This window comes from Clostridia bacterium, assembly GCA_035628995.1.
Classification (GTDB): Bacteria; Bacillota; Clostridia; order Lutisporales; family Lutisporaceae; genus BRH-c25.
In genome coordinates this window covers 1-57,671 of sequence record DASPIR010000008.1, presented here as the reverse complement: position 1 = coordinate 57,671, position 57,671 = coordinate 1, and the positions used below count along the sequence as shown (strand labels likewise).

At 34.9% G+C, this 57,671-nt stretch carries 47 protein-coding genes, 1 tRNA gene and 2 rRNA genes (1 of these 50 running past the window's edge); 15 read left to right on the top strand and 35 right to left on the bottom strand.

Annotated features, from left to right (window positions below):
* The 5 genes in view from VEB00_01890 to VEB00_01870 are tightly spaced (at most 34 nt apart) and all read left to right on the top strand, a layout consistent with a single transcriptional unit that may run on beyond the window.
* A protein-coding gene (locus VEB00_01890) for a DUF421 domain-containing protein (protein ID HYF81767.1) crosses the window boundary here: on the top strand, positions 1-59 show its end. The gene continues 802 nt to the left of window position 1, outside the view; only the last 59 of its 861 coding nucleotides appear in the window; the start codon falls outside the window, past its left edge; its stop codon occupies positions 57-59.
* Positions 60-71: 12 nt separating this feature from the next.
* Positions 72-551, top strand: a complete 480-nt coding sequence (gene spoVAC / locus VEB00_01885) for a stage V sporulation protein AC (GenBank protein ID HYF81766.1) — start codon at positions 72-74, stop codon at positions 549-551.
* The gene (gene spoVAD / locus VEB00_01880; GenBank protein ID HYF81765.1) at positions 552-1,553 is read left to right on the top strand and encodes a stage V sporulation protein AD; all 1,002 of its coding nucleotides are present in this window, start codon (positions 552-554) and stop codon (positions 1,551-1,553) included. It abuts the gene before it with no gap.
* Positions 1,554-1,568: 15 nt separating this feature from the next.
* The gene (spoVAE, locus tag VEB00_01875; GenBank protein HYF81764.1) at positions 1,569-1,922 is read left to right on the top strand and encodes a stage V sporulation protein AE; all 354 of its coding nucleotides are present in this window, start codon (positions 1,569-1,571) and stop codon (positions 1,920-1,922) included.
* A gap of 34 nt (positions 1,923-1,956) precedes the next feature.
* Positions 1,957-2,163, top strand: coding sequence for a DUF1657 domain-containing protein (locus VEB00_01870; protein ID HYF81763.1), 207 nt, complete (start codon positions 1,957-1,959; stop codon positions 2,161-2,163).
* 135 nt (positions 2,164-2,298) lie between these two features.
* On the opposite strand, the gene VEB00_01865 is transcribed toward VEB00_01870, so the two are convergent.
* The 7 genes from VEB00_01865 to VEB00_01835 all read right to left on the bottom strand — a co-directional run bounded on the left by VEB00_01865 (position 2,299) and on the right by VEB00_01835 (position 7,698).
* Complete coding sequence (locus VEB00_01865; GenBank protein ID HYF81762.1) at positions 2,299-2,628, bottom strand: hypothetical protein; 330 nt, start codon at positions 2,626-2,628, stop codon at positions 2,299-2,301.
* 267 nt (positions 2,629-2,895) lie between these two features.
* Positions 2,896-3,210, bottom strand: coding sequence for a hypothetical protein (locus VEB00_01860; protein HYF81761.1), 315 nt, complete (start codon positions 3,208-3,210; stop codon positions 2,896-2,898).
* A 34-nt stretch (positions 3,211-3,244) separates the two neighbouring features.
* Entirely contained in the window at positions 3,245-4,636 is a 1,392-nt protein-coding gene (locus tag VEB00_01855) for a HAMP domain-containing sensor histidine kinase (GenBank protein ID HYF81760.1), read from the bottom strand.
* Entirely contained in the window at positions 4,626-5,321 is a 696-nt protein-coding gene (locus tag VEB00_01850) for a response regulator transcription factor (GenBank protein ID HYF81759.1), read from the bottom strand. Before VEB00_01850 ends, VEB00_01855 begins: the two co-directional genes overlap by 11 nt.
* An 81-nt stretch (positions 5,322-5,402) precedes the next feature.
* Entirely contained in the window at positions 5,403-6,596 is a 1,194-nt protein-coding gene (locus VEB00_01845; GenBank protein HYF81758.1) for a S8 family serine peptidase, read from the bottom strand.
* A gap of 95 nt (positions 6,597-6,691) precedes the next feature.
* Positions 6,692-7,153 (bottom strand): ATP-binding protein, encoded by a 462-nt coding sequence (locus tag VEB00_01840; protein HYF81757.1) that lies wholly within the window; start codon positions 7,151-7,153, stop codon positions 6,692-6,694.
* Between the two features lie 5 nt (positions 7,154-7,158).
* Complete coding sequence (locus tag VEB00_01835; protein HYF81756.1) at positions 7,159-7,698, bottom strand: GNAT family N-acetyltransferase; 540 nt, start codon at positions 7,696-7,698, stop codon at positions 7,159-7,161.
* A 143-nt stretch (positions 7,699-7,841) separates the two neighbouring features.
* Here VEB00_01835 and VEB00_01830 point away from each other — a divergent pair, with 143 nt between their 5' ends.
* A complete protein-coding gene (locus VEB00_01830; GenBank protein HYF81755.1) occupies positions 7,842-8,189 on the top strand; it encodes a helix-turn-helix domain-containing protein in 348 nt (115 codons plus the stop codon).
* Between the two features lie 132 nt (positions 8,190-8,321).
* Here the strand turns inward: VEB00_01830 and VEB00_01825 are convergent, their stop codons facing one another.
* The 12 genes from VEB00_01825 to VEB00_01770 form a co-directional block, all read right to left on the bottom strand.
* A complete protein-coding gene (locus tag VEB00_01825; GenBank protein ID HYF81754.1) occupies positions 8,322-9,005 on the bottom strand; it encodes a DUF998 domain-containing protein in 684 nt (227 codons plus the stop codon).
* Between the two features lie 30 nt (positions 9,006-9,035).
* The gene (locus VEB00_01820; protein HYF81753.1) at positions 9,036-10,535 is read right to left on the bottom strand and encodes an NAD(P)/FAD-dependent oxidoreductase; all 1,500 of its coding nucleotides are present in this window, start codon (positions 10,533-10,535) and stop codon (positions 9,036-9,038) included.
* A 33-nt stretch (positions 10,536-10,568) separates the two neighbouring features.
* Positions 10,569-10,994, bottom strand: a complete 426-nt coding sequence (locus VEB00_01815) for an FMN-binding protein (protein ID HYF81752.1) — start codon at positions 10,992-10,994, stop codon at positions 10,569-10,571.
* Between the two features lie 105 nt (positions 10,995-11,099).
* Positions 11,100-11,723, bottom strand: coding sequence for a TetR/AcrR family transcriptional regulator (locus tag VEB00_01810; GenBank protein ID HYF81751.1), 624 nt, complete (start codon positions 11,721-11,723; stop codon positions 11,100-11,102).
* A 60-nt stretch (positions 11,724-11,783) separates the two neighbouring features.
* Positions 11,784-12,191, bottom strand: a complete 408-nt coding sequence (locus VEB00_01805) for an FMN-binding protein (protein HYF81750.1) — start codon at positions 12,189-12,191, stop codon at positions 11,784-11,786.
* A gap of 63 nt (positions 12,192-12,254) precedes the next feature.
* Positions 12,255-13,223, bottom strand: a complete 969-nt coding sequence (locus VEB00_01800; GenBank protein ID HYF81749.1) for an FAD:protein FMN transferase — start codon at positions 13,221-13,223, stop codon at positions 12,255-12,257.
* Between the two features lie 200 nt (positions 13,224-13,423).
* Positions 13,424-14,008: a TetR/AcrR family transcriptional regulator gene (locus VEB00_01795; GenBank protein HYF81748.1), complete on the bottom strand. Its 585-nt coding sequence runs from the start codon at positions 14,006-14,008 to the stop codon at positions 13,424-13,426.
* A gap of 205 nt (positions 14,009-14,213) precedes the next feature.
* A complete protein-coding gene (locus tag VEB00_01790; protein HYF81747.1) occupies positions 14,214-14,942 on the bottom strand; it encodes a Crp/Fnr family transcriptional regulator in 729 nt (242 codons plus the stop codon).
* A 126-nt stretch (positions 14,943-15,068) separates the two neighbouring features.
* Positions 15,069-15,569: a signal peptidase I gene (lepB, locus tag VEB00_01785; GenBank protein ID HYF81746.1), complete on the bottom strand. Its 501-nt coding sequence runs from the start codon at positions 15,567-15,569 to the stop codon at positions 15,069-15,071.
* 104 nt (positions 15,570-15,673) lie between these two features.
* Positions 15,674-16,516 carry a DUF6448 family protein gene (locus VEB00_01780; GenBank protein HYF81745.1) on the bottom strand — a complete coding sequence of 281 codons (843 nt, stop codon included), beginning with the start codon at positions 16,514-16,516 and terminating at the stop codon, positions 15,674-15,676.
* Positions 16,517-16,548: 32 nt separating this feature from the next.
* Entirely contained in the window at positions 16,549-16,770 is a 222-nt protein-coding gene (locus VEB00_01775) for a cation transporter (protein ID HYF81744.1), read from the bottom strand.
* Between the two features lie 637 nt (positions 16,771-17,407).
* Positions 17,408-19,825, bottom strand: coding sequence for a M4 family metallopeptidase (locus VEB00_01770; protein HYF81743.1), 2,418 nt, complete (start codon positions 19,823-19,825; stop codon positions 17,408-17,410).
* A 983-nt stretch (positions 19,826-20,808) separates the two neighbouring features.
* Here VEB00_01770 and VEB00_01765 point away from each other — a divergent pair.
* The 4 genes from VEB00_01765 (at position 20,809) to VEB00_01750 (ending at position 24,691) form a co-directional block, all read left to right on the top strand.
* Positions 20,809-22,029, top strand: coding sequence for a serine hydrolase domain-containing protein (locus VEB00_01765; protein ID HYF81742.1), 1,221 nt, complete (start codon positions 20,809-20,811; stop codon positions 22,027-22,029).
* A gap of 1 nt (position 22,030) precedes the next feature.
* Positions 22,031-22,849 (top strand): ABC-2 family transporter protein, encoded by an 819-nt coding sequence (locus VEB00_01760; protein ID HYF81741.1) that lies wholly within the window; start codon positions 22,031-22,033, stop codon positions 22,847-22,849.
* Entirely contained in the window at positions 22,846-23,625 is a 780-nt protein-coding gene (locus tag VEB00_01755; protein HYF81740.1) for an ABC-2 family transporter protein, read from the top strand. Before VEB00_01760 ends, VEB00_01755 begins: the two co-directional genes overlap by 4 nt.
* A gap of 67 nt (positions 23,626-23,692) precedes the next feature.
* Positions 23,693-24,691 (top strand): ATP-binding cassette domain-containing protein, encoded by a 999-nt coding sequence (locus VEB00_01750; protein HYF81739.1) that lies wholly within the window; start codon positions 23,693-23,695, stop codon positions 24,689-24,691.
* A gap of 467 nt (positions 24,692-25,158) precedes the next feature.
* Here VEB00_01750 and VEB00_01745 read toward each other — a convergent pair whose 3' ends face one another.
* The 11 genes from VEB00_01745 to VEB00_01695 all read right to left on the bottom strand — a co-directional run bounded on the left by VEB00_01745 (position 25,159) and on the right by VEB00_01695 (position 44,668).
* A complete protein-coding gene (locus VEB00_01745) occupies positions 25,159-27,864 on the bottom strand; it encodes a hypothetical protein (GenBank protein ID HYF81738.1) in 2,706 nt (901 codons plus the stop codon).
* A 340-nt stretch (positions 27,865-28,204) separates the two neighbouring features.
* Positions 28,205-29,752 (bottom strand): hypothetical protein, encoded by a 1,548-nt coding sequence (locus VEB00_01740; protein HYF81737.1) that lies wholly within the window; start codon positions 29,750-29,752, stop codon positions 28,205-28,207.
* Positions 29,753-29,787: 35 nt separating this feature from the next.
* Positions 29,788-30,870, bottom strand: coding sequence for a nucleoid-associated protein (locus VEB00_01735; GenBank protein ID HYF81736.1), 1,083 nt, complete (start codon positions 30,868-30,870; stop codon positions 29,788-29,790).
* 584 nt (positions 30,871-31,454) lie between these two features.
* Entirely contained in the window at positions 31,455-33,359 is a 1,905-nt protein-coding gene (locus VEB00_01730) for a P-loop NTPase fold protein (protein ID HYF81735.1), read from the bottom strand.
* Between the two features lie 193 nt (positions 33,360-33,552).
* Positions 33,553-34,755, bottom strand: coding sequence for an HNH endonuclease (locus VEB00_01725; protein ID HYF81734.1), 1,203 nt, complete (start codon positions 34,753-34,755; stop codon positions 33,553-33,555).
* A 219-nt stretch (positions 34,756-34,974) separates the two neighbouring features.
* Positions 34,975-36,060 carry a phospholipase D-like domain-containing protein gene (locus VEB00_01720; protein HYF81733.1) on the bottom strand — a complete coding sequence of 362 codons (1,086 nt, stop codon included), beginning with the start codon at positions 36,058-36,060 and terminating at the stop codon, positions 34,975-34,977.
* 118 nt (positions 36,061-36,178) lie between these two features.
* On the bottom strand, positions 36,179-38,653 hold the full coding sequence (locus tag VEB00_01715) for an ATP-binding protein (GenBank protein HYF81732.1): 2,475 nt from the start codon (positions 38,651-38,653) through the stop codon (positions 36,179-36,181).
* Between the two features lie 717 nt (positions 38,654-39,370).
* Positions 39,371-41,806, bottom strand: coding sequence for an AAA family ATPase (locus VEB00_01710; protein HYF81731.1), 2,436 nt, complete (start codon positions 41,804-41,806; stop codon positions 39,371-39,373).
* Positions 41,803-42,543, bottom strand: a complete 741-nt coding sequence (locus tag VEB00_01705; protein ID HYF81730.1) for an ABC-three component system middle component 1 — start codon at positions 42,541-42,543, stop codon at positions 41,803-41,805. Before VEB00_01705 ends, VEB00_01710 begins: the two co-directional genes overlap by 4 nt.
* The gene (locus tag VEB00_01700) at positions 42,540-44,096 is read right to left on the bottom strand and encodes an ABC-three component system protein (GenBank protein ID HYF81729.1); all 1,557 of its coding nucleotides are present in this window, start codon (positions 44,094-44,096) and stop codon (positions 42,540-42,542) included. Before VEB00_01700 ends, VEB00_01705 begins: the two co-directional genes overlap by 4 nt.
* 296 nt (positions 44,097-44,392) lie before the next feature.
* Positions 44,393-44,668: a helix-turn-helix transcriptional regulator gene (locus VEB00_01695; GenBank protein HYF81728.1), complete on the bottom strand. Its 276-nt coding sequence runs from the start codon at positions 44,666-44,668 to the stop codon at positions 44,393-44,395.
* A 264-nt stretch (positions 44,669-44,932) separates the two neighbouring features.
* On the opposite strand from VEB00_01695, the gene VEB00_01690 reads away from it, so the two are divergent.
* From VEB00_01690 to VEB00_01670, 5 genes are read left to right on the top strand one after another with little or no spacing between them, the layout of a single operon-like run.
* Complete coding sequence (locus VEB00_01690; protein ID HYF81727.1) at positions 44,933-46,066, top strand: tyrosine-type recombinase/integrase; 1,134 nt, start codon at positions 44,933-44,935, stop codon at positions 46,064-46,066.
* Between the two features lies 1 nt (position 46,067).
* Positions 46,068-46,649: a tyrosine-type recombinase/integrase gene (locus tag VEB00_01685; protein HYF81726.1), complete on the top strand. Its 582-nt coding sequence runs from the start codon at positions 46,068-46,070 to the stop codon at positions 46,647-46,649.
* Positions 46,650-46,671: 22 nt separating this feature from the next.
* Entirely contained in the window at positions 46,672-47,031 is a 360-nt protein-coding gene (locus VEB00_01680) for a helix-turn-helix transcriptional regulator (protein HYF81725.1), read from the top strand.
* On the top strand, positions 47,032-48,918 hold the full coding sequence (locus tag VEB00_01675; protein ID HYF81724.1) for a hypothetical protein: 1,887 nt from the start codon (positions 47,032-47,034) through the stop codon (positions 48,916-48,918). It begins immediately after the preceding gene.
* The gene (locus tag VEB00_01670; protein HYF81723.1) at positions 48,918-51,821 is read left to right on the top strand and encodes a GIY-YIG nuclease family protein; all 2,904 of its coding nucleotides are present in this window, start codon (positions 48,918-48,920) and stop codon (positions 51,819-51,821) included. The genes VEB00_01675 and VEB00_01670 overlap by 1 nt, the downstream gene beginning before the upstream one ends.
* A gap of 145 nt (positions 51,822-51,966) precedes the next feature.
* Here VEB00_01670 and VEB00_01665 read toward each other — a convergent pair whose 3' ends face one another.
* From VEB00_01665 to VEB00_01645, 5 genes are all read right to left on the bottom strand, one after another.
* Positions 51,967-55,404 carry a ribonucleotide reductase N-terminal alpha domain-containing protein gene (locus tag VEB00_01665; protein ID HYF81722.1) on the bottom strand — a complete coding sequence of 1,146 codons (3,438 nt, stop codon included), beginning with the start codon at positions 55,402-55,404 and terminating at the stop codon, positions 51,967-51,969.
* A 176-nt stretch (positions 55,405-55,580) separates the two neighbouring features.
* Positions 55,581-56,756, bottom strand: coding sequence for a putative glycoside hydrolase (locus VEB00_01660; protein ID HYF81721.1), 1,176 nt, complete (start codon positions 56,754-56,756; stop codon positions 55,581-55,583).
* A gap of 316 nt (positions 56,757-57,072) precedes the next feature.
* Positions 57,073-57,148, bottom strand: a tRNA-Asn gene (locus VEB00_01655).
* 6 nt (positions 57,149-57,154) lie between these two features.
* Positions 57,155-57,271: ribosomal RNA gene (rrf, locus tag VEB00_01650) — 5S ribosomal RNA — on the bottom strand.
* A 153-nt stretch (positions 57,272-57,424) separates the two neighbouring features.
* Positions 57,425-57,671 (bottom strand): 23S ribosomal RNA (locus VEB00_01645); the annotation flags it as partial.

Sequence of the window (57,671 nt, the reverse complement as noted above, 5' to 3'; positions counted from 1 at the left end):
GAAACGCGAAAAAACTGGAAGAACTGCTAAGAATACTTAAACCATATCTGCTTAAATAGAAGGTGTTATTTGTGTCAAGTAAAAAAAGAAAGAACCTTACACCTGTACAACAGCAATATCAAGACTTTGCCAAAGCAAGAGAGCCCCAAAGACCAATATTCAAAAATTGCATAAAGGCATTTTTTGCCGGCGGCATTATCTGCACGATAGGACAGGGAATACAGTGGATTTTTATGACCTTTTTCAAGTTTGACGAAATAACATCAGGAAGCCCGACAGTTGCGGTACTTATTTTTATTTCTGTTTCACTTACTTGCCTTGGGGTCTATGACCATTTGGCACAGTGGGGAGGGGCAGGAACTGCCGTGCCGGTGACCGGATTCGCCAATACTATTGCCTCAGCTGCTCTCGAGCATAAGAGCGAGGGCTTTGTCTTGGGCGTAGGGGGAAATATGTTCAAGTTAGCAGGACCGGTTATTGTATATGGTGTCTTCTCAGCCTTTGTTGTTGCATTAGTGAAAGTCATAATTAAAATGTTGGGTGGGATGTAAATGCTGCAGGGCCATCAAACCTGGGTTTTTGAGTCAAAACCGATCATAGCAGGCTCCGCCGCTATAGGTGGGCCCTTTGAGGCACAAGGAGCTTTATCAAAGGACTTTGATCTGCTGCATGATGATCTTTGGCTGGGACAGGACAGTTATGAAAAAGCAGAAAAAAAGATGTTGGAGCAAGCCTGTGAAACAGCAATAAAAAAAGCAGGCTTAAAAAAGGAAGATATCCAATTTTTCTTAAGCGGAGACTTGATCAATCAGATTATACCCAGCAGCTTTACAGCACGAACGCTGGCAGTTCCCTTTCTTGGGATATACGGTGCTTGTTCCAGCTCCATGGAAGGCTTGGCTATCGCTTCTCTGATTGTAGATACAGGATTTGCACAAAACGCACTTGTTGGTACCTCCAGTCATAATGCCGCTTCAGAAAAACAGTATAGATACCCGACAGAATATGGAGCACAAAAGCCGCCTACCGCACAGTGGACAGTTACAGGAGCCGGTGCTGCAGTTTTATCTGCCAAAGGAGACGGCCCCCATGTTGTTTCTGCGACCATTGGGCGCGTGGTGGATATGGGACTTTCCGACCCGTTCAATATGGGAGCAGCAATGGCACCGGCAGCTGTTGACACTATAGAGGCACACTTCAAAGATTTGAATGTTGATGCTTCCCATTATGATTTAATCGCAACCGGAGATCTAGGCAGAGTCGGGCATAGGATAGCCGGTGACCTTTTAAAGAAGCATGGAATGAACATACCTGAAGAGAAGCTGACGGACTGCGGAATAATGATGTATAAGGATGACCAGCCGGTTTTTGCCGGGGGAAGCGGCTGTGCTTGCGCAGCAACAACGACTTACGGGCATCTGATTAACCGCCTTAAAAGGGGAGAGCTTAGCAGAATTCTAGTTATTGCAACCGGAGCACTGCTTTCCCCCATGTCATACCAACAGAAGGAGACCATTCCGTGTGTAGCTCACGCAGTTTCCATAGAAATGTGAGAGGGAGATGTCGTGTTGGATAAGTTCATTTGGGCATTTATTATCGGTGGATTAATATGTGTTATCGGGCAGCTCCTAATGGATGGACTGAAACTGACACCAGCCCATACCATGTGCACTTTGGTAGTGGCAGGTTCCATTCTGGGAGGTTTCGGTTTATACGATAAGCTGGTAAAGTTTGCGGGTGCGGGGGCATCTGTCCCCATCAGCAGCTTCGGCAACCAGTTGGTAAAAGGTGCTTTGCAGGAGGCTGAGCGTACAGGGCTCGTAGGTGTATTGACGGGCATCTTTGAGATTACCAGTGCAGGTATCTCTTCAGCCATTATATTTGGTTTTTTAGCTGCCTTGGTTTTTAAACCAAAAGGCTAAAATATAAAGCTATATTTGAAAGGAGGTTGGAAGAATGACAGTTGGTACACAGCTACAGCAAGCTATCGCTACAGTTCAAAGCGCAGCAGCCAGCATGAAAGTCTTTTCCCTGGAAACACAGGATCAACAAGCAAAGCAGACTTTCCAGCAGTTGGCGCAGACATTAGACAGTGCAGTCGACACATTAAAAGGAAGACAGCAATATGTCGAAGATCAAGAACCACAATACAAGCAGCAATAGTTCAAAATTGAGCTGAAAGCTATTCGATTCAGCTCTCTTATTTTTTTTGGAGTAGTGCCTGCTTTGATACATTTTTATAAGTGGGGAATTTCTTTAGTAACTTTATCCTATTCCATTGTACAACGGACATACAGTCTAGATGAATCTGCGTCGTCTGCGTCTGAAAAGCCGCCTAAGGAGTAAAAGTAGAAGGATAGTCCCAAGTGCTCCCCTGAAGCCTTGATTTCCATAGCCCATATAATTACCCGCCATATCGTATACTCTATAGTCGCCTGTGTAATATCCCATAGGTCGACCATCCATTCCATAAACATATCTGCCGTCTACATATGCCATAGGGTTGGAGTACTGGTCATAAATCATAGAACCATCAGTATAACCCGCAACGCGGTTCCAACCGTCATAAATTACATCGCCATCAACATAACCCTGAAGCCTACCGTGGGAATCAAATACATGTTCCAAAATCTCACCTCCTTTTTATTATTATGCTTCTATAAATCAAAGAATTTATATTCCCCTACCATTATTATGTTGGATAAGCATTTTTGGTTAATATTGAACTGAAGATTTGTACATTTTGATAGATATATATAGTAAAAAAAGAGATAGGCATTTACAATGACTATCTCTTAAAAACTTATTATTATATTTACTATATAGAGCAACCTGCCAAATCAGGCAAATCAGTCTACAGGTATTGCTGCGAGTCAAGACGCCAATTATTGAAGGCTACTGAAAAGCAAGTACCGCAAAAGAAAACAGCATTGTAGTTATTCCAATTATAAGAACTATAATGTTGAATTTACTACGGTTAGCGTTATCAGTGTTTCTTTGGTTTGAGTCCCTGGAGAAGTTCTGAGTATAATCCGTTTCGGAAAACATTCCCCCCATAAAACCCAGTCCTCCAATGGCGAGATATGTTCCTCCGATGATTGCCAGTACATTTGAATATGACTCTATAGACATTTTCTTTGCTAGTAAGCAATATATCAGTCCAGCCAACAAATTTAATGGAAGTATAATCAAATGAGGCTTCATAAACACAACCGACCACCCCTATAATTAAAATAGTATACAGCTATATTTTATCACTGATAGCCTTAAGACGTATAGTAAATGTTATCTCGTTGTTCTCACTACTAGCAGAAATTTCACCCCCATGCATATCGACTATGCTTTTAGCTATTGCCAGTCCAAGCCCCGAGCCTTCGGTGGAGGGTCTTGATTTTTCCACCTTATAAAACCTTTCAAACAAAAGAGGCAGTTCTTTAGCAGGGATTTCATCACAGCTATTTGTTATTTCAACTATGGCATAGTCCTTGTCAGCAAGCAATCGTACGTTAATCTCACTGAAATCATATGAATACCTTATCGCATTGATAAGTATGTTTTCAAAAACTCTTGCCAATTTGTCGGGTTCGGCTTTAACCAGCACTTTATTGGCCGGAATATCCGTTTTGAATTTTAACTGCCGTTCCTCACAAAGCGGTAAGAGCTCCTCCAACAGCTGATTTAGCAGTTCATTCATGCAGATTGTCTGTTCTATGACTTTGACTTCATTGTTTAAAAGCATATACTCAAATAAATCATCTACCAATTGTTTAAGCTTGAAACTCTTGTTATGCAAAATATCTATATAGTGTTCTACCTGATTATCATCCTGATATCTTTTTTCTCTTAGTAGATTTACATAGCCCATAATTGATGTCAAGGGCGCTCTTAAGTCGTGAGAGACGTTTGTTACTAATTCATTCTTAGATTTTTCTACCCTTATCTCATTTCTTATCTTTTCTTGCAGTTCACCTGTCATAAGATTAATATTTTCACCTAAAAACCGCAGTTCATCATTCCCTAACTCACGGACCCTGAAATCCAAGTTTCCACTGGATATTTCCTGCAATCCTTCCGAAAGCTCCCTTACATACTTTATCCTGTTCCGGGTGAGAAGAAAGAATAGTATTATAAATACTCCCAACCCTTGCATTGCGCCTAAGAGCACATTACCGTTGGTACTATACAGCAGTTCGCGTTTGGGAACACCTCTGATTATAATATTTACCATACCACGACTAAAATGATCATATGGATAAAATCTATATAAATATCCCTCACCCTGATATGATGTCTTAGTAATAATCCTTTTTACTTCTTTTATGTCAATCTCATTTTCTTCAACATTCTCTGATTTAACCAGTATTATACCATTCTTGTCAGTAGCTATAATTTGAAGTCCGTAATACTTTGCCAGCTCATTTATATATGCTTGGTTGCCCGGATCATAATCATTTAAATCTGAGCAATGCCTTGTTATTTCTATAAAGATGCTGTCCGCTGCACTTATTATATTGTCGATATCCGATGAAATAGAGAATGTTATTTTTCCACTATATATAAATGTAGCCATAAATGCTGTAATGCATATAATAAGCGTAATTATAAGTTTAAGGAATATACTGCTTTTAATTCTCAATTTTATAGCCCACCCCCCATACTGTTTTCAAATATCGAGGTTCTCTTGGGTTTCTCTCTATCTTTTCTCTGATTTTTCTTATGTGTACCATTACAGTGTTATCGGATTCAAAGTATTCTTCCTTCCATACTTCTTCATATATTCTGTCGATAGCAAAGACTATCCCCTTATTTCTCGCCAGGAGCTCCAAAATTGAAAACTCTGTGGGGGTAAGTTTTATTTCCCTATCCCCCTCTCTTACTTCATGGGTTAGGACATTTATATATAACTCCTCAATTTCTATTATGCCGCCCGAATCTCTATTGCCATTATTAAGTTTAGTGTATCGTCTTAGCTGTGATTTAACTCTGGCTATCAGCTCCAACGGATTGAAGGGTTTTGTTATGTAATCATCGGCGCCTATCGTCAAGCCCAGGATTTTGTCAGTATCCTGGGCTTTTGCCGATAGAAATATTATAGGTATATCCATATCATTCCGTAGCTTGATGCAAGTCTCAATCCCATCCATTCCTGGCATCATTATATCAAGGATTATCAGGTCCGGCTCCTGCTCTTTCAATAATTCTAAAGCTTCTATACCATTAGAGGCCATAAGGGTATTGTAGTCTTCAGTCCTCAGGTATACATCAATCAGTTCCCTGATATCGGAATCATCATCGACAACTAGTATTGTGTGCCTTTTCATACAAATACCTCATATAACAATAAACACCTATTTTAAGGATATATCGGAATAAATCAAACCGTATTTTATATTTGAATTATATTATTTAGCTGTGGCAGCTTTAAAGCTTTCAAAAAGTTTTACCGGGTTGATTACCTTACCGAGGCTATGGGATTCCCCATCATGATTTATTTGTATCACATCACCGGTACTCAGTGCACTATTCCAAAAGGTTTCCGGGTCTATGTCGGGTTTTACCTGACAAGCCAACACATATAGACCCGCTATATACGGAACCGACCAGCTCCAGCCGCCGCTTCTATAGAATGCATAATCATCTTTACCCGTAGGGCTTGCTGTAGTCCTGGAGTCCATCGGAACAAGAAGAGTATCCACCGCTAATTCCCTTTTGCCATCAAAATACCCTTTTGCCCACCATGAGCCAGGCAGATAGGAATTCTTGCTCTCCGGGTCTGAAAATCCACCCCGCCCCAATCCATCAAATTTGAGTCCATATGTTTCACTCAATGAGCAAGACACCACAAAAATGTTTTCGGCTTTAGCTCTCTTTATTGCTTCATTTATTTCTTTGTATCCGGTTTTCTCCGGACTCCAACCTAACGAAATCGAAATAACCCGTATTCTTTCATTGGCAGGTAGGGTTTTATTCATCTCAATGACTCTGTCAACTGCTTTAGCCATCCATGTAAAGTCATGCTTGAAACTGCCTTGTTTCATTTCTCCCGGGGTCAGGGCAATATAATATAGATTTGCTTCGGGAGCTACTCCAACTGTTTTTCCTACAGCTATTGAAGAAACCGCAGCCCCATGCATTTCAGCAGTATTGCCTTTGTTGTTGATTGCTTCATAAGACTTTAGACGATCCTTATATTCAATATGTTCAGTAAGAAGGGTCTGGTCAATTATTGCAATGCCAACCCCCTTACCTGTAATACCTTTGCTGTGTATGCTTTTAAGTCCTAACCCCGGATTCTTCCCCAAATCCATTATTTCCTCTGGATTGAAACCTTCCGGCAGGTCTTCAGGCCACCTGGTATTAGTGTCAAAATCAGCATATAACAAATCGTCCAGGCGGTCTTTTAGATTCAAAGACCTCAAATCATAGCCCCTTAGGTCAACCTGCCATGGGTCAATTTTATCTGCATTATAGGCTGGTAATGTTTTAAGACTACCTCTTTGGAAATTCATAACACTTACTGACTTGGTAGCTTGGCTACTACATGCTGTTATGAATATTAGTGATAAAATTAGCATAATGGGCAATATTTTTTTCATCATAACTCCTCCTGTTGTGTATTTACTTTGATAATAACTGACTAACCTTAAGGAAAAGTTATGGAAAAACTTAAGTTTTTCTTAAAACTGAAGCTTCACGGGCGAGTCCTCGGGAGCAAACTCCATTCCTCTACCACAAATTCATTTGTTTCGCTAATTTTTACATGATACAATTCATCAAAACCCTCATCATAAGTCGGCAGCTGCAGTTTTGAATGAGTACGTCTCAAGGCTATCACCGGTACTTTTTCTTTATCTATTCGTGCATTATTTCTTTCTATACACTCAGCAATATCAGATTGGAAGTAATAACCTACAACCTTGACCCCTGCTTCCTTTGCAGCTTCAATATAGCCTCTTCTATCCTCTACTGTTGGATTTGTGTTATCCACTACAAATGACTGCTTAGCTTTCATACAAGCTTCAATCAGGATTCTTTCCTTATTTCGTGTTTTTAACATATCAAGGTTTACCCTTATATGAGTCATGAAAAAATGTTCTTTGAAATATGTACTTTTACCAGACGCTTGCATGCCGATGAAAATTACTATTTCCATAGCTCTCAATTCCTTAACACCGTAATAAATCCTTCGAGTATCTGGTGACTTATTTTGAAGCCTTTACCCTGATAGAATTTCAGTGCATTATCGTTCCCATTTGATACAAAAATAAACAGGTCACTTATTGACTTAAATGAATTTAACCAATCCATAGACTTTTCAAACAAAGCGCTGCCAATGCCGGAATTACGATAACCCTCTTTTATAAAAAACTGAGAAAGACAACCTACGTCATCACCTTTTACAGAATCAAAGTCAAAGAAGGCATCACATTCCAGAGTCGCAAAACCGCCAGAATAGGTCTCCTTTGCTGAAATAGTGCTGTACGCATATCCAACAACTTCATTATCGTCTTTTGCCACTACGATATAGTTAGCTTTAGCACTCTTAACAGAAGGAATCATTCTAGTTTCAAAGCACATGTCATCAAAAAACTCAGGATGAATATATGCTTTAGCCTTTTGATAAGTCATTAAATTATTGCACAAATCTTTAATGCAAATAATATTGTCTTCGGAAACAACTTCATAATGGATACTCATATTAATCTTCCTTTCTAAAAAAAATGAAAAATGTGTTTGATTGATCAAGCAGCTCTGATATCATTATATCAGTTACAATTGCTATAACAAGTATGCAGTATTTTCTGCTTAAGAAAGTAAAAACTGAGTATTGGAGTGATATTATGAATGACCAGGCTTTGTATAAAAGCGGCTTTGACAACTGTCCATTAACATTTGCTTTAAACCTTATCGGTGGAAAGTGGAGATTACCTATAATTTGGGCATTAAATAAAAATGGAACTATGAGATATAATGAATTAAAAAAGTGTATCGATGGGATTACCAACATGGTGCTGACACAATCGCTAAAGGAACTGGAATTGAATGGTATTATTAATCGTGAACAATTTATGGAAGTACCACCGCGAGTTGAATATTCGCTGACTGATAATGGAGAAGATCTTATTCCAGCTCTTAAAACACTAGCCAATTGGGGCAATAAAATGAAAAACAGTGATAATTCAAAATGAGATAAACCTTTATCTCTAGACCGTACTTGAAATTTTTTGCTGCCAGATACAAGGGTTATTAGGTTTTTGAAATTGACTCATATAATAACCTAATAACCTAATAACCTAATAACCTACGTGCCTGATACTTATTTACTCAATAGAGCCTTGACCATTTTCCGCACGCAAGTGGATAATGGCCAGCACCATTACCCATAACAGGTAACCATATATCATAATGCGCTCTATAATTCCCAGAAATGGAGTAGACTGCTGTGCCGAAATCTGGGGAACGGCTGAGCCTGCCAAAGCTCCAGACAGGATGAGTATAAGGATTGTGCCTATCGAATACAGGCGGAACCACTTTCCATGTGCAGCAGCTCCAAACCCTACGGACAATAGAATACAGAGTACTTCCAAACCCGTGAAAGGTAGATGCATGATGTTGCATATTGTCGCTTCAGCTCCACGCATTGGTGCGGGGAAGAATAACGGCGTCACAATTCCCACGATTGCGTATCCGATCAGCAGAATTCCTGTGAAGCGCAGGGCACGCTTTCTACTATCTGTTGCCCAGATACATAGACCGAATGCGATTACAAGGACATTATATATGGTAGAGAGCGAAAGGACGAATGATCTTGTCGGAGCTCCGCCAGCCAGCAGCTCGCTGAAGGCTTGAGATGTGTAGCTGTAACCCTCCCACTGCATGGCTGCGAGTATGTCAATACCGACATAAAACAGTGAAGAAAGAATACCGATGATTAACAAGACCTTTCGTACCATCTTCAGTGTTAGTGATTCTTTTATGGTTTGTATTATTGTTATTGGTTCCATTTTTCTTTTTACCTCCATCAAAATCTCTTTTTACTTTATCTTATTGGCACACTTGTAAGCTGCTGCAAGGGCACCAGGCACACCCCCGATTTGCATAGCCCAGCAGGAGCCGATATAAAGGTTTTTCACAGGTGTCTTTATATTCACACTCATGGCACTTTTATAGAACTCTTTCTTAGGGTTCCAACTCCATGCGGAGCTTGCTCCATCGATATTCCGGGTAAATCTTTCATAGGTCAGTGGAGTTGCGGCATCCTTATATTCGATATATTCCTTCAAACCGGGAATCAACCTGGATGCGCTATCTATCATTGCATCCATTGCTTTTTCCTTCAATTGTCTATATGCCTCCTTGTCTCCGCCGCCCCAATTGTTCATCCAGTGGTATGGCACCATGGTTTGAAGCATCAATGAGGATTTCCCTTCAGGAGCAAGTTTTGGGTTTATCATTGATGGCGAATAAAGTGAAGCAGATGTTTTGTTGAAAAACTCTCCATCTTGGGAATTGTAAATGTTGTAACCGGGTCTTTCGTCACAAGCAAAAACATGCGGAACCTTCATATATCCGCCAAGTTCGACCTTGGACATATTCAACCCCAGATATACTGTGAAGAAACCCTCAGAAATTGCAGCCCTACCGATATTATACTGTAGCGCCTGTGAAATAAGGTTCTTGTCATCTAATAGCTTAATGAGGGTTTTCTTATAGTCCCCTGCAGAAATAACATAATCTGCGTCATATATGGTATTCTTGCATGAGACTCCCACTGCGGTCCCGTTTTTTGTTATTATCTTATCAACATAAGAGTTAAGCTTCAAATCCCCGCCCAGTTCCCTGAAGTTTTCTGCGAGAACGTCAGCCCATGACTGCATACCGCCTTTCACAGTCCAATTGTCTTCGAATGTCCCTAATAAATTGCTTCCTACCATAATGGCCGACATATCCGGATAGCTGAATCCTTTGAACAGCCTGAACAGCTTTGAGTCTTTTTCGAAATATCTTGCTGCAAACTCTGATGACGTCATATCTCCATACTGCTTTAGCAGTCTCATCCACTTCAGACTGCTCTGGATGTTAGGAAGCATTGATTTAATCATGTCAGGTACACTACAGAATGGGGGCAGGGGTTTATCAAGGTTCCCCATCAGACCGATTATTTTGTCCAGTTCTGAAAAAACCATATCCAGTTTTTCTTTATCGGACGGATAACTAGAGTAAATCATTTTTTTATAATCATCGTAATTCTCAGGAGTTCCGTCGAAATCCTCTGAGAAGAACCGTGTTTTCAGCTTTACGAAGTCTATTTTATCTAATACTCCGATTTCCTTCATCACCTTGAATACCGATGCTGAGGCTTCCAAGGTGACAGTACCGCTCTCAAAATAATAACCCTTCCTGTAAAATCCTGCGGTATAACCGCCAGGCATGTTGTGGGCTTCAAATATGGTTACTTTATGTCCCTTCTTGGCAAGAAGGTTGCCGGCAGTGAGTCCACCGATTCCGGAACCTATAATTATTACATTTTTCATTTCAGAATTCTCCTTCAAGACATACTGTCTTTCTTACCTTTTCTGCGCCTTGATTAGTGCATTTTCCACCGATTTGAGACAAGCTTTGGAAGTAAGGGTTGCGCCGCTGATGGTGTCCACCTGCAGTGACTGTGACCCGATTACTCTATCATATAACTTATCTGTGAATTCCGGCTTTAGGTCATAATTTTGCTCTAATACTTTAATTTCAGTGACTTTGTCTGAGGACACTGTAACCTGAACTTTATTGGTTCTCCATTTTTTCATTCCACCTTCATATTCCCCAATATACATGCCGTCATTTAGATTTTTAAAGTCTATAGCAGCGATAGGGAGGTTTTTAGCTTCTTTATGTTCCTCTGCAGTATAAAGCATTCCTCCTACCATCCCCAACCCAAGCAAAACTACCGATACAGCTATTACAGTTAATATCATTTTAAATTTCCCCTTTCTTTTCATTTAATCTTCTCCTTCTATATTATTTAAGACATTCGCACTTATGCCTTCACTGGCCTATCTTTTGAAGCCTTGTATTCTTTTGCTATGAATGAACATTTTACATATTCATTCATGTAAGGGTAAAAAATAACTGCCTGCATCTATCTTTTTTGGACAATCAGCTAAACCTTTCATTATGAATTCCGTTATATAATACAAAATCCGTGGAAAATGTTGAATTCCGATTTCCGTTTTGCGAATGTCGATATAAGATACGGAGTTAAAAAGGGCCCTTATCATCTCATCATCTATATCATCCCTTATTTTCCCCTCAGCCCTCCACTCTCTGATTAACTCGCCTATACCGCTATTCATGAATTCATCAATGTTCTCTAAGCCGTCTTGTTCATAAAAATACTGCTCCAGTTTGCTAAAGAGCTCCCTGTTATACCATTCCTTAAGTATCAGATTCGAGTTCATAGCACTGATATTCTGTGCCATTAATTTTGTAACCAACGTTACAGGATCATCATTCAGGTCAATAGATTCCTTAATACTTTTTTTGAGTTTCTCGTTTTCTTTTGTATAAATCTCTAAGAAAAGCTTCTCTTTAGAGGCATAGTAGCTATAAAAGGTACCTACCCCTACACCGGCCATTATAGTAATATCTAAAACACTGGTGCCTTTGAATCCTTTTAAGCTGAATAACTTTCTCCCGCAATTAAAGATATCTGCTTTTACATCTCTCAATTTACTAACCTCCGATATGCTTTCGTCCTTGGCATAACCATCTTGTGCATTACAAGGTATCTACTTTTTTTGTGCCTTGCTCAGTGCGTTTTCCACTGACTTGAGATATGCTTTAGAGGAGAGAGTAGCACCGCTGACGGTATCCACCTGTAGTGATTGAGCTTCAATTACTCTATCATAAAGCATAACCGGATCTATTTTAACGCAGCCGGTGCCTGAAGTACTTAATAGTTTAATATCCTTTACCTTACCTGAAGTTACTATAACCTGAACTTTATTGACTCTCCATTTGTACATTCCGCCCTCATACTCCCCAATATAAGTGCCGTCATTTAGCTTACTGAAATCCAGATCATTAAGCGGAAGATTTTTGGCTTCATTATACTCTTTGGATAAATATGACCCGCCTATTGTTCCTCCAACACCCAAAACAGCAATAATTGTAAGTGCTATAATCCATCCTAACATTTTACCTTTCCCCCTTCTTTTCGTTTTTTTCTCACTCTTGCTTATAATTCTAATCACTCCATTCTAATTATCTAATATATTCACACTTATACCTTCAGCGGCCTGAAAGTGATCTTCTAGACCTCGCGTAACGTAAACCAGTAAGTTCATATCAATAAGAATTGCTTCAGTTCCGGGGAAGGATTTGAGAAGCTCAAGCCCTTTTTTCATCCCGGCTATAAACAATATGGTGGATAACGCATCAGCAGCCATAGAGTTATCTGCAACTATTGTCACGCTTACCAACCCTGATTCTGCCGGATATCCGGTAGATGGATCCAAGATATGATGATACCTTTTACCGTTACTGTCAATGAAGTATCGCTGATAATCCCCGGAGGTAACCACTGCCTTGTCAGCCACAGAAACAAGGCCGATTAAGCTGCTTTCCTGCCTGGGATGCTGGATACCCACACGCCATGGGGAACCATCAGGTTTTGTTCCTAAAGCCACCACATTTCCTCCGATATTAGTATAAGCTGATGAAACGCCGTATTTCTTAAACACCTCCAAAAACTTATCACCGGCAAGCCCTTTTCCAATACCCCCAAGGTCAATGGACTGACCTGGCTTTTGAAGTTCGGCAGTCTTTTTGTATGGATCCAATAACAAGTCGGTATAGTCCACCAAAGGAAGCACCTGCCTTATGCTTGAATCCTCCGGAGGCTTGCATGTCTCCTTGCTGTTGTTCCATAATGATACTAAAGGCCCAATGGTGACATCGAAGACGCCATGGCAGCATCTTGAAAATTCAACAGCACGTGACAGCACCTCATATGTGTCACCGCTCAACCTTTCGCATTTAATACCTGCAGACATGTTGACCCTGCTTATCTCACTGACCGGTATAAAACGGCTCAGCAGCTCTTCCAGTCGTACAGCTTCATCGCGGACTGCCCTAAGAGCTTCCTCGGCATGCTTACCAAAAGCTCTGTGAGTCATCACTGTGCTCATCCCAAAGTTTTTTGACTCGGCAACTACCGTACTGTTCACTTGCATCCCTCCTTTCAATAACTTTTCTTAAACGCGAATGAATAAATTATAAATTCATTCACATTAAGGTAAAAATAACTGCCCAAATTGATTTTTTATAACGAGTAGGGGCGTCCTGTTCCACATTGATTTGTCACGCCCCGTAAACGAGTTTCATAAAAGGCTTCCTTAGTCGTTGAAAGCATTAATAGAAGCCTTTTTTATTTTGGGCAATCAGTTAAACCTTTCATTATGAATTCTGTTATATAAAACAAAATCTGTGGAAAATGCTGAATCCCGATTTCTGTTTTATGAATATCGATATAAAGTATAGCGTTAAAAATAGCTATTATCATCTCATCATCTATATCGACCCTTATTTTCCCTTCAGCCTTCCACTTCCTGATTAACTCTGCTTCACCGCTACGCATGGTCTCATCAAAGCTCTCCATGCGGCCCTGTTCATAAAAGGACTGCTCAAGCTTACTAAAGAGCTCCTTGTTATACCATTCCTTCAGTATCAGATTTGAATTCATATCACTGGCGTTCTTTGCGACCATCTTTGTAATCATTGCTACGGGATCATCATTCAAGTTCATAGATTCGAACAAATGCTTTTTATGATCCTCATTTTCTTTGAAATAAACCTCTAAGAAAAGCTTCTCTTTCGAGGAATAGTAGTTATAAAAGGTACCTACACCAATCTCAGCCAGCTTAGCTATATCAGAAATGTTAGTGTCTTTGAAGCCTTTGGAGTAGAACAATTCTCTTGCGGCATTAAATATCTCTGCTTTCTTATCTATCAAGTAACCTGCCTCCATTATCCTGAATGAATATATTTTGTGTTCATTCACATTGTATCATTACTATATTATACTGTCAATATTAATTGCTAAAATTTTATATTCATGGTGGCAGACACCAAACTTATCATTTATTTTCGTCTTGGCAAAATGTAATCCAACCCCATTTGACTTGTATTTAAGCCTATTTAGTGGCAGGATTAGTCTGTCAGGTAAGGAGAAGTCCATCTAAATCCAAAATCTCAATCCTCTTTTGCGTCTTCTGCTTTATATAACCTGCATCTTCAAGCTCGAATAATTTACGGCTGATAGTTTCAGGAGTTGTACCAAGATATGAGGCAAGGTCTTTTTTGCTCATTGGCAGCACAAATTCCTTTGAATGGCTTTCGGCATCTATACACTCAGCTAAAAAAAGTGCAATCCTTGTCTCTACTTTTTCGGTTGCAAAACGTGTTGCCTGCTTTTCTGACTGTTCAAGCCTGCTTGAAAATTCAACCAACACCTTTATAGAAATTGAGGGGTATTTCAAAAGAAGCCCTTGCAGATCGGAACGTTTCACTGTGCAGATACTGGTTTCTTCCATTGCATCCGCATAAGCTTCATGTATTGTTTCTCTAAACAAAGCCAGCTCGCCTGTAAAATCTCCCGGATGTAGGACACGCAGCAGCTGCTCTTTTCCTGATTCAGACAGCCTGTAAATTTTTACCCTTCCCTCACTCACGATGTAAAGCGAGTCTGACTGGTCACCTGCGCGATAAATATTTTCTCCTTTTCTGTATGAAACAGAATGTGTCACTTCCATGATTTCTTCCATTTGCTCTTTTTCTAAATGATTAAAAATCGGCACCAGGGAAACACAGGCTTCATGTGCTTCTGCACCATGATTATGGTGATGGTGGTGATGGTCCTCATGCCCTTTAATTTCTATTTCTTTCATAATAAAAGCTCCTTTTCTTAACTTACGTTTCGAAGTGGATCTATTACATTAAACTTACCACATTTCAAAGTTTTCTGTCTCATTTTTTTATATCATACAGATTGGAAAAAACTATATTAATCATTACTAAAGCATGGACATTCTATCGAATGGAAATAATATCAGTTTAGCCTCGCCTAGAATCTTATCTTCCTGAATAAATGGATTCTCCCATTTTCTGCTGTCAAAGGAATGGTCTCTGAAATCTCCCAGAAAGAAATATTCTCCCTCAGGGACTTTATATCTGCCACTTGTATTGTCAGGGTATTTTACATAAGCTTCATCCAGCTTTTGGTTGTTCACAAACACCTTCCCGTTCAAATCAATTTCAACCCTGTCATTTGGCAGGCCGATGACCCGCTTTACCATTGTTTCCTGTAGTTCATCTGAATAGAACACCAAAATGTCTCCCCTTTCAATTGAAGAAGCATCGTGGATCCTTGTTGTTATAATCCTGTCACCGATGTCAATAGTCGGATACATTGAAGCACTTGGTACAACGATAACAAAGAAAACAAAATTATATAACAATATTGAAGCAATGATAATGACTGCTATATTAGAAAATGCTTTTATTGCTGCACTCATTTTTTTACCTCATTTCTATGAAATAACATTTTTTTAGTTTAGTGGAATTCCGCTTCAAGATAATAATCTATGAAGCGGAATTCTATTCTGTTTATATAGCTATATTATTTAGCCGGAATTATTAATGTTTGCCCAGGGTAAATAAAGTTTGGGCTAACAATGTTATTTAGTTTTTGAATTTCTTGATAAGTTGTATCAAATTTCAAAGCGATTTTCCATAATACGTCCCCAGACTTCACTGTATAAGCAACTTCTGTATGAGCAGCCTCTCCATTAACACTATCTGCATCGTGAACCGCTTCAGCACCATGAACATCTACTGTTCCATGGGCGTCTACAGCTCCATGTGTATCATGATCTTCTTCTCCTTCAGCGAATTTGAAGAATTTAACATAGGCTTCAATATATTCCCTTCCGGCATCAACGCTGTTTACATCAAAATTCTTTAAAGCCATTACTTTTTCAAATCTTTCTGTTAGCTCAGGCATCTTTTCTTCTTCTATCAAACCTTCAACAGGTGATAAATTCCCAACTTCAATGCTTTTATCCGCTGCCAGTACTTTTTCATCGATAGGTGTTCCTGAAGGTTTCAATCCATCAAAAGGTGCACTTTCTCCTGCTCTGTGCATTCTGACAAGCTCACTGAAGAAATACTGTTCGGATACTTCCTTTGCTTCCGGGCTTAGGCCTTTAACTTTCATGCTAAGGTTGAAGATCTTTGTTATTTGATCTTCATATTCCGGCTGCACCCATTTCAGCACATAATTAACGTTATTGTTCTCCATTGCTTTCATACCGTCAGCCACAGTAGGGCCATCCATTGTGTCACAATGAGCATTGGCTGTTAACGGCACCATCACTACCATTGCTGCTGCAGTAGCAAGAGCCAGAATTGATTTCCTCATACTCGATTTAATCCCGTTGGATTTTATAATGTTTGTTATCATTTTTTATTCCTCCTGATAATTATTATTTTTTGTTAAGATACTTTGGTTGATAAAACTGAATACCCAAGGCTTTTAATAATTTTTTCCAGTTGTTTTGCTTCGATTTTTGTTTCATCAAATTGGACCTTTACCTTGCTTGAGTTGAACAGTACCTCTGCCGAATCTACTCCGACTGTTTTATGTACAGTTGTTTCAATTTTTCTTATGCACGACGGACATGTCAATTGTTCAAGTTGAATCGATAATTTTTTCATTTGTTTTTCCTCCTTTCATTTTGTTTGTTTCCATAGTCTAATTCTAATTTAGTTCAGAAATAACAACCTTGATTAAAATCAAGTTTTTAACATTTTCTTATTTAAATAAGTGTACCCCCTAATTTTGAGCATAAAAAAACACCAGCTCTCAAGCTGGTGAGTAAAGATAATAGTGCTAGGTGCAGAGCATAAGAACATATTACTGCAATAGATTAGTGCGCTCATCCAAAAAAAGATAGACATTGTTGAATGCCTATCTTCTGTAAACTTATTAGTTGTTCAGTTTTATAAATTGTCCGAAGGTTACCGGGATACTCCCATATTACCCTCAAAAATTCCGATATTGGTTTTGAACGATAGAATCTGAGGGACTTTCCCTGTACTCTGATGAGCAAGTAAGTTGATAAGCTGACACGTTGACACTCATTTTGTTCTCTTGTTCGGTGCTTGGCATTTATACGCTTAATGTATCTATTGCTAATACTATAACAAGAAGGGGCTTCTTCAATAACTTAATAATTTTTGCACCTGGCACTTATTGTTCTGATTAACAAAAACATATAACAGGCATCCTGAATTTCACAGGATGCCTGTTATATTTGAGGATATCTACTGACTAGTTTATCTTAATTACTTCTTATTTCTTCGGTAAATCTTCCGGTGCCAGCAACTCATCCGTAGACAATATATTGTCATTTGCAGCAGACTCACCTACAACAAGAGGCGTACTTGAGTAATATCCTACTTGATCGATGTGATAGCCATATGCTGTTACACTGTAATCAGTTACCAGGTTGATAGTGATCTTATCTCCATCAACAGTAGCCCAGAATGCACTCTTGGTTCCATCATATGTAGCTATAGTATTACCATTTTTGTCCTTTATATAGACAAAATCATATCCGCTTTCTGTCTCAAATCTGGAGAAATGTACAGACACTTTCTGTGCACCGGTTTTGGTATAATTCTGTGAGCCATTGTAATTGTTGGTGTAATTATGTGGCGAGTCCATGCTCGTAGTCTCATAGTACCATTGGTAAGAACCGCCACCGCCAGTGGGGTACGTTGCATTTAAGGTATACGGTGAGGTACTGTTTACCCCATTGTATCCGATAACCTTGACATAGAATTTTCCTGCATTGGAGGCAGAATATGATATATTCTCATTGGTAGTTGAACCATTTATTGATCTGCCAAGCTGGGTTCCGCTGGAATTATACAGATATAAATCATAGTCCTTTGGCAGATTAGTTAATGTAACTGTTATAGTACCTGCAGCAGTGGTGTCAAAGTAATAATAGTCGATATCACTTGATGTCGATATGTATGAATTGTAGTTAGTAGCACTAGTCAAAGCTCCATATGCAGCACCCATAGTATCATTCGGCTCATAATTATCCTGACTTGAAGAGCTGCCTATGCCTACCGCTGTAAAGCCGTTAGCTACTGCTTGAGCTTCAGTACTGCTTGTACCATAAAGGTCTTTAGCAGATTGCTCCAACGCAGTTCTTGCATCGGTAAACTGTGAGGTTGTTGTCAGGTAAGTTGTCAGAGCCCTGTAATAAATGTTTTCTACCTTGGAGTTATTATTAATTGCAGTTGCAATATTATAGAACGCCTTGTTCGGGATACCGCTGTTGGTATGCACTCCACCGTAATCTTCGCTTGTATATAAATAATCGTCCATATGTGCCGGCTGATCATAGAGTGTCGGATCCTGCAAATCCCTCAATGCATCTCCTGGTGTATTTGGTGTGTAGCAATCCTCGCCCATCTGCCAGTCATCAGTATCTTCTTCTGCCAGATAACCGAATATATCTGAGAAAGATTCGTTTAATGCACCAGGCTGATCTTGATATTCAAGGTTTGCCTCATTCTCAGTAACAGCATGTGTAAGCTCGTGGGCTATAACGTCCAGGGCACCGCTGAAAGGTCCGAAGGTCGTCCCGTCTCCGTCTCCGTAAATCATTTCATAGCCTGTCCAGCCTGCGTTATTGTAATTAGTTCCATAGTGAACCCTGGATATAATTTCTGCACCGTTGCCATTGTAGCTGTTTCTATTAAACTTATTCTTATAGTAATCATATACGATGCCTGCAAAATAGTGTGCATCTACACCTGCTCTCTGTACTGTAGAATTAAAGTTGTTGTCTGTATCAGACATCAGTGTTCCATTACCATACGTTGAATGGTTCAAGTCATAGGTAGTTATTTGTGCGCTTTTTGTAAGATCCCTGAGATAATAGGTTCCGCCAGTGTAATCTGTGTTCAGACTTCTTGTCTCACCGTGAACACCGGTACCTGTACCTACTGATGCCGTGCCGGCAGCAGAGTTAAAGGAATCTACTACTTTTCCGCTTTCAGCATTAACAAATATTTTCCAGTTAGCCGGATATGGATCAATAAATTGGAGAGTAGTCAGATATACAGGCTGCCATTCACTATTTGCCTGGTATAAGTAAATATCTGCCGACGGTTCATGTGAGTAGTTTTCTTTTTTCAACTCAATGCCTAAGTAACTCTCAGCAGCAGCAATTGCTTCTTTTTCATTTATTTCAATCATCTTTTTCCATGCTTTAGCAGGGATATCTGGCTCAGCCTGTCCATTAATTGAATATACTCCACCCTCCGGGTTTGTATGGACAATAAGCTCGGCTCCATATACCGGAATCTCGTCAACAGTCAGCTGTGCACGATAATGTTTCGTATTCAGCTCATCCTCATAGGTTTTTTCTATTTTGAAACTGCCGTTCTGGATACCAAACATATCCTTAGTATTTTCGAGAAATGCAATTGCATCCGCTTCGTCTTGCACCGGCGTTTCGGACAAATTACCGGTTATAAAATCCGGGATGCCTTTTTCCTCATTCCAGTTGATTTTGAACTCCGTATCTTTTTTTAATGATAGCTCTTGCAGTTTTTCTAAAATTTCTACCTTCTTAAGTTTTTTGTCAATATCAGGATCCTTCATAGTTTTCGGGTCAGCACCTGCAGCTTGTACAACCATGCTCAGCAAAAACACGCAAATCACAATGATACTCAATAGCTTTTTCATTAACATTTCCTCCTTTGTTTTTATTAAGCTAAGATACCATATTACTATAATGCCTATCTCATATTACACCACTCTCTCCATTTTTTTACATTTAGTATGTGAAGATATCACCGTACTATAAACAATTGTAATACTCCATGTAAAATTTCAGGAAAGTCCTTCAAGGCTAGAATAGTTAGTGTGCAATATAATCTCTATAGAACACATTTAATATGTTACATTGAAAAAATGAAAAACGTGTTCTATTTGCAATTAATAGCTCTAATATAAAATGTAAACTGAAGGATGCGATTTATATAGTCAGAAATGAAAAATAGAAAGCAATCAATATATGTGTGGTTAATATTTTGTCCGCAATATTATATTACCATATATTTACATATAGTGCAATCTCATTATGTAAAATATTTGTAATTTTGTAATTTTTTAGAATTATGAATTTTATGCTGCAATACATTTTGCGAAGGGTCCGTATCAAAAATCCTTGGAATAGCACAATCATAACCGCCGGTTAAGCCGGTGGTTTGCTCTTGCCCTATAAGGGCATGTTACTGGCAGGGCTGAAAGCCCTACGAATAGTCTGCCAAGCGCAAAGGTTTTCAAGCTACCGCTAAAGCGGCTTTATTTTTTAAAAAAGCATAAGGGACGGTTCTTTTCGCTTTTTTTCTAGTATTTTTACAAAAATAATGGATAGGCACTGTTCAATACCTATCCTTAGCAAATTTACTATTATATGCACTTTTCTAAATAATATACTACCGGGATACTCCGATATTACCCTCGAAAATTCTGATATTGGTTTTGATAGATAAAAGCAGAAGCCCGATTCCTTCTGCTTTTGAATGAATAAGTTGACAAGTTGATTAAACTGGCACCAAACTACTTTTTTGCTTCCCCCCAACTTTATAAGGCACAAATTGACAATTTTACCTATTTCAACTATCATATATTATATTCAAACTAAATAGTTAGGTGGTGTGTTTATGACAATCACAAATGCTACCCTATCAAGTGCAGACAAATTGAAATTAAGAATTGACAGATTGGAATATCTTGATCGTATGCTTGCAAAGTGGGTATCTGATGATACCAGGCCTACTATTGTGACAAAAGTAATGCGATATGGTGAGCTGATATTTGAAGGTGTTTATGGTACATCATTTACAGATGTTAAACTTGATTATAATACTATTTTCCCAGTTATGTCCCTTACAAAGCCAATAACATCAATACTTCTACATATACTTCAGGAGGACGGGTTGGTTGATCTTGTTGACCCTGTAAGGCATTACCTGCCGGATTTCATTCACGGAGGAAGAGACAAAATTTGCTTATGGCATTTGCTGACTCATACCAGCGGTCTGCCAGAAGGTGAAGAGCTTGATGAGTTTGTAAAGAATTACATTAAGAATAAGCTCGGAATTGAGTTTGTTGAGAAAAGCGTTTCTCGTGATGAATGGTATGCTTCGATGAAAAAGGCACATGAAAAGCTTGGACTTGAAAAGTGTGATGATGACGTAATACCAGATATGGTTTATGACCACATAGCAGAGTTTGCTCCTTTGAGCGTTGAACCGCGTAAAGTCATGTCTTACTTAAATTGGGGTTATGATATTGCCAAGTGTGTCATTGATAAAATTACCGGACAGCCCATAGATGAGTTTGCAAAGCGTGTACTCTTCGATCCCCTTGGAATGACAGATACACACTGGAAATTGCCGAAGGAAAAATGGCAGAGAGTAGTTGGCAGATCTGAACGTGTTTTAGGTTATCCCTGGGCAAATTCCGAAAGAATATACCTGGCTGAGGATGGCAGCGGCACCCTGAAGTCAACCGTAAATGATTATATCAAGCTTATGGAAATGATGCGCTGCTATGGACAGTTTGGTGATGTCAGGGTTTTATCGCCGGCCAGTGTAAAAAGCATGATAAGAAACCACAATGCGGACGGCTTTTCGGAATACGACAGCTGGGGATTGGGCTGGAGTGTAAAAGGAAACAAGAAGGATGACAATGGAACATTGTGTTCCCCTAACACTATAGATCATGGAGGCTGGGCAGGTACAAAGGCATTGACCGATTACGACAATGGAATATCCTATGCGTTTTTCTCACTTGTATATAAGTATGACGAAAGCCGGCCTGAAGACCTGTTTATCTATCGTCCGAGATTCACCAATGCCTTGATGTCTGCCTTATTATAAAATGAAAAATATAATACAAAAAACTAAATTACTACTAACAGTTGCCACTGTTACATATAAGGAATGGGCTGCATACCGCACCCATTCCATGTTATCAATATTTATCGGCCCGGCTTACTTTCTTGTTATGAGTTCTGTCTGGTCAGCTTTGTACTCAAACTCCAGAAGCTTGAACAACATGACTTTAAATCAGGTTATTACTTATTACGGTATTACAACTTTAATAAATTATGCAACTATGGATTTTGCCGGCTGGAATTTTCAAATGTTAATCAGGACAGGAAAATACCTGACATTTGCGTTAAGACCTGTTCATCACAGATTTTTTGCTCTGTCACAAAAAATAGGTCATAGAACCTTAGGCATTATTTTCGAATTTATACCTGTTCTACTGATTTTTATATTTATTTTTAAAATAAATATAATGCCATACAATTTGCTTTACGCTGTAATTTCTATAATACTATGTTTTCTTATGAATTTTTATGTTAATTATAGTATAGGGCTGCTTGCCTTCTGGTTTACTGATGTAAATGGATTATCCATGTTTTATGGGCTACTATCAAGCTTTTTTTCCGGTGCTCTTCTACCTCTTACCTTTTTCCCCATTGTAATTCAGAAAATCATGTTTTTCTTGCCGTTCCAGTATATTTACTATATACCTTCAATGGTTTATACAGGTAACGTACATATGGCAGGCATGGAATTTTCTATTCCAGCAATTTTGTCAATCCAAGCATTATACGTAATTATTATGTTTTTTGCATCAGAAATTTTGTATCGTGCTGGCATAAAGCATTTTACAGGGGTGGGAACATGAAGCATAGTATTAAAATATACACACAGTGTATAAAAATATCAATTTCTTCAATTGCTGCTTATAGACTGAATTTTTTCAGCACACTTATAATAACATTTTTAAATAATTTACTTATACCGTTGGTAATGATACTCGCATACAAAAATGGAGCAAGCATACCAGGTTACAACTTTAATGAAATATTATTGATTCAGTCGGTATTTATGCTTTGCACAGGTATTTGCGCACCATTTCTAAATAACTTCGTCTGGACTACAATGGATCATGTAAAAGACGGTACATATGACATGCTTCTTTTAAAACCAGGTTCAGTCATGTTTAATTCGATTGCCAGTTCCTTCGAAATCAGCAACATCGGAACATTTATTTCCGGTCTGTTTGTATTTATTTATTCATTATGCTTTTTCAAGCCTGATTTTATAAATATTGTTCTGTTTATATTCCTACTTATGGCCGGCATATTAGTAGAATTATCATTCATACTCCTGATGGCAGCATCTACATTTAAGTTTGTAGGCAATGGAAGAATTTTCGAAATTTATAATACTATTACAACCTATGGCAGATATCCTACTTCGATATACAAAAATATACTACCGGCAATAACAACTTATATAGTCCCTGTTTCAATGCTGGGATTTTTCCCTGCTTCGGCTTTGTTGGGAAAATCAACTCCTGATATGTATGCATCAATATTTTTTTGCATTTTACTTTTTATATTCAGCATGGTTATATTTAACAGGATGATTAGAAGTTATCAGAGCGCTGGAGGATAATCATAAGAATTACATCTTTTGCATTATCCAGGTGTATACTCTGAAATGTAAGGTACGGAGGTTGATTATGAATTCAATAATTTCTGTAAAAAATATCTGCAAACAGTATACTACCTTCAAACGGGGCAGCACTTTTGCAGATATGATGAAATCGTTGCTTATAAGAGATAAGGCAATAGTAGATGCAGTGAAGGATATTTCATTTGAAATAGAGCCAGGAACGATAACTGGCTTATTAGGAAAAAACGGGGCCGGGAAATCCACATTGATTAAAATGATGACAGGTGTGCTTTTTCCAAGTTCCGGTGAAATAAATGTCCTAGGTTATATTCCATATAAGCACCGGGCAAAATATGTAACACAGATTAGTGCAGTTTTTGGTCAAAAGTCACAGCTTGTATGGGACATACCTCCAATTGATTCATTTGAAATGAACAAGGCTATTTATAACATTTCCAACGAGGACTATAAAACCAATTTGTCCAGAATGGTTGATATTTTTGAAGTCAGCGAAATTATAAAGAAGCCTACGAGGAGCTTATCCTTGGGTGAAAGAATGAAATGTGAGTTCATTATGGCTATGTTACATAATCCTAAAATTATTTTTTTAGATGAACCTACAATTGGTCTTGATATTATTTCAAAAGAACATGTACGTGAATTCATTCTGGATATGAATAAAAACGGAACAACCTTTATATTGACAACTCATGATGTTGGAGACATTGAAAAGCTGGCTGAAAGAATAATCATTATCAACGAAGGCATGAAGGTATACGATGACTCCATAGGTAGCCTCAAAAAATATTTAGGCAATAAAAAGACTGTGCAGATTCAAATGAAAATGCCTATCGGCGAAATAAATCTCAGTGGTGTATCAGTTCTTAACAGGCAGTCGGATTATGAAGCCGAACTGCTTCTTGATAATTCTATTATTGACATTAATTCATTTGTTTCCAATATAAGCAATTTAGGCGAAATAGCTGATATTTCCATCAAAACTCTTGGTGTAGAGGAAATCATTAAGGCAATTTATAATAAGCCATTGCTATCAGTTAAAGCCTGAAAGCATTAGGTCAATACCTTTATAAAAGGTTATGTGCCAGGCTGTCAACTTATCAGCTATGAAGCATCTTCCACAAAAATATAGACTACATACAAAATAAAAGATAGGTATATCAAAATACCCATCTTCAGAATCTATTAGTTTATGCACTTTTCTAAATAATATACAGGTATACTGGGATACTCCCATATTACCCTCGAAAACTCCGATATTGGTTTTGATACAAGTATTTGTAGAAAACACATATAAATATACTTTAATATGTAAGTACTGTGCTAATCCATTCAATTTCATTACTTTGTGTAGAACCCTGATATCTGTCGATAACACTTTTTATAATTCGATATGCTTTCTTTTTTATTAATATATATCAATTATACATCTTATGCTGTTATATTTATCCAAAGAGCATCATGTAAAGTAGCATACATTCTAACAAAGCCAACGGCTTTCCACCTTTACTGGTTTTATACAAAACTTGATTCAATTCCATTACATCTTAATTCATTTGTTATTTCAAGAGCTTTTATTCTAGAAAAACCTTTATGTTTTTCTGTCCCCTTTATAAGATTTGAATATACTAAATAATATTCATTTTCTATGGAATTACCAAAGACAGCAGGATCATCAATATTAATTGTAAAAGATAAATCATAATTGTTGAAAATCCATTGGACAGTTGGAATATCTGAAGTTCTTTCAAATCCCCCAATAAGCCAGTTAGAAGTTGGATTAGATTCAATTGTTATTCCTTTTCCCTTTATTAATCGAATTAATGTTTCCTGGACATTTTTAATGCTTTCAATTTCTTCTAATGTATCAATATTATCGATTTCTATAAACTTATCAATTGTATGTTTATCATATAAGTACTCAAGTAATACTCTCTCTGCTTCATTAGCGGGTAGTTTTAATTTAGACTTATCATACTCAATATTATTCTTTTGTGCAAGAATTTCTAATAATTCCAAAGTTGGAATAACATTATGTGTACCTTTTCGTATTTCTTTTTGCATAATTTCCCCTTGTAATGTTATCCAATATGGAATAGACTCCTCATCTCCATATGAGTTGCCATCATTCTTTGTTATACTACCCCTCTTTAGCCATGCATCAACAAGTACTTCAGGTTTTATTGCTGCACCAAATATCTTAATTGAATACTCAGAAATTTTTCGTTCAAGCCAATTTACTCTAGAATAGTTCTCACAATTAGTCTCTTTGGTTATTAAGTACCATTCAAAAATGTAATCATCTAATAAATCAATTAAATTTATTTCTATCGTTGGATTATTATGTATCCATAAATCTACATCTATTCCCAAAGCAATACAGTGTCCAAGTCTATCACCAGAATTTATACTTAAATAATAAATAGCCTCAAATATTCTTCTTAAACCAGTACCTAATGAAACAAAATCTTCTCCAACATGAAATGTTTTTCCTTTAAACTGATATTCTTTTTCTATCTTAAAGTTTTCTTCAAAAATTCTCTTATATATTTCTCCGAACACTTCCGGTGGGCAATACAATTCTCTATTAGCTGTATCAATCGCAACTATAGGAAGTTCTTTATCCTTTTCAGTTGTTGAATCAGATATTTTATATTTTATTAAAGTATTATAATTTTTTATATTTTCATCTCTTTTACTATAATGATATATTTTATATGAGTCTTCACTGCTATTTAACCTTTCTCGCAAGTAATCTCCTTCGTTTTTAATAAAATGAATAATTACTCCTACCTTAACTTCTTTATATAGTTCCAATAAATCTGGCAATAACTTTTCATTCATTGTCTTTTTTATTGTGGCAATGATTCTAATAATTTCGTTATACTTTTCTTCATTCTCTTGCGGTGCAATCATAAACTCTTGTCTAACTACGGATTTTGATTCCTGCAAATATTCTCCAATTTCTTTGCAGAAGTTTATAATTTCACTTCCATTTTCTTTCCACGTTATAGTATTCAGAGTATATTCAAAATAATCAAATCCAGAAATACCTTCTTGTTGTTGGATTTTGCATAAAAATGAGTTTTTCACTTGTATGTATATCCACAGAAGCTTAGACAAAACCTGATTATCTCTATGATGTTTATTATTAATGAAATATAAAACATAAAAAATTAGTAATCTTTCTCCAAATAATGATTTTGCAGTTATTTCACTTTTTTCAGATAAAGCTATTTTGTTTATTTTAAAAGCATAATCAGTTAATTCATATTTATAATCATATATTTTTTTATTAACTTCTAATATTCTATCTTCTGCAATTATCATTCCATTATCAATTATCTTAGTGATGCCTATAAAATCCTCTATCAATCTATCGCTGCTACTTTTTTTGATTTCAAAATTATCTTCTATAACTCTTTTAGCGTACTCAAATAAAATAACTCTAATTATTTTAGCAATTTCGATTAAATTAGATAGTAGAGGTGCATTTTCAGTGTTATTATATCTGATATCTTGATTAAAATTATTAAAGTATAAAATATTTTTGTTATTAATTCTATTATTCATTACGGCCACCCAATAGTAAGGTGCTGGATAACTGCCTGTAAGGTGAACATGTTGAATAGCAATACCTTTTTCGAGTATTTTTTTAACTTGTGGTTCATATGGAGTTATAAACGTTTTCATTCCTGCGATATAATTACATACATGCTTCATTTCAGGTTTTATTTTTAAAAACTTTTGTCTTACTAAATAATTTAATACAATTAAGTCTTCGTCTAGCGCATGAAAATACTTTTTCCATTCTTCAAATTTTGATATTTCGATATATAGATTATCCTTTATTAATAAAAATCTTTCCGCTAATCTCTCCCATATTTCAAGTAGATTAAAAGTGTTCGATTTTATCTTTCCATTTTCATCATAATTTTTCTTACTACTGTATCTCTCAAATATTCTACTTATATACTTGTTATTTCTATAACTTAATACACCATATAATTGACTAAGTATATAATTCCTAGAGTTTTGATTTAGCTCAATTCTCAATTCTTCTTCTATGAATTCCCAACTAAACACTTTATTGTTATCATCTTCATATAGATTAATTGATTTTAACAACACTCGATTAATGTCACCATAGTTAATTTGCCGCATTAAACTCACACTTTCTGTTTTTTTAATTAATTCAAGAAGCTCTAAAGATGAATGCACAGTAAAGTCATCCTGTATTATTATACCATATTATTACAGTAGTAAACAAAACAAAAGATAGGCTCATGAGGAATAATGCCTATCTTTCACAAACTTAATAGTATATGCAGTTATTTAAATAATATACAGGAATACTGGGATACTTCCATATTACCCTCAGAAATTCCGATATTGGCTTTAATAGACGAAAATCAGAAAAACCGTCCCTTCTGCTTTTATGACTATGTAAGTTGATAAGTTGACAAACTGTTACTTAATCTACTAGCTTTTGAATTTGACTAGCATAATAACCTAATAACCTCTGCACCTAGCACCTATTTTTTATCAAGTCGTTTTACATCTATTGTTTTGCAGGAGCAAAGTAGCTTATCCACACATCCAGGTTAAGCAATGCAATAATTAGTATAAAAACAATTACAATGTTTATCAATATTGAGACTAAAAAATACCCATCAAAAAGCTCCTCTCTCTTTGTAATGCTTTCCCCTTCTATCATGCTGATTTCATCCTTCAGCAGAATAGTTCCAGTATATTCTATGAACCGTTCAATATCCTTTTTTAATAACCCTTTGCTTATTTGGCTCAAAACTCCAAAATAAATTGTTCCCACTATAAGAAATAGTATAAATGCAAGAAAAGCAATCTGAATTACTGCTTTCTGCCCATTTGTTACATAAGATGCCATGGAAGCTATTACAACAGCTATCAGTGTTAGCAAGTTCTTACTCATAAGCTCTGTTATCTTTGTTATCTCACCTGATATTTCACTAACCTTTGTCTGAAAGAAGTCCACTACCTTTCTTCGTTCTTCGAACCAGATATCCACTTTTTCTTTAAGGTATATCTGATAATTCGACTGTGTTGAACTGTTAACCTCCTGAATCTTATCCAAAAACAAGCCGTAATTCTGTTTAGGATCTTCTTTAAGGTATAAGGTCAATACGTGTCTGAATATGCCTATTTTGTCTGTTATTTTTTCTGAGTATATCCACTCATACAGATTATACAGCGCCTCAACTGCTGATAAATCAAATACCCTATCTTCCCGACTTAGCTGGATTTTGATTTTTCTATATCCCTCAAAAATACAAGTTATGCTGCCGTCTTCATCCACCTTAGTATTACATGCCAGATAAGGTATAGTGAGATTTGTAAACTGTCTGCACAGTATATTTCCTAGTTCATCAGGTGCATTACTTAGATCCTGGAAGAAAAAGAAGTTAGGTGTGAGATATTCCGGTCCATTGATCCAACTACAATGATTATGCCTTTCTGTGATGATGTTTTTACAGTCTTTCCTGCTTAACTCAGAAAAGGGGCTACTCAATCTATCTAGAGTCGAATTAATATATTCTACACTTTGCCTACCGATTATGACTAAATGACTGCTGAAGCATTCTAAAAATACTCTATCCATAACCAGCACAACCGTTACTATATCTTTTCTGAATAGTGAGCTTTCTAATACAGAATAATCGTGGTTCTGTACAAGTGCAAGAAAGTTCTCAAATCTGAAAAATAGCTTTATCGAATAGGATTGCTTGATATCCATAGTAATATATTTCCGCACTAATTCTTTCTTAGAAATACTAACCTGCACTTTGCAGCTTGTAAAGCCACTACACTCCAGATTTTCTATGAAATCGCTCAGTCCCTGTTCTACATCATCTATGCTATTAATATTCAAGTTATAGACGCTCTCTAGTGGAAGCACACTCATTGATTCACCAAATATCTCAAAAGCATCCTTGATATCATTACTCAATTTCTCTTGCTGTTCATGTAAACTATGTACTTCAACGTAAAAAATTGCATTTTCATGATCTTCCTTAAAGTTAACGATATAATTTGAGGTTATTTTGCTGCACCAGTCGTTAATACGATCCATCACATCACCCCCATCCTTATATAATATTATACAAACTATTTTTCTATGCTTTCGTGCTTAACTTCTACATTTTTTATGCTGAAATCATATTTCCCATCCCCTATAGGGTCCTGAATAAATACTTGCTTATTCCTGTATACTGAAAGTGGCATTTTAATCTCTATGCCATTGTCGGTTATTATCTTCTTACGGTTTACATTAACCTCTACATATTTTTTATCAATGTTAATTTCGATGTCTATAAGCCCTTCATTCTCAAGGAACTCCCTATATGCTCGTTTCAGTGTCTCATCTTTTATGGCTTTTTCCATGAATTCATCCAGATTCACACAAGTCTCATCCTCTACAATGTCAAGGCATCTTAACTCCAGTTGACGAATCTGTTGTACTTGGGCTTTAGTCAATCCTTTCTCCGCCACATGCTTTTGTACCCACAGTACAGTTTTATTTATGAATCGCCTTGTTTTTTCTGTATCATCCATCGCAGGCTCGCTATCAAGCAGCCCAATACTAAAAAACTGTGTGACCTTAATTAAAGGAGCATTCTCCTTGTGCTTCCTGTCTACCACCAGCAAGTCATAAACGTCACCCTCGACATACTTTTTTACAAAACAGCATTTCTTCAACCCAGATCCCGTTGGTGGAAAACTGGTGATATCCCCTGAATAAGTAACTTTTTTTGAACCATCCGGCAGGGTAATCTCTTTATGAAAATAGTTTTTCTTATAATCAAGCAACAGCAAGCATACAATTTGTTCATCCATCTCATTTTCGTATAAGCAAATCACAAGGTCAGCCGGATTAATAGTAGTGTTACTACTCATTGGTATATATAACAGTCTTGCCAATTCTTTTGAAACAGCAATGAAGTTATAATTGTTTTCAAATACCTTTTCAAATTGCGCTTTAGCTAAGTTTTCCTCAGGTTTTCTGAATTTTGCTGCAAGTCTTTTCGAATGTTTCACTGATTTTTTTATATGATTTGTAATGTAATCAATAAATTCGTCTTCGGAATCTAATTCTATTACTGCATCACTTTGAGTTAATTCGTGTTTCCGGTTGTCCAGTACATGCATTATGAGTTTCTTGATATTTACGGTATTTACATCAGTAATCATAATATTCCCCCACTTAATTACATTATTGAGGGACATTGTCTGAATTTGGAGATTTATGCTTGTCCCTCTATTTGATTATCATATAAGTCTGGGGTAATTAATAGTAATAATTGTCGACATTTTATTACAATTACCAACATTTAATACTCTTTGTCGGGAAATTAAAATAACCTTCCTAAAAATAACCTTCCTATTTCGATTATTTAATAATAATGGTGCCAGGTACAGAACTTAAGAACTTAATTGAAATGCACAATATATGTGACCAATAAAAAAACTTACCCAAAATAAAAGATAGACATTGTGAATGCCTATCTTTTTAAACCTATTAGTATATGCACTTTTCTAAATATTATGCAAGGGAATACTGGGATACGGACATATTGCTGAAGAAAACGGACATATTGGTCCTGTGCCCTGTAAATCCGCTATTTTATATATAGCTAGCTGAGTACGCATTGATATATTATGGCACTAGCTATCTGTTTAATTCTTCTATAATATTTCATATGTCGATTTTCTACGATTTAATAATGTTTTTCTATTAGAGTTTTTATTACCTTTAGTTATGTTCTTAACCGTCACTACAACTTAAAATTTCTTTCATCAAGTATGAAATAGCTAGAAACTTTCATGTAAATTTTCAATTGATTCGGCCTAATTTCTTCCAGACAAGATAATAACATCTCAGCATATATTTCCTCACTTAATAATTGCTTTATAGGTTCCTCTGATCTGAAATGAGGAATAATGCTTTTTAGTTTTCTTGATTCATGTGCGATTTTAATATACTCTAGTAAAGCGAATGAAGATCTAGGACAGAAATATGAAAAAGTAAACCATCTCAAGAGATATTCAAATCTGATTTTCTCATTATTATTTGATTTTTCATTTAGGGTCATTGTCACCTGTTTTAACAAAATAATAATGTTAAATATTCTCTTTACTTCTCTTGGAGTAATATGCTTTACTTTATTAACTCTTTTAATAATATTATCAAATAGCTCTTTTTCTTCACTACTAAATACCTTCTTTTCAGATATGTTTAGGCTATATATTGCCGCCTCATCATTAGTGATCGCTGCTTCTTTTGCTAAATTATCATTGAAAATAAGTTTATTCTCTGCTTTTTCAAATAGCCTATAAATATATTCATTATAATCACCCTCATAATGCAGATAAATTGGAATAGTAATATATTTTTCAATATAACCTGCGCAGAACTTGATCTTTTCTGAATCTGAGATATTTTCCCCCTTTAAATAATCATATTTCTCTATTAAAGCTTGATAAATAGAGTTATAATTTATTGATAAAATTATGACTAAATCTTCAACTCCTAAAAATAATTGAAGTGCATCTAGAAATTCAATTATACCTTTTTCGGAACATCTATCTAATTCATCGACGAAAAGCACTATTCTTTCTCTTCTTTGATTCATCTTTAACGAAGGCTTTAACAGCTTCTTTGTATGTTCTGCTATTTTCACATTGCCCTGTTTATTATTCTTTAGCCATACGTGCAATAAATCTTTTAAATCTTCTTTAATATTCTCCCTTATTCCTAATTCGTTATCGTAACTTGGCAAATCTACATTAGCCACTACTCTATCAGACAAGGGCTTAATAAATTTAATTTGGTTTTTAATAAATGGAATTATAACATTAGTGATACTCATTATTAAAGGGATAATTCCCAATGAGCTATAAACTATCATTTTCTTCAATTCTGACAAATTATTTGCATCTTTATAAAAATAATACCCCCAAATAAATAAAATGATGATTGTTAAGCTCATAGAAATATATTTCCATAGATTCTTTCTAAATCTCTTAATGAAACGATGAAAAGAAAAAGTGAACTTTGCCTTAATACCTTTTTCCTCTTCAAACTTGTCAAATAGTATTTTTAATATAGATGCCCATATTTTATTCTGCTCACTATATTCTGAAGCATCATATTTTACTGGGTGTATGTAATAATTATTCTCATTTTGTGAAGTCAAATTTAAGCAGTATAATTCTTCCTCAATAAAATTAATAAAAGCGGATTTGCCCTCTCCCCATTTTCCGAATACCCCTATATTAAAAGGAGTTTCAGTATTTATATTTGAAATGTATTCAGCTAATGTTTTTGAATAAGTTCTTCTAGATAGTAAATCGATTGGTGTTGATTTATCAGAGGCGACTATACCATTCTTATATTTGTGTTTTTCTTTTTCATATATAGCCTTATAGTTTTCTTTTTCAATCTCAGCTTCATGCTTTTCTATTTCTATTTGTTTTGCTACTTTTTTTTCAGTTAGTATTTCTAACTCATTTCCTGGATTACTAATATAGTCTTGATAAGCTGCTTCTTGCTCATTTTCAAAATACTCGATACTCATTTCATCCGTTATATCACTAATCCTTTTATCAAGCTCAGATATTTCTTCTTCATTTTTACTAATTAATTCTTTATGTTTTCTGATATATTCTTCGTTATTCATTCTTTTATCCTTCCTTAAATAATGTACCAAGACTGTAATACATCTTATACATTGATAATGTCACTCATTGTACAGCGTACTACTTTATTATTCCATTGCTTTTATAATATTGAAAAAGTGTTTTTGATGTCGACACCCAACTTACGAGTATTAATTATCACGCCGTTGAACAGTTACCATCCATATTAATCTATTATTCTTTTATATTTATTAGATATTTTGTTAACCGTTCAAACTTTTCAAAAGTATATCCTCGGATATTCAGTCCACTTTGCACCTGCACTACAATCCAATCTGGATACAAGCAATATTTATACTCTCTTGTTTTATTATCAATATATGGTACGAATTTTCTAAACCTATTTTGTATAAGAATGTCATCCTCGTCAAAATAAAATAACATGCTTGCCATATCATCCAATATCTTTTCTTTGCAATCCGATATTAGATATTGCCATGAGAGTTTTCTAGTCAGATATTCTCCCATGTTTTTTTCATATGGCACTTTATTTATAACAGTTTGTACATTTTTGTAAAGTTTTTTAAGATCATAGGTAGGTTCTATACCATATAAAGTTGCAATATTAATAATATGTTTATTCCGGTTTATCGTAAACTCTGGAAGTGTCCTATCAATTTTTTGAATTAATTGGAAATATGACTCATACACATCATCGCCTTCCCAATCGTCACAGAGAACAACATAAAATTGAAATGTATTAAATAAATCAATATAGCAACACAGCGATGCATCGTAGCTAAATAGTATCAAATTGTGATACAGCTCAGTTTCTGTTTCTAATTCCAAAAAGTGGTCGAAAGCATTTAACGGAATAAATGGAATAAGCGGCGCTTTGAATTGTATATTTGAAATCTTATCTCCCTCTTTTGTAACGCTAAGTATGTGACTTATTTTATCATAGGTAATTCCTTTATCAATTGCATAGTTAAATGCAATTTTGCAAATACCATTAATAAATTCTTCATTGCCCAAATTGAAATAATAGCAAAAAATATGCAACTGTTCCAACTCTGATTTTGCTAAATTCCTTTTAAGTTCCTTCTTCAATTGAAGGCAGTCGACGACCTTTTTTCCTTTGATTGTCACAGTATATACTTTACCATCTGGACACATTGCCATTCCCTCGCATGACGGTAATTCCGTTCTACTAGTCTTTTTTAAATTCGGGATTTGAGTTAATACTGTAGAGAAAATTTTACAGAAATCCTTATCAATATATTTTTGAACCAGATTATTGCAGCTTGAGCAACAAATACTTGTTGATTCATAAATTCCTCCAAGTGCATTTTGAATAATATGCTCTTTACTTATGCTATTATCATCTATGTCTCTATTAGAATAAATACACTTCACAGAATTCTTCCTTTCAAGCATAGTCTATAATACCAGAGATGGCAGTTAGTTATTTTCTGCAGAACTTACCAAGTAAGCGTTTATTGCATTACCGCTAGCCTTTTCTTCTCTCCTATTTCTTTACACACTCAATATATTACAAGTGCGAAATGATACATTAATCGCGTAGCCATATAGCGCATAAACCGTGCAAGCACAGTGCCCATAGCAATTCCCTCTAACTTTAGCCTTGTCCTTTACTTAAGTATTATCTAAAGCTGAATTAACACTTCGCTTTGTCTCAACTTTCCTTAATAAGTCAAGTAAAAACTCGTATAACGCTCTTAACCTCTCATGACATTCTAATGCAGCTTCATAAATTGCTTCTGCAAGTTCCATATTTATTTCACCAACATCATTAACAGCCTGCTGTGCAGCATCATCTACAGATTCAGAATTTCCTTCCATTAAATGTTCTTCGAACAGCTCCTGTATTTTATTTTGTGGATCAAATCTAGAGAACTCCTCTAACTTAGAATTAGGTTCCACTCTTTCTCTAATATCTTCACAAATCTTTAGGTCTAACCCCTCAAATATATCATTATAAATATAATTTTCATTTAAATGTTCTACAACTTCTTCTATGCTATATGTAAGATTTTCTAAGTTTTCAACAAGAATTGGCGATAAAACTGCATCAAATCCTCTATATTCATCTCCTCTGCCGTGATGTTGATGTCCAGAATCTGCATAGAAGCTATAATGAAATTCTTCATAGTATATTTCAGCTTGAGTCAGCAGATTTGATATCATCACGTATGTTTTCATGAACTTACTTGAGTAATATGGCACAGCTTCATCAATTTGCATTTGAACAAATATTTCATTGATGTCTTTTATCACTCTTTTATCCTTTATTATTGTTCCACATTCATTATTATGCTTACTTTCATCTGAAAAGTTTGCAGATCCAATATAAGCTGCTTTATCTGTCATAATAATCTTTGAGTGGTTTCCAAAATTAAAAAAAGTCTTTATATCAGCATCATACTTTTCAGGATTCAAACGTTCAATATATGTATCTATTGTATCTTTTGCTTTTTTTCGAGCAAAAGAACTAGTATAAGTTTTAAACCTACCAGGTATATTAGTGATAATTATTACATCTTTATCTACAGGAAATGCTTCTAGTTTTTTTATCAAATCGTCGCTCTCTTTAGAAATATTGTATGTTACAATCCTAACAAACTCAGCATCATCTAATGTTTCCAAGACATCTTCATATCCGAATTCATCTCTAGTCATTATAATCTTAACCTCATCATTTATTTTGATTTCGCTTTTCATATTTTCACCTCTATTTGTTTAATGGTTTTAATCAATAGACTACAATAAATACAGATTATATGTGAAAGTACTGTACCTGACACCATATACTTCTTTACCATAGCTAAAGCTAAAGTAGTTATAATATTATAAATTCATTAGTTTCGGAATAACACTTGTCTATAAATTTTCTTAATAGGATTTTGTCACTTGAGTTAAGTTTTACATTATCTAAAACCCATAGATGTGTGGCCTTTCCAACGGCGTATGAAAACTTTTCAGCATCAAGTTTTTGCACGTTGTTTCTTGATACATTAGGTATTATAGCTTTGTTTTTAATGTTAAAAAGTGCTGATTTTAAGACTATTCCATCAACGATATTAGGCATCGAAATTGAAAAATCCGGGACAAAAACATTTTTTATAAATGTCTTATCTGTTCTATTCCAAGAATATTCACCAAATCCTTTAGACTTTTCGTATGGTAATACTTTATCAATATTATCATCTATAACACATCGGCTAACCTTTTCTGTACGAGTTGGTGAGTTTGAAGAATGGCCATGCTCGTTACATAGATCTCTAAAAAGATATTCTCCAATTATTGAATCGTTAGGGCTACCCATTGTTCCTTCTTCAAATTCATCTTCATCTGCACAAAATATCTCTAAATAATCCACATCTTTTAATTTGTTTATAGCCTCATCAAAATAATCCAGAACATCTAAATAATTATTAAATCTATCTGACAATTCATCAGAAATGATAGGTATTTTAAGATAAGCTATCTGACCATCGTGAACGAAATCATTTATATTGAACTCTATCTCACATTCCTCAACGAGCCCTACTTCATCACTTATATATATGTAACTTGTATCACCTTCCAGATCTTCTAACGTGCCTACACATCCAATAGCTTTACAATTCAGCTCGACATACCCTTCAATATTATTTAGATATTTATCTAGTCTTGCAATAGTATCTGAATTTTCTTTTAGACCAATTAATTGGCATAAAATCTCTGTAGTATTACCATTTTCATAATTCAATATTTTTATTGGTATACTGCAATCAACAAAATTAAGTTCTATAAATTCTTTAGTCTTATTTACACTCGGAAAGACTTCTGCAAACTGCTCCAATTCTAATACTATATCTGTTCCTTGCATTCTAGTGCTTTGCTCTTGTGTCAGACAAATATATTCACTATTCATTTCAAGTTCAATTTTATTAAGCTTATGATCATCATACCGCTTAGATTGAACATTGACATTTCTTGAAAGCATAAAACATGAAAGAAATCCTATTCCGTAATTACCGATTGGATTATAGACATATCCTTTATACTTGTATTCGTTTGAAGAATAATAAGAAACTCCAACATTTAAGAAATATTTTTTCAGAATATCCAAAGACATGCCAACACCATTATCAGTAATCATAACCTCTTTTTTATCCCTATTAAAGCATATATTAATATAAGGTTTATACTTTTCAAACTGATAATCCTTTTGTTCTTGGGCTACTTCTTTCATAAGCATACAAGCATCTATTGAATTTTGCACAAGTTCTCTTAACCCATATTTCTTTTCTCCATATATATGTTCACCCATCAATAACTTAGTTACCGCATTATAATCCAAGTCAAGTCTAAAATCAGAAAAAGTAAATGTTTTAGTTTGAATTTTATTTTCTACATTTGTTTTAAATTGAATAGCATACTTTTTATCTTGAAAGGTATCTGACAAATTAACTGCATCCAGCAATTCTTGATTAATATAATCAATGTATTTTAATAGTTTTCTATGCACTTTGGGATCAGTACTTTCACCATATAACCTTATTACTTTTTGCTTTGTAATTTCATTTATATATATTTTAGGTGTATTTGCAATTATAAAATGTTGACGCCATTCCAAATCGCCATATCCTTCAGGATCAATTAACCGATATAGATACATAGGCGTTCTATTTTCATCAATATCTAACAAATCTGACAATCTTAACAATAATGCAATATACTGTGAATTATATGAATAACTGCCTTTATAATTATCTTGATCTAGTTCAGTTTTCAACCATTGAAATGATTCATTATGAGATTGACAAATCTTTTGAATGTCTTGAGAGAAATATATACTAGTACTATTGGGAAGTAAAAACCAAGATTGTTGCTGCTCATCCATATTCGCGATATGATAAGCAGACCTCTTAGCATGGATAGGCCTAATGCATTCTTGTAAGGCAAGTTTATCGTCTTTTAGTGCATGCAGGACTACAGAATATTTGCACTCAATAATATTGGAATCACCTTGCTTAATCCTTTCAATCTCTTTGCCTGTAACTACCATTCCAATATCATGCAATAATGCAGAATATATCATCATTGTTATTTCCAAGTCATTCATTTGTGTAATATCATCGATGAAATCATACATATAGTTTGTGATCATAATTGAATGATCCACATCATGCTGAGTATAGTTAGAAAAGATGTTTATCACTTGTGGTAATAAGTCTTTTGCATAATTGAATATGCTTTTTATACTCGCCTGAAAATCACTTCCTCTTTCGACAAGTACTTTGTATAATCTTGAATCAATTATATCCATGATATACTCCTTTTCGTTATTCAAAAAAATTTTATTAAAATATTGATTTTTTCATGAACACAAGTAAACGTGCGTCTCCTGATTAAATTCCTATTATTCGCCTTAAGCGAAGCCCCCTGCTTAGTTACGCGCTAAGGAATTGATTAATCATCATATCTATCCCATTTTGACAAATATTTCTTTGAGAGTTGGGTTTGTATTTAAGATGTTTATTGTTTCTCTACCCATTCACATAAACTTGTAAATGGAATAATTGTTAAAAGTACATTTCTTACTACAAAAATCATTTTGGGGAAACATAATTTTATTTAATTATACCATAATTTCCAAATATTTCACTTTGAGTATATAGTTTTTGCAATTATATATACTCTGCTAATTCAAAATTACGTTAACCTTTCCTTTGATTTGTAAGCTTTGAGTACCATGTACTGAAGATAAGAACATATTTACTGTAATGGCTTAACTCTTTCAAAAGAGAAAAGCTAGGCATTTGTTGAATGCCTGGCCTTCACTAACTTTCTATGCTACGAAATTGTAAGGAACCGTTCATATCCGTTCTGAAAACAGTCGAAAATATCGAATCAATCGTAATCCAGAAATAATATAATAATTTAAACAATTTATCAAAATCTATCAGTGGTTTTTGATAACGGAATGGTTAAAACCATTCCCTACGGTACAACCTCATTAGTATATGTAAATATTATATATCGCCTAACTATTGAGCATATCTTTTACATTGATTCGTTTCTCTTTAAGATTATACTTCAGAAATTTGTATCGAATATATCTAGAGAAATTATCTTCATGTGTTGAAATTATAAGTTGCCTATCTGAAAAATCGTTCCTCAAAAGTTCTACTAACGAAGCCATGTTTATCTCATCCATCGTCTGCACGGGATCATCAATCAATAAAATACTTAAGCTATCTTCGCCAGAGCTCCTCCCATATACTTTATTTAGAGTTAACACCCATGCAATGATCATAGCCGAGAGTTGTCCTGAACTCATTGAATGTACGATATCATGATCATTATCTATATCAGAAAGGAACCTTAAAGCATCTGATTTATTTGACTTAGGATCCTGCAAAAAAATTCCACTACCGCGTTGATAAGTCTGTATAACTTTCCCACTGTATATGTAAAATGGTATTTCAACATCAGTAACTAGCTTTCTCCAATGTTTTGATATTTCTGTCTCATATATTGAGGTAATTTTGTATATAGGTCTCTGACTTTTTTCCTTTGCCTTCATTCCTTTGTTACCAATCCATTTTTCAATAGCATCTAGTTTGCTTTTCATACATGAAATTTCTTCTGTTATCCTTTTCCTTTTCTCCTCATTAGATGAAAAGTATTTATAAAGCAAATACCCTTTCTTTTCTCCCACTTTATCTAATCTTAGTTTAGTAATATTCTGTTTATTACCTTTAAAGATACTATTGAATATGGTATCAAAGCTAGTCCTTTCATCTAACATATCATAATTTTTATCAATATCTTTATAAAAACCTTTCAGATAGTTCTTAAAGGATAATATATCTATAGCCGAAACATCTTTCTTCTCTTGCTTCTCGTTCAAATACTCATTAACCTTTATCTTATTCTCCAAACACCAATTAAGGAATTGATTTATTAAATCCTTACTCTTATAAGTCGTCTTAACTTGGTTATAAAAGTCTATATTTATAGGTTCGCCCAACGAAACAACTTTCTCGTTAACTTTTCCAATTAATTTAATAACATGAGTTTCATATAAGTTCTTCAAGTCACTTTCAATAGATTTCATATTATTATCTAGATACCCAACCAAGATAGATGTCTCCTTGGTAATTTGTTCTAGCAGCTTACTATGTCCATTCCAATCATATCCGCACAGTGGACATTGCGACTTTTTAATATCTACTAAACCTGCAACTTTATTAAATTTATCCGTAATAGCCTCTCTTGCTTTATTTAGCTCATCAATTGTTCTAGAGATTGAACTCGAGTATTCTTCTCTACTTCTTAAGCCTTGCATCGATGATTTAATTAATCCATAGTCAGTTTCTCCACCTACAAGCTGCTCAAGCTTATCTATGTCACTATCTTTAATGCTTGTTCTTATGTTTTCGATTTTTAAATTTTCACTATATTTTTTTAAAGTCATTTGTGTTGAGTGTATATTATCAATATCATCAAAACTATTTATCCAATTACCAATAATTATTGCTTCTCTAATTAGTTTTTCATCATTAATAAAAACATTTAAATTTTTATTAAATTGCGAATTTAGATAACTACTTGAATACTCAATAAACCTTTCTAAATCACTTAAGCTTTTCTCAATCTTCTCTTTATTCTCTTTTGATAGAATAAAATCTTCTTTATCCCATTCCTGAATAACATCTAGTTCCTTTAAAATATTGACATATCTTAAATTGCTTTCTAAAGCATTAATACTTGGGCTTTCAATCTCATTTAGCTTGGTAGCAAGTTCATTAACTTCTTGCTGAATACCATCTCTAATCTTTTCTAAGCGTCTTTTAAATTCATCAACCTTTTCTTTTTCTTCCAATTCTTTGTCTGTATCAAACAAATCCTCAATTCTTTCATGCCTTTCTTTTTCTTCCATTCTTAAAAAACTAGTATGATCTTCTTGTTGCATATAGTAAAATAGGTCATAATAACGATTTAGGTTCTTATGAAAAAAGCCACTGACACTTTGTCTGTCTACCGTTTGTAAGCCTTTTAGCTTCTCTGTGATATCATCTGGGTTTATATAATCTTTCATTAAATATGTATCAAATCCATCCCAGTAATCCGGTCGTTTCTCCATAGACTGATTTACTTTTTGAGGATCAAATCGTTTTACAATTGATATTCTATCATTATCAGATACAAGCTCTACCTGTATAATAATTGCTTTATTTTCATCCTTATGAAATAGAAAATGTTCAAACCCTTTAGTTTTATTAATAACACAGTTGCTTTCAATCCTTTTTATACAGCCTGTTAGAGCTAGCTCAATTGCATCAAAAGTGGTTGTTTTCCCATACCCGTTAGGTCCATCAAATACAATCAAATCTGATTTTTCAAAGTCAATTTCTACTTTATCAATCAGTTTAAAATTCTCTATATATACTTTGTTTACACGATACCCACTCATTTGCTCACCCCTATCATTTTAAGAATATCTTCATCACTTAGGCGAGATTGTGTCTTTATACTCTCTAAACTATATTGGGTTATTTGGTTTACTAATAACCTTTCTTCATTACCTATCTGAGCGATCCCTAAACTTATATTTTCAGATAGATCATTCATCTCTTTTTTTATAACATCAAACTTCATATATGGTAGCTTGATAAAGAGTTTCATAGCTAATTCATATGCCGTTGATTCATATATGTTTTTTTTGAATTTCATAAATTCACTTGAATTGTTTATCAACCTATAAAGAGTATCATTAATACTATAATTATCTTTCGCTATTTCTTCTTGTAGATCTTTTACACCCTTATCTGTGTATGGTAAAACATACTTTTTGAATGAATATGGATCTTCCTCAATATCGAAAATTGCTTTTTTTATACTATCGTTCAGCTTTATATCCCTTTCCAGATCTAATGCTTTTGCACATACCAGGATATATATATTCTTATTCATTTCTTTTGTAGTATCAATGCTACCTTCAATTCTATAAAAATCTTGTGTTAATTCTTTTCTTATATCGTTTCTAGTTAAATTGTTTATATCATCAATGAATATAACTAAATAATGTGCCGTTTTAATATTCCTCTTAGAATCACTAGAAAAAAGGCATATAGGTCTTTCATGTACTATTCCATTAAACTTTAATACAAATCCATTTTCGTCGAATATATTAGTAATTAAATCCTTCACTGTAGCAACTCCTTTTTTGCGGTATTTAAATCTATTACTCTAATCTTCTGTGTTTCCATAATTCGTGATTCATACTTTTCTCGCTCTGCTTCCTCTTCTGGTATTACGCTGACTATTTCACTTATGTCATTAAACTTATGGGCATAATCACCAATTGAACTCATACTTATATGATGAGTTATTATAGAATCTATTTCATATAACTTATCTAGATTTATACTATTATTAAGAATGTTCATAGCAATTTCTTGTTTTACTACCTTTTCCACTTCGCTGTCTACAGACCTATCAATAGTAGTTATTAAATAATGTTTACCATGTACCTTAAATATAGCTTGTCCCTCATATATATATTTCCTACCTAGAAACTTCTGAACTAAATACAAAAAAACATCTTTTAAACCATTACAGTTAATTAATTCTTTAAATGATCGCTCATCTAAAATACTGTTATTAATAATAACATGTGGTGTGAGTGTGCGACATAAGTAAACAAACTCAGCATCCGATAAGTTATGCTGTATACTATCAATGAAATATTCTAGTGATTCTATTTCCTCTTCGAGCTTTTTTCTCTCAAGCATAATATCAGGGTCATTACTATTTATCAAATCTATGTAGTTATTGATATGCTCAATACATTTCAAATGAAAATATTGCTTTAAATGACTTATCCAATATATATTGTCCTTTTTAAAATTATTTTCTTTAACTCTAGTAATAGTATTACAAATATCGCATGTAGTAATGGCCTCAACACTGTCTAGCTCTTCAATTATGCATTTATGTCTCTTGCATATGTGTTTATCGATAAAGTCTAAGAGATATAGATAAACTACATCAGAGTCACAAGTAATACCCCTTTTGTCAGCATATTGGTCAATTTCTTTAATTATCATTGCCTCAATTTCATCTATGAAACAATGATCTTTTATTGAGCTATCAGTATTATATTCAAAGACAGAAAATAATTTGTAGTATCGTTCAAAGTCAATTTCATTTAATTTCAACATCATTTTTATTTTATCTTTATCATGTTTATCAAACTGTACAGAGTTTATTATATGTAGAAATCCTTTTTGTGGGTTATGTATGCTAATGTTATTAACGACTTTTGATATAGCGTTGTGATAATGTGACGGTAGTTTTGATTTATGCGCTTTGACCTGGTGTATTGAATAAACAATATTATCATCATATCTATTCTTAATTACAAAGTCCTCAATGTCTTCTAATACTATTTTGCATATATCACAAGAGTTCACCAATGGATATCTTCCATTAATGATTTTTAATATTACATAAAGAGCAACTTTCCCTTGATATTGGTATCCACTCCAACTTGGTGTTGCATCAAAACTACCATCATCAACAAATACTCCATTTTGCTCATACAGTTTTAACCATGTGTTGATTGTATTAACGTTAACTCCATATTGTTCTGCTAATTGTCTCTTCTTCTGCCCACTCTGTAATGCTCCTTTTACATATTCAACTATTTCATTTTTTTCATCAGCGCTATATCTTTCTCTTCTGGCAACCTTATCAGTCATAATATACCTCCATTTGAAGAGCAATGAATATTTCTAACAATATACTACATATCATATTTCTACATTAAGTTACATATACCTCCTTAATAAACATAATATTCCATATATTTAGTTCATCTTTATGGTATATTGGGGAGAGCTATGCACATATTTCTGAAGCATATAGCGCTAAGTACAGAACTTAATTGAAATTCATAATATTTGTGACTAAAAAAACACTTATCTAAAACAAAAGATAGGCATCACCGAATGCCTATCTTTTACAAACATACCCATTGTATTCTTTGAAATGTAGTTTATATAGTAGTTAATGTAATATTGAGCTTCTTGTGAAGTACCTTTGCAACTTGCCTAAGAAACTCAATATTAGGATAACTATCACCAGACTCTAACTCAACTATTGCGGATACTTCAACCCCTAAGGTATTTGCTAATTCTGATTGTGTCATATTTTTTTCGATTCTTGATTGGATGATTTGATATACAATCTCATACAACAAACTATTATTGTCTAATTCCTCCTTTACTTCTGAATTAGATACTAATTGCTCCCTAAATACTTTCCAATCCATTTTCTCACCTCATTTCTACTCTTCTAGCTCTATTAAATTATATAGTAAACTACTTATGCAATTAGACTTTTTCAAATAATCTTAATAATATTCGCGATAAGCCTTTATAATAAAACATTGCAGCTATCTATGATAAGAATGCTCTAGTTTACACTTTATTTCTAAAATGCTATGTATTGACTGTATAAATCAATCATTATTGGAAATAAATATGATTAGTTGCATTAGATGCAATTCATTATACTTTGATGATAAGGTGATCCTATGAGTATAGAAAAGAAAAATAGATTTAGAATTATATCAAATACTGAAGCTGCGATGAATACTATTGATAGTCAAGCTAAGTATTTGGAGGAAACTATATATGAGCAAATGCTACAAGGCTATAAAAACAGAATGATGTCCAGAGCATTAAAACCCAGTACTTATAGTAATGAGATCTGCGTTATAAATAATTTTTTTGAGTACACAAGCCTATATCCTTGGGAATGGAGTTCCGATGATTTTGAAGACTGGTCTGCTTATCTTTATAGTATTAAAAAGAATTGCGAGGCAACACAGCGGCATAAGCAACGTATAATTGCTAGATTCCAAGCATATATTATTGACTCTACTATGTTCAATGAATTATGTATTAAAAATTTCGGTAAAAAACCTGTTCAAATTTGTTCAGCTGTCAATCTTATACCCCATAAGGTGGAAGATGAAAATAAAGAAAAGCGCACAGCATTCACCAAGGATCAAATCAAGATTCTGTGGAGTTACTTTGATGAACAAATTTATCTTGCTTTCATAAATAAGACAAAGAGTCTTAAGATACTTCAAAGAGACAAAGCTTTGTATATGACTATATATAATTATGGATTACGCGCAAATGAAACTTCAATGTTAGATACTACAGATTTTACTAATAATCCAAATAAACCAATTTGGGGAGAGTTCGGGGGAATTGTTGTTAGATATGGTAAGTCAAGCAGTGGTAGCCCACCAAAGAGACGAATAGTATGGACAATTTCAGATGAAGCAGTTCAATGCTTGAAATGGTACTTCGAAAATGTAAGACCACAATTCGGCTTTGATGACTCTAATAACCTATTTGTATCTGAAAGAGGTGTAAGACTAAGCCCAAAATCAATCACTAGGAATTTTAAAGAATACTTGAGATCCGCTGGATTACCTAATAACAACTATTCTACGCACTGTCTTAGGCATAGTTATATAAGCCATTTATCTGAGAATGCATATGTTAGCCCTCGTTTTATACAAGAACAAGTTGGTCATAGTTATCTAGCAACCACACAGCTGTATACTCATTTATCGGATATATTTATTAGAAACCAATTAAATAAAGTTACCGAAAAACAAATATCTAAACTTCTGGAAAAGGGGAATATCTAACATGATATACCATGAGCAATTTGACCGGTATTCTTTCAATCAATTAAAATCTTTTTGGGGTATACTTGAAGAATTAAAGGGGAAATATGCACATAATTCAACCATACCTGATGTTATAAATAGAGATAAAGTAGCTTTTCAAATTATGTATTCATATGGCCTTAGCCCAAATGAACTTTTGATGTTGAAGTATGAAGACATAGATATTAATAGTAATGAACAACTATTTAAATGTATCCTCATTAATGAATGTGGAAGAAATAGAATAATATATCCTATATTTATTGATGCTTTTGCGGAAATAGAAATGTTCTTAAAGAGGAATATATCTAAAGTAAATAATCCTAGTAACTTCATTTTCACCACAGAAACAAACAAACCAATATCAAAATGCTATTTGAATCATAGGTTAAAATACTATAATTCGTACTTGTCCGACAAAGATAAATTATTCTCATTATATATATTCCGTCAGTTATATATTGCTGATCTATTAAGACTTAAAGATATATCTCTTACATTTATATATAAACAAAGTGGAACAAGTTTAGTAAATAATCATTTATATGATTACTTGTATTAAAAACTGAATGGAGGTGAAACAGTTGAGTTTTAAATGGAAGTTAAAAGAACGAATGGCTCAGAAGGGCATATGGAAATGTACTGACTTAACAAAGCTTTTAAACGCGTATGGAATAAATATATCTGTTTCGATGGTGAGTAGAATAGTTGAAAAAATGCCAGATAGAATTAACACACAAGTTCTAGATGCATTATGTGATATTCTTGAATGTTCTTCATCTGAAATAATGGTACACACTCCTTCTAACATTACCATAGAAAGTCTGGTAAAAGTGTCTGGTGAAAACCTTGGTATAAAGCCAGGCCCAAAACCTAAAAAAACATCTGACTTTATCAATATCCCCGCAAGCATATTAGGACCTAAAGGTGGAGTAATAAAGTAAATGGCTGATCTAATTAATTGGTCAAAGAATTATATTAGTTGCATTAATTGTGGTACTGCAGATCACAAACATAAAGCTAAAGGGTTATGTACATATTGTTATCAATTACTCCATAAGTATCCAAATGAGCCGTGCTTACAGTGTGGGGTTATTGCAAGAGTACATAAAAGACTAAATGGCAGCCCAATTTGTAAAAGTTGTTATGAACGCCCAAAAAACAATTGTGTAATATGCAATAAGAATTCGCACTCTGCATTAAGAACTAATACTTCAGATTATATTTGTGTGAGCTGTTACAACAAATATTATAGAACTAAATATTTATGTGAAATATGTGGCAAATTAGAGATTTTGGCGATTAATAATGAAGAAAATAAAATATGCATTAAATGCTATTCTCCAACAAACCAGTGTTCATTGTGCGGTAGGAATATCAAATCACTCTATAAACATAATCATGAGAATATTTGTGCAAGGTGTTATGAAAAAAACAGACTAAATCAAGTTAACCTAATTGATATAAACACAAGAGAGTATGTTTGCTCTGTATGTGGCAAAATTAACAACGTACAAAGAATTTATAATGATGGTTCAGTAATCTGCTCAAATTGTTTTAAATTAAAATCAAATATATGCACTCTATGCAATAACATGCAAAACCAAATTCATTCCCATATTAAAGGTTTACCATATTGTAGAGATTGTTATTATAAAATGAAAATTGCTTTACTCATTAATAATAGGCTATGGCATGATTCTTTTCAAAAAATCTTTAATGAGTATTTAAACGATATGATGTTTAAAAAGAAACCAGAATCTGTTTTTCGTTTAATCATCCCTAACTTAAGTATGCTCGATTGCTTGGAAAGTACATATAGAAACAATAAACTTTCTCTTATAAATGCTGATTTTCTTTCTTTACTAAATAAATTCTCTGAGAGCAAAATGATGTTACATGATTTGTCTTTATTTATGCTTGATAAAAGTATGATTGATAATTTTGATATTAATATTAAACTATTTGAAGGTTTAGCAAAGTCAATAAATGATTTACCGCATGAATTAACACAAGTTTTACTTCTTTATAAAGAACATTTGAATAAGTTGGTTAAAGCCTATTCCGAAAAAGGTTGGTCTGGCAAAGACACCCGATTTAGCTATTATACATGTTACCTTTACTTTCAATCATGTATAAGATTCTCGATGACAGTTAGCAAATTAAAAGACATTAAGAGCTTTCGACAAATGGATAACAATATTGTAGAGGCATACTTAGGAATTAAACCTTATGAAAGAAACAATTTATCCCACTTTATAAGGTTTTTAAATGACGATAGATTAGTCTTCAGAAAGCTTACAATAAATAGATTGTATAATAGATCTAATTTCCCTTTAGGAGTAGACGAGTTAATCCAGATAAGAATATTGAAAAGATGCTTAGAAGATAGTTCAATATCATTGAGAGATAAAACTTTAGTACTATTAATGCAAATCTATGGTATAAGGGTTGAAGAGCTAAAACTAGTAAAAAAATCGCAATTTCATATAAATGAGAAAAATAATTATCTTATTTTTGATTATAATGACGTAGCCCACAGACTCCCGGCAGTAGTATCACCAATAATACAAGAATATTTATCCTCTATAAAAAATGAATTCGGTATTCTATTCCCTGGTAGATATTATAATCAGGCATTATCAATTACAGCAGTTCATAAGATTTTAAAAAGATTTAGTGTAACTGCTACACAACTACGTTATACCGCAATAAATAATGCTATGACTAATGGTATATTCCAACCTTCATTATTAATGAAGCTTTTTAAAATACAAGCTATTACTGCCGTTAAGTATTACAACTTTATTAAAGGAAGTACAGAGTGTTAATGGATAAATTGAACTCAACTGAAGATTTGAATAATAAATCTTCATACTGTGCCTTATGCAAAAATCTCTCTAAACCATATAAGAAAGTAAAAGAAAACGAGTACGTATGTAAAAAGTGTTATTCTGAGTATTACCAGCCTAAAAAAACCTGTAGTGTTTGTGGAAATTTTAGGACTGTTCAGAAAGTGGAAGGAGAAAAAAATATTTGTCATAGTTGTTATGATAAATATTACAGGCCAAAACAATGCTGCTCAGTATGCGGAGAGCTATCAATAATTAAGAAAAAAAATGGTACAGACTCGCTATGTAATTCATGTTATAACAAGTTATATAGACCGAGAAGACAGTGTAATGTTTGTAATGAGTTCAAAAAAATATCCATGCAGGTTGATGATAAAGATGTTTGTTCTTCATGTTATAATAAATACTTCAGGCCAAAAGCTATGTGTATTTTATGTGGTGCTACAGATTTCATTGCAAAGAACTCTGATGAAGGGAAGATATGCTATAGTTGTTACAGAAAATATTTTCAACCACAGAAACAATGTAGTATCTGCGGAAATATAGCAATTATATGGAAGATAATTGCTAATAATACATTGGTTTGTAGTCATTGTTATGAAAAGAAGTATAGACCTCAAAAAATTTGTAGTAATTGCGGAAAGTTATCTATAGTACGTAAGATAGTTGATGATAAATATTATTGTACGAAATGCTATAACTTATTTTTTAGACCTAAAATGAATTGTTCATTGTGTGGAAGTTATGGGCATATCGTAAAGAAAATTAATGAGAATAGCGTATGTCAAAAATGTTATAGAACATATTATGCTCCAACACATATTTGCCTTATTTGTAATGAAGAATCAAGAAGTGCAAAGCGTATAGGAAAGGATTACATATGTTACAAATGCTATGCTAAGTATTATCATGTTGAAAGAGTCTGCTCAGAGTGCGGAATAGTCGGCCGTACTGCACTACTAATTGATGGTAAGAGTATATGTCCTTCCTGCTATAATATAAAATATCGTCCTAAGTATATCTGCGCTATATGTGGCAATTTTACACGAATATCTAAAATCGATGGTGAAAAGATGATATGCGATGCTTGCTATCATAGCTATTATCGTCCTAAAAGGGTATGTACAATCTGTGGATCTAAAGGTATCATTAGAAAACAAATAAATGGAAGTGATATTTGTCAAAGCTGTTATGACAGATTGTACTTGCCAAAAAAAATCTGCTCAATCTGTCACAAGGAAGGATATGCTGCAAGAACTGATAATAACGAAAGCATTTGCCATAACTGTTATCGAAAGTTGGAGGGTAAATGCCGTGAATGCGGTAATATTACAAAGTATTTTTATCATAGCGAACAACTCTGTAGTAACTGTTGGTATAAAAAAAAGAGTGTCGAAATTGTAGAAAATACAACAGTGATATTAAAAGATAATAATTATAGAAATCTATTGAGCGAATATCTCATAACATTGCTTAAATACCGAACATCATTTTCAGCTTATATTATCATTCTAAATCACATATATATTTTCTTAACTTTAGATAATTTAGGTACTGAGATTCATGATATCACGTTTGATTCAATTGAAAACTTGATTAATGAAATGAGCATTAGTCACTATTCAACATTAATAAATTTCCTAACAAGTAAAAACATTATTACCCCTTTAATTGATAGTATAAAATTCCAAAGGTATTTAAATAAATTATCTAAAGAACTCATAAACAATAGTCTATCAGAGGTATTCATAGAATATTCCAATTTTCTATATGTAACACATAAAAGATACAAAGAGCATGGTTATGCGAACAAGTTTACTTTAAAGACATGTTTTAATTATTGCAGAAATACTAGCGCTCTAATTAGGTATTTAGAAGGACATATAATGAATATTAGTGAAGTCAACAATGTGCTGATTAGTGAATTTCTACTCCAGAACAAACATTGTTTATGTGGAATCAATCAATTTATAATATGGTTAAATCATAATATTAGATTGTTTAAAAAGCTTAAAGATATTAAGACTCCAGTAGATTCAAGTACTAGTATTCTTGAACTGGACTACTACACCTCACTTGAATCACTATCTTTACCATCAACACCTAACAAGGAAAAAATGATATGCTTATTGCTCCTACTATATGGGGTTAGGCCTTATGAAGTGATAAACCTTAAATTATCAGATTACAAAAGATTAAATTGTGAAGGCTCCTTATATGTCCGTAATGTTTGGATTACCTTACATCCTTTTATTGCAAATATAGTTGATGAGTATTTACAATTTGAAAGGAATTGCAAACTAGCCTTGGGAGGTGATAATGACTGGCTGTTACCTGGTGGTATACACAATAAGCCTATCGATCCTGCATCAGTTAGTTGCATACTCAAGAAACATAATTTAAATGTAAAGAAAGGTTTTTCGTATGCAATGAAAAACTATTTATTAAATGCAAACACACAACCATCAGTTATAATTCAAGGATTAGGTCTTGGTATAAGTACCGTGATTCAATACTACAATGCACTAAATATTAGTAATTCTACGATTGCCAGTGACACTTGCTCAAATATGCTAGTAGAAAGCTGTTCATATAGCAGCAACACACAAAGTAGTGAATCCCCGCAAAAAGGAACATTCACTGTTTATATTTTAAGGTGTAATGATGGAAGCTATTACACAGGCTCTACCAAGAATATTGAGTTGCGTTATAAAAATCATCAGAAAGGTGTAGGTTGTAAATACACATCTAGCCGTACTCCAGTTGAACTAGTCTATACTGAACTATATACTGATAGATCAACTGCAATTAAACGGGAAAAATCAATAAAAAAGCTAACTGTATATGAAAAAGAACAGCTAATAATAAAGAGTAGAATATAACAATATTCTACTCTTATCTTTTAGTCATAAGTAAAGTTCTATTGCATTAGATTCAATTATCTCGCATTTAATGCAATTATTTTAATATTTTTTTCAGAAATCCAGCAATACCAATGCTTTATAAGATATGCAATATGTTAAGGTATTAGTTACATTTCGAATAACCGCAGTTCCTACAAATCACGCAGCCGCCTTCGTGCTGTATTGGGCTGCCGCACTCTGGGCAGTTCTTCAGCTTGTTGTTGGAGCTCTGGAATGCGCTGTAGGATAATTCGTCTTCCGCAGTAGCAGATGCCTGACACTGTGTTGCGCAGAGGGAACAGTTGCCTATGCAGCTTCCTCTCTCCTCAATCTCCACTGCAAGCTCATCCATCGTCTTAATATCCTTATGCTCCATATTGAACTTCATATACTTCTCAAGGGCTCTGCCTATTGCATCGGGGCAGGATAGCACTTTAAGATCCTTCTGTCTCAATGTAGAATGGCATCTGATACCTCTGAGCTGTTCTATTATCTCGTTAATATCCACCCCAGCCCTCAAGGCTATTGAGATAAGGCGGCTGGTTGCTTCGGACTGACTTGGGCAACCTCCTGCTCTTCCAAGGTTTGTGAATATCTCACAGATTCCGTTATCATCAGAGTTTACTGTAATATATAGATTACCACAGCCTATCTTGACTTTTTCGGTCACCCCAATTGTCACTTCAGGTCTAGTCCTCGGGACAAGTGATTCAGGTGCCGGAGCAGTCACTGCTGCCTCTTCCTTCTTCTCTTTATTGACTGAGCCTATATTCAATACCTGGGACTCACGGCTGCCATCCCTGTATATTGTTACACCCTTACAGCCCATCTTGTAAGCCATCATGTAAACACCGCTTACATCTTCCTTGGTGGCTGAATTTGAAAAGTTAACTGTCTTGGATACAGCATTATCCGTATATCTTTGGAAGGCTGACTGTATCTTTATATGCCATTCCGGTTCGATATCATGGGCAGTTACAAATACCCTTCTTATATCCTCCGGTATGCTTTTAATGTCATGAATTGTACCATGAGCTGCTATTTCTTTCATCAGCTCAGTGCTGTAAAAGCCTCTTTCCTTGGCAACGATTTCAAATAAAGGGTTTACCTCCGGAAGTTCATCATTATCCATTACATTCCTTACAAAGGAAAGTGCAAATAATGGCTCAATTCCGCTGGAAACTCCGGCTATTATTGATATTGTGCCGGTGGGAGCTATGGTTGTAGTTGTTGCATTCCTTATTGCAAGGCCCTTTTCTTTAAATACACTATCATCGTAGTATGTGAAGGTTCCTCTCTTTTCGGCCAGCTTTATCGAGGTTTCTTTTGACCTATCGTTTATGAATTTCATTATGTCTTCTGCTGTTTTGACAGCTTCCTCTGAATTATAAGGAACACCAAGTTCAATAAGCATATCAGCAAAGCCCATGACGCCAAGACCGATTTTCCTGGTTCCCTTTGTCATCTCATCGACCATAGGAAGCGGATACTTGTTGACATCTATTACATTATCAAGAAAATGCACTGAATCATCAACAATACTGCCTAGCTTTCCGTAATCTATTTCAGCTTTGGATTTATTCTTTTTTAAACAGCTCATCAGATTTATTGAGCCCAGGTTGCAGGACTCATATGGGAGCAGCGGTTGTTCACCACAGTTATGTATATATATCCCATTAGCATCAAAGGCATTTACCCCTGGAATCTGAACATCAAACACTTCAGCTTCTCCCAATTCGATAGCTTCTGTAACAGTAGCAACAAAGCGTTCCCTATTCAAAGCACGTTTATAATTGCTCAATCCATTCTTCAAGCGATTTTGCTTCTTGCTGCTGCTAAAGCCTATAATCTCATAAAAAACATGCAAATTGTCCTGAGCAACAACAAGCTCATGACCAGCCTTTACATTATAATCCTTCAAACCGCCCTTGCCATCTGGCATAGGCTTAGTACCCTCTGCTTTGCGATTGTTATATACAGTAGATGCTATTCCCATTCTACCAAGCATTCTCTGTATAGCTTTAAGAGTTCCCAGGTCGTTCTGCCAAAGCCTTACAGACAAGCCCTTTTCCTGTGTGCCTACAACTGTCCCATCAGTATCAAACATTCCTCTTATAAATCCTTGGTAGAATTCATAGCTTCCCTTTTCCACTTCTTCAGTAATCTTTTTATCGCCAGGTAAAACTCCATATGCCTCAGCAAGGTCACGAAGTGCAGAAAGCTTCATCCTATTTTCTACCCTGTCACTGATTATAGCCTGGAAGCCTTTAAAATCACTACGGTGTGGTAATGTATGAGCTGCTTCCCCTGCTGCTTTCATTAAGGATACCGCCTCTTCGTCACTACCCCATATGGAAATGACGCCGCCTTCTTTCTTTAGGGTTCCATCTCCTATCAGAAGTCCTAATAGATAACCTTCATCAAGATTTCCTTTTCCTTCCCATTTGATTCCTCTATTGTTGGATAGGATGATTATATCTCCTGCCTTTAAATCCCCTGCTGCCTTCCATTCCTCATCAGTCTTAAATCGTGTTATGTCTGTTGCTATTCTTACTAAATGATCCTTCGTAAGCTTTAGCTCATAACCCCTGTCTGTACATATTTTAATTATATTTTTTGTACCGGTTCTGAAAAAACCTTTATCATCCGACCTGGCATATGAACCATTTAATGCAAGCTGTACCTGCTCGCCTAAAATATCATTGACCTGCATAGGCCCTGACTGCGTAAGAACCCATGAATCGCCAGTTATGCAAGGATTGGTGCTCTCAATTTCTCCAAGCCTAGGAACTACATTATCTCTATTTATCCTGTCCAGGAATATGATTCCCGGCTCACCATTATTCCAAGCCATATCTACTACCAGGTCATAGACCTCTTTTGCATTCAGCTTGCCTACAGCCTTCTTGGTGCCAGGATCAACAAGCTCATAGTCTTCTCCTTTTTCTACGGCTTCCATGAATTTCTCAGTAATAGCAATACTGATATTGAAATTAGTTATATCGCTGTTATCTTTCTTACACTGTATAAATTCAAGTATATCCGGGTGATCCACTCTAAGAATGCCCATATTGGCGCCTCTTCTGGTTCCCCCCTGCTTCACAGCTTCAGTTGCGGCATTGAAAACCTTCATGAAGCTTATAGGCCCTGATGCTACACCGCCGGTTGTCATTACTGTAGAACCTTTGCTTCTTAGTCGGCTGAAGCTGAAGCCAGTTCCTCCGCCGCTTTTATGTATCATTGCAGCATTCTTGATCGCATCAAAAATACCCTCCATAGAATCCTCAACCGGAAGCACAAAGCACGCAGACAGCTGTCCAAGCTCTCTGCCCGCATTCATCAATGTCGGGGAATTAGGTACAAATTCAAGATTGCTCATCAGCTTGTAAAACTTTTCTTCAGTTGCTTTAGTGTCAGCTGATTTGTCGTATAAACTATCTGCAGCTGCTATAGTACTTGCAACTCTTCTGAACATCTGCTCAGGAGTTTCAATTGTTTTTCCATTTTCATCTTTTATCAGATAACGTTTTTCTAATACTTTAATTGCGTTGCTTGTTAACATAGCTAATCAGCGCCTCCAAACCATATTTTGTATGTTGCTGTATCCCTTTGCACTATATATTGTATCATATGGTAAAATATAATACTATTCTTATTCAATATATTTATCGTCATTTTTTCGACAAAAGGCTATATCAAATGCTAATATCTGATATAGCCTTTATTTATTTAATTATACTATTCTTTGTTCAATGCCCCTGCAGTAAATTTGTTGCCTGCATTCCACAGCAGCCATTCCTCAGCACCTGCATCATATGTGGCTTTTATCTGTGCTCTTACTTCAGCAGCGCCATACCGTTGATATTTGGGGAGATACGAGGCTGTGAAGTCTTGAAGCCATGGCCTTAGCACCGCTTTTTTGCTCACATCCTTTATGGCATCTACTCTTCCCTGTGCAACCGACATACTACGGTTCACTATCTTATAAGGCTCAAAGTCCGGCTCTGCTACTCCATAGCTCCCTTTGCCATAGTGAGACGGATAAACCATCGGGCATATTACATCAACACTCTTCGCAATTGACTCAAGATGCTGACCAATTCGCATATCATCTGTAGCAGTTGTCACAAGTCCAAAAACATCAGCTGAAACTACTACTCCCCTTTTACTAAGTCTATCCCTTCCATAAGCAAGGAATTCCGCAATAGCCTCTGCCTTGGACTTTCCCGCAGCACTGGCGCCATAGTCTATTATTTTTGTGTTCCCATCGGTAGGAAACCTGACGTAATCAAACTGTACCTCATTAAAGCCTTTTGTCGCAGCTTCTTCTGCAATGTCGACAATATAATCCCAGGATTCACTATTGTAAGGATTCAGCCATGACATTCCGTGCCTGTCTCTCCATATTCCTCCGCTGGTGTTTTTCACAGCCAGATTGGCGTATTTGTCGCCGGCTCTTCTATCCTTGAAGGTAACAATTCGAGCTATCGAATATATATTGTTCTCCCGAAGGACTTTCATTACAGCATTTATGTCCTTGATCCTCACGTTCTTATTTGCTCCGGTGAATTCCACATCAGGAAGCTCGCTGGAGTAAGTCATCAGACCTTCGTCATCCTTCACGTCAATTACTACAGCATTTATCTCGGTAGTCTTTATCAAATCTATCAGCTTATTGAACCTTTCCTGATATCCGACGGTATTACCGGTCATATAGATGCCTTTTACCTTCACCCTATGCTTCATAAGCTCCCAATCGGGACTTTGCTGCAATAAATAATTATCCGGTTCAATCCCATTTATGTTCTTTTCACTTGAAAATGCGGAAACCGTGAGATGTCTTATACCTATATATGAAAAAATTAGTGCTGCTAAAACGAAAAACAATAAGTACTTTTTATATCCTGCTGCCATAAGATAGTGCTCCTTTATAAATTATTAGCTATTATCTTCAACTAGAGTGCCCTGAATATTATTATTATTTGTGTCAACTACCTTTTAAAGTACAGGTAAATTTATCTGATTATAAGTACACCATCCTCAACACAAATATTACTATAATTTTGCTGGATTTAACTCGAACCCAATAATATTTTAACAAAGCACATTGGAAATAACAAGAAAAATGTAGAAAGATGAAGATTTAGAAATACTAGTGCCCGAAAATTAAAAAAATATGATGATTTATTATAATTAATAAATCATCATATTTCTTTATATTTGTAAAAATTGGCTCCCCAAGCTGGACTCGAACCAGCGACCCTGCGGTTAACAGCCGCATGCTCTACCAACTGAGCTATTGAGGAATCTATACCCGGCGGCGATCTACTCTCCCAGGACCCTGCGGTCCAAGTACCATCGACACTGGAGAGCTTAACTTCTGTGTTCGGGATGGGAACAGGTGTGACCTCTCCGTCATTGCCACCAGATTATTGAAGGTTGTACCTTCAAAACTGCATATTATCGTAAAGTTTTGTTAGCTTCTACGGTTTTCCACTAAGATGTTCTATGAACTTTTGCTACATCCCGTTGCTCTCGCAAAGGGATCCACAAAAGAGAACTTCTAAGTGTAAAACCTGTTTTAGATCAAGCCCTCGACCTATTAGTATCGGTCAGCTGAACACATTACTGTGCTTACACCTCCGACCTATCAACCATGTAGTCTACATGGGGTCTTACCAGATTACTCTGTGGGAAATCTTATCTTGGAGTCGGTTTCGCGCTTAGATGCCTTCAGCGCTTATCCGTTCCGAACTTAGCTACTCAGCCATGCCCTTGGCAGGACAACTGATACACCAGAGGTTCGTCCATCCCGGTCCTCTCGTACTA

Excerpts from the sequence above, each read along its gene's own strand:
- spoVAD (HYF81765.1), top strand. The coding sequence starts at position 552 with ATGCTGCAGGGCCATCAAACCTGGGTTTTTGAGTCAAAACCGATCATA.
- VEB00_01870 (HYF81763.1), top strand. The coding sequence starts at position 1,957 with ATGACAGTTGGTACACAGCTACAGCAAGCTATCGCTACAGTTCAAAGC.
- VEB00_01850 (HYF81759.1), bottom strand. The coding sequence starts at position 5,321 with ATGAAAAGGCACACAATACTAGTTGTCGATGATGATTCCGATATCAGG.
- VEB00_01845 (HYF81758.1), bottom strand. The coding sequence starts at position 6,596 with ATGAAAAAAATATTGCCCATTATGCTAATTTTATCACTAATATTCATA.
- VEB00_01840 (HYF81757.1), bottom strand. The coding sequence starts at position 7,153 with ATGGAAATAGTAATTTTCATCGGCATGCAAGCGTCTGGTAAAAGTACA.
- VEB00_01835 (HYF81756.1), bottom strand. The coding sequence starts at position 7,698 with ATGAGTATCCATTATGAAGTTGTTTCCGAAGACAATATTATTTGCATT.
- VEB00_01830 (HYF81755.1), top strand. The coding sequence starts at position 7,842 with ATGAATGACCAGGCTTTGTATAAAAGCGGCTTTGACAACTGTCCATTA.
- VEB00_01825 (HYF81754.1), bottom strand. The coding sequence starts at position 9,005 with ATGGAACCAATAACAATAATACAAACCATAAAAGAATCACTAACACTG.
- VEB00_01820 (HYF81753.1), bottom strand. The coding sequence starts at position 10,535 with ATGAAAAATGTAATAATTATAGGTTCCGGAATCGGTGGACTCACTGCC.
- VEB00_01815 (HYF81752.1), bottom strand. The coding sequence starts at position 10,994 with ATGAAAAGAAAGGGGAAATTTAAAATGATATTAACTGTAATAGCTGTA.
- VEB00_01805 (HYF81750.1), bottom strand. The coding sequence starts at position 12,191 with ATGTTAGGATGGATTATAGCACTTACAATTATTGCTGTTTTGGGTGTT.
- VEB00_01790 (HYF81747.1), bottom strand. The coding sequence starts at position 14,942 with ATGAAAGAAATAGAAATTAAAGGGCATGAGGACCATCACCACCATCAC.
- lepB (HYF81746.1), bottom strand. The coding sequence starts at position 15,569 with ATGAGTGCAGCAATAAAAGCATTTTCTAATATAGCAGTCATTATCATT.
- VEB00_01780 (HYF81745.1), bottom strand. The coding sequence starts at position 16,516 with ATGATAACAAACATTATAAAATCCAACGGGATTAAATCGAGTATGAGG.
- VEB00_01775 (HYF81744.1), bottom strand. The coding sequence starts at position 16,770 with ATGAAAAAATTATCGATTCAACTTGAACAATTGACATGTCCGTCGTGC.
- VEB00_01770 (HYF81743.1), bottom strand. The coding sequence starts at position 19,825 with ATGAAAAAGCTATTGAGTATCATTGTGATTTGCGTGTTTTTGCTGAGC.
- VEB00_01765 (HYF81742.1), top strand. The coding sequence starts at position 20,809 with ATGACAATCACAAATGCTACCCTATCAAGTGCAGACAAATTGAAATTA.
- VEB00_01760 (HYF81741.1), top strand. The coding sequence starts at position 22,031 with ATGAAAAATATAATACAAAAAACTAAATTACTACTAACAGTTGCCACT.
- VEB00_01755 (HYF81740.1), top strand. The coding sequence starts at position 22,846 with ATGAAGCATAGTATTAAAATATACACACAGTGTATAAAAATATCAATT.
- VEB00_01750 (HYF81739.1), top strand. The coding sequence starts at position 23,693 with ATGAATTCAATAATTTCTGTAAAAAATATCTGCAAACAGTATACTACC.
- VEB00_01740 (HYF81737.1), bottom strand. The coding sequence starts at position 29,752 with ATGGATCGTATTAACGACTGGTGCAGCAAAATAACCTCAAATTATATC.
- VEB00_01735 (HYF81736.1), bottom strand. The coding sequence starts at position 30,870 with ATGATTACTGATGTAAATACCGTAAATATCAAGAAACTCATAATGCAT.
- VEB00_01730 (HYF81735.1), bottom strand. The coding sequence starts at position 33,359 with ATGAATAACGAAGAATATATCAGAAAACATAAAGAATTAATTAGTAAA.
- VEB00_01725 (HYF81734.1), bottom strand. The coding sequence starts at position 34,755 with ATGCTTGAAAGGAAGAATTCTGTGAAGTGTATTTATTCTAATAGAGAC.
- VEB00_01720 (HYF81733.1), bottom strand. The coding sequence starts at position 36,060 with ATGAAAAGCGAAATCAAAATAAATGATGAGGTTAAGATTATAATGACT.
- VEB00_01715 (HYF81732.1), bottom strand. The coding sequence starts at position 38,653 with ATGGATATAATTGATTCAAGATTATACAAAGTACTTGTCGAAAGAGGA.
- VEB00_01710 (HYF81731.1), bottom strand. The coding sequence starts at position 41,806 with ATGAGTGGGTATCGTGTAAACAAAGTATATATAGAGAATTTTAAACTG.
- VEB00_01700 (HYF81729.1), bottom strand. The coding sequence starts at position 44,096 with ATGACTGATAAGGTTGCCAGAAGAGAAAGATATAGCGCTGATGAAAAA.
- VEB00_01695 (HYF81728.1), bottom strand. The coding sequence starts at position 44,668 with ATGGATTGGAAAGTATTTAGGGAGCAATTAGTATCTAATTCAGAAGTA.
- VEB00_01690 (HYF81727.1), top strand. The coding sequence starts at position 44,933 with ATGAGTATAGAAAAGAAAAATAGATTTAGAATTATATCAAATACTGAA.
- VEB00_01685 (HYF81726.1), top strand. The coding sequence starts at position 46,068 with ATGATATACCATGAGCAATTTGACCGGTATTCTTTCAATCAATTAAAA.
- VEB00_01675 (HYF81724.1), top strand. The coding sequence starts at position 47,032 with ATGGCTGATCTAATTAATTGGTCAAAGAATTATATTAGTTGCATTAAT.
- VEB00_01670 (HYF81723.1), top strand. The coding sequence starts at position 48,918 with ATGGATAAATTGAACTCAACTGAAGATTTGAATAATAAATCTTCATAC.
- VEB00_01665 (HYF81722.1), bottom strand. The coding sequence starts at position 55,404 with ATGTTAACAAGCAACGCAATTAAAGTATTAGAAAAACGTTATCTGATA.
- VEB00_01660 (HYF81721.1), bottom strand. The coding sequence starts at position 56,756 with ATGGCAGCAGGATATAAAAAGTACTTATTGTTTTTCGTTTTAGCAGCA.